This is a genomic window from Microcoleus sp. M2_D5 (genome assembly GCF_036701935.1).
Classification (GTDB): Bacteria; Cyanobacteriota; Cyanobacteriia; order Cyanobacteriales; family Microcoleaceae; genus Microcoleus.
In genome coordinates, this window is sequence record NZ_JAUBRP010000001.1 from 102,746 (window position 1) to 160,416 (window position 57,671).

Sequence of the window (57,671 nt, forward strand, 5' to 3'; positions counted from 1 at the left end):
CGGTGCTTCCGTGGGAGTTGGAGTCGGAGTTGGAAGTGATTCTGTAGTTGAAGTTTGAGGTTGAGTTGGATCTGTAATTGTGCTTGTAACTGTAGTTGTAGTAGTAGTGGTAATGGTGGTTGGCCTGGGAGTACCCGTCCCAGTCACAGCGATAAAATCATTCGCCTCGATGAGCGCCGCTGGAGTGTCGATCAAAATTGCTAAAAGCTTGCCGTCAAGCGTCGTAATTACTGTATCCCTGACATTTGCACCGTTGCCTTGGGTAACTAGCAGTTGAGCGAAAGATAAATTGCTCGGCAGTCCAAAGAAATCCTCTGTGTCATTGTAATCAGTAATTAAAGCCAGACTGCCAGGCCCGGCTCCCAATCCAAAAACATCGCTGCCGCTGCCGCCAGTCAGAGTATCCGAACCCTCGCCTCCGATTAAAGAATCATTACCCTCTGCCCCAAATAAATTGTCATTGCCGAAACCGCCCAAAATTGTATCGTCGCCGATACCTCCAGCCAAGGAGTCATCGCCAAAACCGCCGTCGATACCATCATTACCTTTGCCACCAAACAAAAAGTCATTGCCTTCATCTCCCACTACCGAGTCGTCGGCTTCATCGCCGCGAAGGGTATCGGAACCGGTGCCGCCAAAAACTGTATCGTCAGCCTTGCCGCCGAATATCTGGTCATTACCAGCATCTCCGAAGAGCGAATCGTTGTCGGCATTGCCGTACAAAGTGTCGTCGCCGTCGCCGCCGGTCAAATAATCGTTGCCCTCAGCGCCCAACATTTGATCTCTACCACTGCCGCCGTTGAGAGAATCGTTCCCCGCATTCCCGTAGAGAAAGTCGTCATCAGCATTGCCGAACACGGAATCGTCGCCGTCATTCCCTGTGAGGGTGTCGTTACCAGTACCGCCGGCAATTACATCAAAGCCTCCGTTGCCAAAAACTAAGTCGTCCCCGGCGTCTCCCAACACGCTGTCTATCCCGTCGTTGCCTTCGAGGATGTCGTTGCCCAAACCGCCGCGAATCGAGTCGTCGCCGTTTCCGCCGGAAGCAAAATCGCGACCTTGGTTGCCAATGAGTTCGTCATTTCCTTCAGCGCCAATCAGCGAATCTGCTCCGTCACCTCCCAGAAGCTGGTCGTTGCCGGCGTCGCCCTCTAGGGTGTCATCTCCTCCCGCACCCAGGAGCGTGTCATCGCCATCTAAGGCGCGAATTCGATCGCCCAGCGGAGTTCCTAGAATAAAGTCGTTGCTGTCTGTGCCGATCAGGTTTGCCATACGGGATACACCGCTCCTAAATCAAATAAATTGTTTGAAATTATGTTAATCGCCTTCGTGACAAGGGATTGCTGCTTGCCTACGTTAGCATAGTTGAGATTGTGGGGATCGGGCGAAGGGGCGCGGGAAGTTTTGTCTCTGTTCGGAGTTGCGATCGGGGCTGGTATAATGCCCGATCGCCAATCTAATTTAGGAATGAGAATTAAATAAAATCCACTTTTCATGTTTGTTGTGGGATGGGCGTCCCGCCCGTCCTTTCTGGGCGGGCGTCCCGCCCGTCCCACAAGAAAAAAGGGAAATTATTTAATTGACGATCCTTAGTTATTCGGGATTTTTTCAAAGATAAATTAGTCGATCGGACTCAAGGAAGTCAAACTCGACAAACGAAATCAGCAAGAATGAAAAATGAATAACCTTTTTCATTAGTCAACAGTCATTAGTCAACAGTCAAAAGTCAACACTCAACAGTTAACAGGTAACACTATCTCAAATTCACTTCCTCCCCCCAAGGTAGAATTCACATTAATTGTTCCGCCGTGGGTTTCGACTACAATCTGGCGGGCGATCGCTAATCCCAATCCGGTTCCTTTTCCCACTCCTTTGGTCGTAAATGAGTGGTCAAATATCTTTTTATTGACTGATTCATTCATGCCGCACCCATTATCGGTAATTGCAATTTTTACCCACCCATTTTCCATCGATGTTTCAATGACAATTCGATTGGGATGAGCCTTAATTTCTGCGATATCTCGCCCGGTATTCGCTTCCTCCAAAGCATCTATCGCATTGGCTATTATATTCATAAACACTTGATTTAATTGTCCAGGAAAACACTTAATTGCAGGTAATTTGCCATAGTTGGTAATCACTTCAATAGCGGGACGTTGGTGATTAGCTTTCAGGCGATGTTTGAGAATTAAAAGGGTGCTATCAATGCCTTCGTGAATGTTAAAAACAACTTTATAATCTCTATCTGTACGAGAAAAAATACGTAAACTGGTACTGATATTTTTGAGCCGATCGCAGGCCGTAGACATGGAATTCATTATTTTAGGTAAGTCTTCTAGGGTATATTCCAAATCAATTTCTTCGGCATGGTTGATAATTTGTTCGCTCTGGTTGGCGAAAGTTTCTTGATAGAGTTGCAAGTGTTCGATCAACTCGGCAATCGTAGGCTTAGTTTCTTGGAGACTGGCAGCGATAAAACCAAGGGGATTATTCATTTCATGGGCTACACCAGCTACTAAATTACCTAAAGCAGACATTTTTTCACTTTGGATTATTTGTAATTGAGCGTTTTGTAATTTGTGTAATGCTCTTTCTAATTCCACTGATTTTTGCTGGAAGGCAAGTTCTGCTCGTTTGCGATCGCTAATATCTATCATCACGCCATCCCAAACGATCGAGCCGTCGGCTTGCTGTTCCGGTCGTGATGCAGCCTGCACCCATTTCACAGTGCCAGAGGTCGTAATAATGCGCCATTCCTGCTCAAAAGGCATGAGAGTCTCGGCAGAATGGATGAACGCCTGAGTCAGATCTCGGCGATCGTCTGGATGCTCCAGCATCCGAAAATCTGTGATGCCTGCCAAGAAATCTTGGGGTGGCACTTCATATAGAGCGGCGCAGCCTGGACTAACGTAGGGAATTGAAACAGAACCATCGGGAGCGAGGCAAAGCTGATAAATTATGCCAGGAAGATTATCCGCCAGCTTTTGAAAGCGGGCTTTGCTAGCACTCAGTTCTACTAACATTTGTTGGGCTTGCTCGTAAAGTCGGGCATTTTCCAGCGAAATAGCGGCTTGAGCGCAAAGGAGATTCAGGAGTTCGACGCGATCGCTCGTAAATGCCCCTATTGCTAAACTATTTTCCAGATATAAAATGCCCATCAACTTGCCTTGATGCAAAATCGGACTACACAAGATACTCTTCGGCTGCTGGCGCATGATATACGGATCGTTGGCTAAAGTAGGATCTGCTGTCGCATTCACCAGCACAACAGCCTGATTGTTGTGCTTAACTTTGTAAATGAGCTTTAGGGGAATTTCGTGACTCTCCTCAACAGGAATCCTCTGCAACACAACTGGGTTTCTTCCCTGGGTAATTGAGCCTTTAACTAGCAAGCTATCGTCTCGTAGCAATGTTAATACGCATTTATCTGCCCCGGCATTTTCGATCGCCAGAGAAAGCAACGATGAAAGCAGTTTTTCGAGTTCGATTTCGCTGGAGATAGTTTGGGAAGCTTTAAGAATCGCTTTTAAATCTAGGCTATGTGAGATATGGCTGCTAGAAGTGGCAGAAGTGGAAGTGACAGTCCCCACGGCAAAGATAGTTTCATGAGTGGAAAGGGTCGAACGAGTTTGCTGTAATACTCGAGCGAGTAATTGGGGATAGCGTTTTTCTAAATCAGCGACTTTGGCTTTTGCACCCCAGCGAGCATAGCCGTAGTAAGCTTCAATCATGTACTCCCCAGCAATGCGCTGTTTACCCCAATCTAGGTAAAACTTTGCTGCCAGTTCGTTGCCAAGGGCTTCATCCTGGATATAATCGTTGGCTTTAGCAAGAGAAATTGCCTGGTCATATAGCTCAATTGCTTCGGTTTTTTGTCCTAATACTCGCCATTTTTCCGCTTCTACTAAATCAAATTTATGCTGATAGTTCATTGGGGCATAGTGCGCCCAGTGCTGTAAAAGAGTTTGGTTTTCTGCTACTCGCTCTAATGCGGTTGATACTTCGCCCGATCGTTGAGTCAATTGTGCTAGAGCAATCAAAGAATCATAGAAATAAAATGCAGGTTCGCCAACTGTACTTGCACCTCCCATGAAATAGTTTCTGCACTCAAGCGCAAGGTTGTTTGCTGCCTCAACTTCCCCAAACAAAAAGCCAAGGGTCAACTTATATGAGTAAAACATATATAAGCCATGCCAATCATTTGCAGACCGCAGCAGAGGCAGAAATTCTGTCTCTTGGAGTGCAGAGCTAGAAAAAATAGTGGGATCCTCTGCCAAACCCAGTAAATTTAAAATTGCTTGCCAATATATCAGACAGGCATTGACCGATCCTAACTGCTTCAATTGCACTAAAGCATGATAGTAATTGCGTGTATTTTGCTCCAACTCAGGAAGGGGTTGACCGCAGTAAAAAGCATTTCGACAGAAAGTTTGAGCGCAATATCCAGCATATTCCAGGTTGCCAATCTCTAGCCCCAGCGTGTAGCCCTCCTTCAAGAGGGGTAAAGTTTCTGCAATGTGATAGTTTCGGTGGATAATATAACCACCTAGCAGCAAAAATACTTCAGGTTTTGGCGCTTTATCATGGAATTTTAAAGCGAGATGCAATGCCAACTGGCCAAACTGTGCAGCTAAATCTATATCTTTCTCGATGTTACAGAGAACCAGGCTGTAGCAAGCATAGTTAGTAGCAGAAACAGAGATGTTTCCGTGTCGCAGAGATAATTTGACGACCAAGGTCGTTAATAATGGATACAAAAGAGAGCCACAGCTGTAAGCGGTTGCCATGATACTGCTGGCGATCTGGGTAATGGCTATTTTTTTGGCATCGGTCATGACAGGGAGATCGGCAAAATCTTCAATTTTTTGGTCGCCAATGTATTCGCTAATTTCTTGGATTGATTGCTGAATATCTGCCATTGTGGGTGATTCGGTAATCGTTATCCCCAATTGTTGTAAGAGAGCGATGCCGATGCCCAATACTTGAGTAAATTGCATTTGGGAAACCTTGGCTTGAATCCTAATGCGGTAAACATTGACCTTTTCTTGTAAGTCATGAGCCTGTTCGATGACAATATTAATGAACTGTTCCATCGCCTCAAAATCACCGCCCAGCATTGCCACTTCTGCCGCTAATTCATGGAAGGCGATAGTCATTTCATACTGCTGTTGCCAAGCTTGCTCTGGCAACAAAGATAATCCCACGGCGGCATATTCACGCGCTGCTTGATAAGCGGTGGAATTCTTGGCTTTGCGACAGGCTATTAAATTGAGTTGGGCTAATTCTTCTCGTTCCGTTGGTTGGGTAATTAAAGCAGTTCCGTGATTTAATTGATTGACGATTTCAAAAATCCGGTCTTCTCTTGCTTGTGCGGAAATCTGTTGCAGCAGCAGTTGTCCGATTTGGTAATGAGTTGTCTGTTTTTGGTCGTCGGGAATTAGGGAATAGGCGGCTTGCTGGACGCGATCGTGTAAAAATTTGTATGTAACAATCAGTTGATTTTCAGATGTAGGTGCTTGATTTTCTTGCCCGACATAAAACTTATAAACATCACCAATTGGTAAAACCAACCCTTCTTGCAAAGCTTTCCACAAAGCCGCAGCCGTCTCAATTTCCGATTGCTGCGAAACAATCGCCAAAGTTGCTAAATCAAAAGAGTTACCAATACAAGCAGCTAACTGCAAGACATCTTGAGTCGATCGCGGTAATTTTTGCAGTTGTAAACTCATAAAAATTACAACGTCATCTGTAACTGCTTGAGCCGTCACTTTTGATAGATTGCATTGCCAACGCCCTAACTCAAAGTCAAATTGAATTAATCCATCTTGATGCAATGCTTTGAGAAACTGGGTGGCAAAAAACGGATTTCCTTTGGTTTTTTGATAAATCAATACAGAAAGAGGCCATGCTACATCTTCCGAACATTTGAGCGTGTCACCCACTAACCTATTTACTTGCTCTTGACTCAGTGGTGCTAAAGTAATGGTATTAATCTTTGCTTGTGATTTAGCAATTTCATTCAAAGTCAACATTAAGGGATGTCCTGGATTGACTTCGTTATCACGGTACGCACCAATAATGAAAAGATGACTTGTATCAGCCATTAATAGCTGCATTAACTTGAGCGATGCGGAATCTGCCCATTGCAAGTCATCTAAAAATATGACTAATGGATGTGATGCACTGGTGAAGACTTGCGTAAATTTTTGGAATAATAAATTAAATCTATTTTGTGCCGCAGTCCCTGATAGCTCTATCGCTGGTGGTTGTTCACCAATAATTCTTGAAAGTTCGGGAATAACTTCAATAATTACTTGACCATTTTCGCCAACAGCCTCTAATATTTTATTTTTCCATTGCTCTATTTTGCAATCACTTTCCGTTAATAATTGCTCCATCAAATCCCGGAAGGCTTGCACGAAAGCACTGAAGGGAATATTGCGTTGAAATTGGTCATATTTGCCTTTAATAAAATAGCCGCGTTGTCTGACAATGGGTTTATGCACTTCGTTGACAACTGCTGTTTTTCCAATGCCGGAAAAACCAGCTACTAGCATCATTTCTGTTGCACCTTTACTGACTCTATCAAATGCTTGTAGCAGGGTTTCTACTTCAGCTTCTCGTCCATAGATTTTGTCGGGTATGAGAAAGCGATCGCACAGATCCCTTTGCGCTATTTGAAAGCTCTCAATTTTCTGAGTTTCTTGAAGTTGATGTAAACATTTTTCGAGATCGTATTTCAAGCCTAACGCACTCTGATACCGGTCTTCCGCATTTTTTGCCATCAATTTGCTGACAATCTCTGAAAGTACAGATGGAATTTGTGGATTAATTTCGTGGACTAATGGTGTGGCTTGGGCGATATGGCAATGCACTAATTCCATCGGGTCATTGGATTGAAATGGCAATTCTCCTGTCAGTAATTCGTAGAAGGTGACACCAAGTGAATAAAAATCAGTCCGGTAGTCAATTCCTCGGTTCATTCTTCCGGTTTGTTCGGGAGAAATGTAAGCTAGTGTTCCTTCTAATACATTGGTATTGATGAGAGTTTGCGTTTCTTTGGGTAGTAAAGATGCAATGCTAAAGTCGATTAATTTGACTTGTTTAGTTGAGGGATTAATCAGAATATTCGTGGGTTTGATGTCTTTGTGAATGATGCGTTCGCGGTATAAAATATCGAAGGCATTACAGAGGGCGATCGCGATCTCTAAAAAATCGCTCAAATATAGGGCGTTTTCTCCTTTCAATGCCCATTCATTCAAGGAAATGCCCCCAAAGTCTTCCATCAATAACGCATAGCCATTTTGATATTGTTCTAGGCTATAAGTTTCAATAATCCCAGAGTGACAAAGGTTTTTAGCAAGGGTATATTGATTGCGAAATTGTACCAGTTCGCTGAAGGTGGGATATTCGTTTTTCAGTAGTTTGATGACGACACGTAATCGGTCATTAGTACGGATAGCCCGATAAACTAAGGTACGACTTCCTGAATAAACTGTTTCAATAATTTGATATTTTTGAATTTGAAAGCTTGTACGATCGTTACTGTTTTGGTTGGTGTTTTTCATTGCTGTTATGGGTTGAGAGTAAAGGGGTTAGTGGTTGTTAAATAAGCCCATATCGGGAAAGTAACTGTTTTAGTCGTTTTTTTGTGGTAATAGGATAATAAATTCGGTGCCTTGGCATGAGGTAGAATTAACGTGAATTGCACCGCCATGTTTTTCAACGACGATTTGCCGCGCGATCGCCAATCCTAACCCTGTGCCTTTTCCTACTGCCTTCGTGGTGAATAAATGGTCAAAAATCCGCTGTTTCACGGCTTCAGTCATGCCCGCACCGTTATCGGCAATCTGAATTTTGATGTGCCGATCGCCCGACAGACTGGTACGAACTGTGATACAGTAGGGATTTGCTTTAAGCTCCTCCAAACTGCGTCCTTGGCTTGATTCTTCTAGAGCATCGATCGCGTTAGCAAGCAGGTTCATAAAGACTTGGTTCAGTTGACCGGGAAAGCATTCGATTTGGGGGAGATTGCCGTAGTCTGTGACGACTTCGATCGCGGGATGGTGTTCGTTGGCTTTCAGCCGGTGTTTCAAAATTAAGATGGTGCTGTCAATGCCCTCGTGGATATTAAAGGGAACTTTGTAGTCTTTATCGGCTCTGGAGAAGGTGCGGAGGCTGGTGCTAATGCCGCGAATGCGATCGCACCCCACTTTCATCGACAACATCATCTTTGGCAAATCTTCTAAGGCATACTCTAAATCAATATCTTCAGCATCTTGTTCGATTTCATCGCCGGGATTTGGCAGTTTTTCTTGATACAATTTTAAGTGACCAATCACATCTTTTATCGTGGTGGTTGCTTCCTCGATATTCCCGTTAATAAAGCCGACAGGATTATTAATTTCGTGGGCAACTCCCGCTACTAAATTGCCCAAGGCGGACATTTTTTCGCTTTGCACGATCTGTAACTGTGCTTGCTGCAGATCGAGGAGCGATCCCTCTAATTCTTGTGCATAAGCTTGAGATTGCTGGTACAATCGAGCATTTTCTATAGAGATAGCCGCTTGGGCGCACAAAAGTTGGATGACTTCAGTGCGATCGTGTGTAAATGCACCAATTGTCAAGTTATTTTCTAGATATAGCAACCCGATTAATTTACCCTGATTTAACATCGGCGCGCACAGCACACTTTTGGGCTTTTCCTGCATCAAATACGGATCGGCAATAAAATCGTTTTGTACTGCTGCATTATCCAAAACCACAGTTTTCCAAGTCCGCTTAACATAGTTGACCACAGCAGACGGGAACTCCTCGCTGCCTGACAGCGGTACAGATATTGAGATGACATCTCGATGGAAGGATGCCACAGCTTCGATCGCGAGATTCCCATCCTTAAGCAACAGCAGAACTGCTTTTTTTGCCCCGGCATTTTCCATCACCACACACATCAATGCAGCCAGCAATTTTTCTAATTGAATTTCACTCGATAGAGTTTGGGAGGCTTTGAGAATAGTCGCAAAATCGAGGGCTTCGTAAATATTTTTGCTGCTAGATAGAGTTGTTGGGAAGGTTTGATGTAAAACTGACGATTGATTGATTGTGTGGAGGCGAGTTTCGCTGATTCCAAAACGATTTTCTCTTGCGTGCAATATGGGAGCAAGAAGTTGGGGATAGCGTTTTTCTAAGTCATCGATTTTGGCTTTCGCACCCCAGCGAGCATAACAGTAGTAGGCTTCTTGCATATAAGCTTGCGCCACTTTTTCTTTGCCCCAGTCGAGGTAGAATTTAGCTGCTAGTTCGTTAGCGAGGGCTTGTTCTTGGATGTATTCGTTTTCTTTCGCTCCAGAAATAGCGCGATCGTACATTTCAATAGCTTCTGCCCTCTGTCTGGCAATTCGGTATTTCTCTGCTTCTACCAACTGCCACTTATGCAAATAATTCATGGGGGCGTGTTCTGCCCAATACTGCAACTTCCTTTGATTTTCCTGAACTCGTTGCGACTGCGTTTCTAACTCCGTCTCGGACTCAGGAGTGGCAAGGGCTATGAGTGAGTCATAGAAATATAAAACAGCTTCGGAAGTAATTCCTGCGCTTCCGGCTATATACTCTCTTGCTCGATCGACATCTGCCGAGGCCCGAACAATGTTTTCCAGCAGGAATCTCAACGTCGCCCTGTACAGATAGAAGCTGCAGAGTCGGTACAAATCGTTAGTGGCAAGCGACTGAGAAACCAGCTTCTCCTCATAGCGTTCTTCTTCAAAGGAAATCTCAAACTTGTTTGGATTACCCAATAAAAACAGCGTTGTTTCCCAATAAATCGAACAATAATTTGCCGTCGCTAGTTGGTTGAGGTCGAGTAATTGCTGACGGTATGCCCGAATTTGGAGTTCGAGTTCTGTCAAAGGTTGACCGCACCAGTAGGAATGCAGACAAAATCCATGCCCATTAAACCCGACAAACTCTAAATTTCCTGTTTCTAATGCGGCTTGATAGCCTGCCTGAAAAATGGGGAGGGTTTCCCGCAAATGCGATTTGCGATGGTACAAACAGAGTCCGATTGCAGCAAAAGTTGCAGGGCGAATATTTTTTGCCTCCGCCCTACTGCCAAGACGATAAGCTAATCGGCAAAATTGATCGGCTACCGTCACATCTTGTAGAAAGTTATTGAGAAACATACCATAGCAGCTATAGCTATAAGCTGAAGTGCAACTGTTGCCATATTGGATAGATAAATTTACCTGTAAGGCAGTCACCAGCGCAAACAAAGACGAACCGACCAGATAACAAGCTGTCGCAATACTTGCCGCCACTTGCATCGCTGCCAGTTTTTGGGTATCCACCATCGCTGGCAGATCGAATAACTCTTCAATCGGTCGATCGGCGATCGAGCTATTAATTTCCTGCACTGCTTGCTGAATATCTTCTGATGTAGGGCTATCGGGCAATTCTACTCCTAATTCTTTGAGACTCAACAAACCGATAGCAATTCCTTCTAAAAACTTGTTCTGGGACGATAATGCCTGAATTTTGACGATGTAAACGTTCACTCGCTCTAGGGGAGTTCTGGTATGATGGATCGCAGCGTCAATCCACCGATCCATCTGGTCAAAATCGCCAGAGATCGAAGCCACTTCTGCTGCTATGTCGTGCAAGTTCAAGGTCATCTCGTACTGTCGTTGCCAAGCGCTCTCGGAGAGCAAATTTAGCCCGATCTCCGCATACTCGCGAGCAGCTTGATAAGCAGTAGCGGCTCTGGCTTTGCGGCAAGCCGTGAGGTTGAGTTGTGCCAAATCGGATCGTTCTGTTTGGTTTTCAATCAGCGCAATACCGTAATTCAACTGATTGACGACTGAAAAAATTTGCTCTTCTATAGCTGCTGGTGAAATTTGCTGGAGCAGCAATTGTCCGATCTGATAGTGAGCGCGCGATCGCTCTTGTTCTGGAATTAAAGAATAGGCAGCTTGCTGAACGCGATCGTGCAAAAACTTGTAATTCACCACCTCCGAATTTTCGGTTTCCTCTGGTTTTTCTCGCCCCATATAAAACTTGTAGATTTCACTTTCAGGCAGGATTAACCCCTCTTGCAAAGCCTTCCACAAATCCGCCGCCGTTTCCGTTTCCCATTGCTCGGAAACAACTGCCAAGGTCGCCAAATCAAACTGATTCCCCACACAAGCAGCCAACTTCAAAAAATTCTGAGTCGCTGGCGGCAATTTTTGCAACTGCAACGCCATAAACTCGACCACATCATCCGTCAGCGCTGCCTCCCGAACTCGCACAATATCGCACTGCCAACAACCAGCAACCCGGTCAAACTCAATCAGCCCATCCTGATGCAGTGCTTTGAGAAACTGTGTTGCAAAAAATGGATTTCCCTGGGTTTTTTGTGCCATCAAATCAGTCAACGGTCTTGCCCAATATGGATCGCAATTGAGCGTATCAGCAACCAAATGATTTAGACTTTCTGAACTCAACGGTTCCAGCGTAATAGTATTCACCGTCGCCCCAGCTTTTGCCATTGCATCCAGTGTCAGCATCAACGGATGTGCTGCAAACACTTCATTATCTCGGTAGGCACCAATTACTAATAAATAGCCACTTGCTGACTCGGAAACCAGCAGTTGCATTAACCGCAGCGAGGCCGAATCAGCCCACTGCAAGTCATCCAAAAACATCACCAGTGGATGTTCTGGTTTGGTGAACACGTGAATAAAATTTTGAAACAGCAAATCAAACCGATTTTGGGCCGCAGTTCCTGATAATTCGAGTGCGGGCGGTTGCGGCCCAATAATTTTTTCTAGTTCGGGAATTACTTCAATAATGACTTGTCCGTTATCGCCGAGTGCTTGCAAGATTTGAGTTTGCCAATTTTTCAACTGCTGGTCACTTGCGCTCAACAATTGTCCCATTAAATCTCGAAATGCTTGGACAAAAGCTGAGAAAGGAATGTTGCGGTTAAATTGGTCGAATTTGCCTTTGATGAAATAGCCGCGCTGGCGGGCCATTGGTTTGTGAACTTCGTTAACAATTGCAGTTTTGCCAATCCCAGAAAAACCCGCGACTAACATTAACTCGCAGCCTCCACCCTGTTCTGATGGCTGCTGGGAAAAACCTGATACTCGATCGAATGCGGCCAGTAATTCGGCTACTTCGGTTTCGCGACCGTAGAGTTTTTCGGGTATGAGGAAGCGATCGCCCACATCCCTCTGCGCGATCGTAAAACTCTCTATCCTACCGTTTTCTTCAAGTTGCTGCAAACAAAATTCTAAATCGAATTTCAGTCCCAACGCACTCTGATAGCGGTCTTCGGCATTCTTTGCCATTAATTTGCTGACAATCTCCGAGAGTACCGGCGGGATTTGGGGATTGATTTCATGCAGTGATGGCGGTTGCTTGGCAATATGACAGTGTACCAATTCCATCGCATCGCTGGATTGAAAAGGCAATTGTCCCGCCAGCAATCCGTAAAAAGTCACGCCCAAAGAGTAAAAGTCTGTCCGGTAGTCAATCCCCCGATTCATCCTTCCCGTTTGTTCGGGAGACAAATAGCCGAGGGTTCCTTCCAAGACGTTAGGATTCATCAAGGTTTGAGTTTCTCTTGGCAGCAAAGATGCAATACTAAAGTCAATGAGTTTGACTTGTTTTGTATGCGGATTAATTAAAATATTCGCTGGTTTAATGTCTTTGTGAATTATCCGGTGGCGGTAAAGTATATCTAATGTATTGCTCAGGTCGATCGCCATTTGCAAAAACTCGCTCAGAGTCGGCGCGGTTTCCCCTTGTTGCATCCATTCATTGAGAGAAATTCCCCCAAAGTCTTCCATTACCAGCGCATAGCTGTTTTGGTAGGGTTCCAAACTGTAGGTTTCGATGATTCCGGGCAAGTTGAGGTTTTTGGCGATCGTGTACTGATTGCGAAATTGCACCAGTTCGCTGAAGCTGGGATACTGGTTCCGCAGAACTTTGATGGCGACGGGCTGTTTGTCGCCAGTGCGGAAAGCTCGATAAACTAGGGTGCGAGTTCCTGAGTAAAGGCGATCGAGAATTTGATAACTTGTCAAGGAAAAATTTATAGTTGCCATACTTTTATTCTTCCCGTCATCCACGGGTTATTTCCACATTAACAGAAGGCAATACAGTTTTCTCGTCCAGTAATTGTTAAATTAATATGAAATAAAGCACTCAATATTTGTGATAGAGATCACTGAAATAAAGCACTTTTGAAAGTCAGTCACTCCTAGATTTATTAAAAATTAAATAGCTTCATCCATATTGGAATAGTGAATAATAAACTCACGCAGCCGATGCCGATCGCAGTTACGGCTAATTCGCGATCGAGATTGAAAGCTTCTGCCAGCAATGTAGTACCAAAAGCAGGAGGCATTGCCATTTGCAGCACTAGCACAAGTCGCGGCGCGCCCGCGATGCCAAAAAACGTTAATCCCGTGCCAATTACCAAGGGAATTAACAGCATTTTAATCGCAAGACTTGCCAAAACTTGTTTGAGGTTGTGCAAGGAATTCAACTTGCTCAACTGCATCCCGATCGTAATTAAAGCTAAAGTAATTACAGTCCAAGCGCCTGTTGTTAACAATTCTGCGATTTGTGCAGACAGCGGCAAGCTGCGCGAGACAAATCCTACACCAAAAGCCCACATTGCCGGATTCAGAAAAATTGCCCGCAGGGGACTTAACCAACTCTGAGGACGATCGCTTTTACCGCAGACAGAAGCAATAGCAACTCCCAGTATATTCATTCCCGCGGTAGTGCCTAGCAAGTCGTAAAACAACGCCCAGGCAAAGTGTTCGGGACCTAATAAGGACAAGGTGACGGGAATGCCTAAAAAACCCGTATTACCCACCATCGCTGCCAATAAAAAGCTGCCTCTAGCGGGCAAATTCCGAGCGCTGGTGTGTTCCGGGCTATTTTGGGCGATCGGATTGAGAGTCTTTAAACGTTCGTCGCCGACACCGAAATTTATCAAAATCCAAGCGAGTCCTCCACCTGCTAAAATTGCAGCCCAAGCTGTCAGCGGCGCAATCAAAATAGCGCCAGACAAATTGGCGCTGCGGATAAAAGCAACAATGCTCAACGGCGTGCCAAAGAAGAAAAGAAACTTGGCTAAATATGTAGAATAGCTTCTCGGTAGCAGGCGGCCGAGAATGAATCCCAACGCCACCCATCCGATCAGATTTAGATAAAGTTTGAGCAGCGGATTTTCTAAATAAACCATGATTGACTAAATATTTTAGGACTGGCGCCGATAGTCAGAAACCGGGTTTTTTTACGATAATATTTCGTTGTTACCCGCAGATTCGGTAAAAAACCCGGTTTCTGTGGCCTTGATGCACATCCACTACTTTTGGCAACCTTTGCTAAATATTAATGCTTATTCAGCTTCGCAGATAATTTTCCACACAGGCCTTGACATCCAGAGAAGCGCGTGTAATGATTGAGTTGAGGAAAAAATCAACATAGGTGAAAACTATGGCACGGCAAGCAAAACAATCATCTCAAGCCAAAAGTTCCAGCAGCCAAGCAGCCTCCAATATTCGCACCAAGTTTACCCTCTACAATTTTGCCGGAAACGCAAAGGCATTCTATCTAGTCGATCGCATTAATTTAGAAAGAAAGCCCGGCGATATCCCAGAAAAATCCGTCGCTCACAGCATCATCATCATCGACCGTTCCGGCTCAATGTATTATGACTTAGAACCGCTGAAAGAAACCCTAATCAAGCTTTTGACCTTAGACGAGTACAACAATTACCAGCTAATTGTCAGCCTGATTTCCTATGCTGACAAGGGAGACGTAATTTGTCACTTCCAGCGAATTCCCATTCAAGAAGTGCTGAAGTTTGACTCTCCATACATCAAAGAAATTCTAAAAATCCACACGGCTGGCTGTACCTGCATATCGCAGTCGATGCAACTCGCTAAATCTCTGGTTAAAGCGGGAGAAATGACAGCGATCAATTTGCACACAGACGGCTATGCAAATGACCCCAGTGCCAATTCCGAAGCGGCAAAATTAGGGGAAATTTGCGAAGAACTCAAAGACATGGATGTGTTTGCCAACACGATATCCTATGCCTCTGCTGACTTCAAACTTCTCTCCAAAATCGCCAACACATTATCGGGGAATTGCATCCGCGCTGGCGAAGTCAAAATGGTTTATGATGCTCTTTACGACAGCACAAAACTGTTAGGCAGTTCCGTTGCACCGCCGCTGGAAGAACCGTTAATCAAGGAATACGATTATCAAGTTTTTATTTCCAAAAGCGGCAAAAAAATCAACGGTTCATCGAGCACGCTGAAAATCTGCGGGCTGAAAGCAGACGATCGCGGACTGTTTTACAAATATCAGAAAGTCGCCAAAGATGAGTATGACAAATTAGATGTTCCCGTGGCTCAAACTGATGAGTCGGTGTTGGCTTTTGCGAAAGCTAACCTCGCTGACGGCAATTTAAATACGGCTAAGTATGCGCTGGCGAGCACCTTCGACGCTACTTTGACGGAAAAACACGCGAAAGCTTTGACAAATGCCCAAATAGCCGAGTTTGCGGAAGATTTGGAACAGGCTGTTTTTGCGCCTGATGTGTTGAAAAATCATGAAATTGGCGATCGCGTAAAAGTCAGCGATAAAATTTCCCTGCTGCAGTTGATCGAGATATTGGAGGAAAACAGCAACAGCATCATCATCAACTTGAAACACTTGCAAGAAAATTATCAGCGAAAAGGTTTGAAGCGAATTGAAGGAAAGCGAGACGAAAACGGCAATCTTGTCAAGCCTTGGCTGAAAACTGAATTCTTAGATGGTGGCGAATACGTGCAAATGGGTTCATTTGCCATCAATCAAAATACCGCTACCATCAATATGCTGATTACCCGAAAAGCTAAGCTGGTAAAAGTTGAGGATGAAACTTTAATCGCCCAAGTGGCGGGAATTTTAGTGACAGACCTCAATACTTTCAACAATTATACCATTGTCAGCGACGGCGAAGTTAATATTAAGTCGCTGCGAACCAAAATCAGCAGCAAACCAGTGTTTGATTTGCTCAAAAAATGCGGTGTCCTGGAAAAAGACGGTTCGCCAGTGCAAGAATTTGACTTCCGTTCAGAGTACGATATTAAGTTAGAGACTTTGCCGCTGGTGCCTTTTGACGGGCGTTACGGCAGCCTTGACGGAGTGTTTGAGGAACTCGCAGAAATCAAAATTCTCTCCAGCATTCTCTCGGCTCATTTGAAGGAGGAATCCGAGGCTTACACTGCGGAACAATTGGAAGAATTGAAACAGCATTATCTGTCAAAAAGCCTTTACATCAACTTTCCGACGACGACGGAATACACAGATTTAAAAAGTGCGATCGCCAACGGTTCAGTAGATTCGCGAGTCAGCTACAAAATCGACATCGGCAGCAAAAACATCCTCAACTTCGGCAAATTGCACTCTGCCAACAAATTTCTCGATCGCCTTTATGAAGTTTACCGCAAAAACACGGGCGAAAAGCTAGCAAAACCGACATTTGACATCACCTTAGATGAGCCTGTTGTCTTCGCCCACAAAACGCTGTCATCCCGAACAAAAATCACCAAAGTTGACGACTTGATGAAACTGATTTTCGATGAGTTTTTGGGGTTGGAGGATAACGGAATTGTTAGCGCTACTTTAGCCAAAGTGGGTGCAGATAGTTTGCTGCGCCTTTTGCAAGCGAAATGGCAGGGACAAGATGTCAAGCGAGACGAATTTGTCGCTGCTTTAGCTAATGCGAACGAGCGACTGGAAGCTTATGCTGAAAAAGTGTACGGGGAAAAAGTTTCACCGCTGGTTTTCTATATCGGTTCTACCGGACTTATCCCGGATGAAATGGAGGCAAAAGCGGCGACTGCTGAGGAAATTAATTCTAAATACGGCAACTTGCAATTTTCTAAGGATGAGCAAGAGGGGATGTTTTTTGAAGTGGGAGACTGCATTATTAGCGTGTATGCTAAGAATGAGTATTTCACGGTAGGGAAGTAGGAATTAGGGTGGGCTTTTGCCCACCTTGGTTAAATATTTTTATGGGAAGGGCGATCGATTCCACGCCGGAGAGTTTGCTGAGAGTTGACCAAGAATTTCAAAGGTGGTACCCGCCACGTAATTTATCCGTGGAATCAATCCAAAATCTAAAATCTAAAATCCTCAAGCCCCCGAATTTATCCGTGGGTTCAATCCAAAATCCAAAATCTAAAATCTAAAATAGAATTACTGCTTTACTGCATCAGTTTGTGGAAATTATTAATAGGGCGATCGCAAGATGATTGGGAACATCTCAATTTTGCAAATAGACTGCTAAGCTGTCGCGCATTTAAATTGTATATTCAGGGCGGGCCCGACGCCCATCCCACAAGAACCATCACGCATTGTAAGTTATTTAATTCTCATTCCATATCCGTTATTTTTCGATAAAATATATTGCCAATCGACTTTTTACATCAATTGAATAGCTGGAGTATTTATTGCAGATACTCTTAAATGAAGCACAATTAATAATTAAATGGAGTCGCAAAATCTAAAACAAGGGTAATGCTTGTATAGTTTAAATATGCAACAGCTTATCTCAAAAAAAAATAGGCTAGCTATATTTCACAGCGCCTATCTCTATCCAAATTTTAATGGTTCCCCGCAACGCCGTCTTACCTCAGCTTTTGACCTGGTATTTTACCAGGTGGGTACCGTTGGCTCGGACTTAAAGTTTCTGGGTACAAGCCCAGTTTACTGCTGTCCAAACATCTTGATTCCCGAGAGTTAAGAGTTATAGATCAAAAAAACATTATTGGCAGTCACCAACGTCGCAGTAGAACCTTTATTTAATATATACCAACTAACCAGATTTTGGCAAGCTTCGAGCAATTTAACTTGGATACCAGATGGATTCTACGGTTTGAGCGATCGCCAGTGCTTGCGATCGCCCCTGAGCCACCAAGTCCGCGTCTGTCACAACTGTAACGTGACCGAGTTTGCGACCGGGACGCGATTCTTTCTTACCATACCAATGGACAAAAGCACCGCTAATTTGTGCCAGTTGTTTTCTTTTTGCTAAATAATCGGACTGGGCCGACTCGTAGCCTAGCAAATTTACCATGACAGCGCCTGCACATTTTAAATCGGAATTCCCTAAAGGCAGTTGACAAACTGCGCGCAAATGCTGTTCAAATTGTGAAGTTTCGCAAGCATCGATCGTAAAATGTCCCGAATTGTGGGTGCGGGGTGCAATTTCATTGACTAACAGCTTATTGTCGGCGGTTAAAAATAATTCAATGCCGAATACGCCGACAGCTTCTAAGCTGTTGAGGAGAGTGCGGGCGATCGCACCAGCTTCATTTTTCACCTCTAAACTAATATCAGCGGGCGCAATCACCAGATGACAAACCTGATTTTGCTGCTGAGTTTCCACGATCGGATAAATCGCAATTTCCCCATTTGCCGATCGAGCCGCAATCACAGCCAACTCGCGATCGAACGGCACAAACTCTTCCACTAGCAAAGACTGACCTTGGAGTTTAGCACGAATTGACTCAAAACTCCCCCGATCCTTAACAATAAAAGTACCTTGGCCGTCATAACCGTGGCGGCGAACTTTGACAACAAAGGGAAAGTCGAGGTGCAAATCCGCGCTGCAATCCCATTCCCAAAACCTCGGAGTTGGCAAACCCAAACCTTGTAAATAACAGCGCTGAACGTACTTATCCAACAAAGGAGAAAGCGACGACAAACTCGGCTGAAATAACACACCTTGCTCTTCTAGCGACCGCAAACCATCCAAATCCACAAACTCATTTTCAAAAGTAATAACATCGCAGTCATCCGCCAATTGAGCCGTAGCCAAAACATCATCAACAGCCGCCAAAACAGCACCAGCAGCAACAGAAACTGCCGGGTCAGTAGCATGGGGAGTTTGTACTACCAATTCAATACCGATCCCCCTAGCAGCCTCCCCCATCATCCAAGCTAGCTGGCCGCCGCCGACAACACCCACCCGCTTAAAATTGGCAGACGAACTCGCAGCGGTTTGATTTGATTTCATGTGAGTAAAATTCCGCAGAGTCAACCTGCCTATCTTATCGCTATTTGCCCCCGGATGAATTACAGTAATTGCAGAGTTAAAAGCCAAAAAATAGTTTTAATTGCATGATTAAATCGAGGCAGAACCCAGCAAAATTGGGCTGCTAAAGTCTTTAATTATTGCACGATCCCAGCGATGGAGAAACAGCGGTCGAAGCCCACTCCTCCAGAAAAGTGCCACATCTAGCAATTCACGATTCGCCAAGCATGGCATAATTGACAGCACTGCAAAAAGCAGATAGACAGACGCCAACACTGAAAATCAGACATTCAGGGAACACAATTTATAGGTGAGGATACTGTGAAAGTTTTAGTTGTGGGAAACGGAGGTCGCGAACACGCGATCGCAAAAAAACTGCTAGAATCCACGCGGATTAAACAAGTATTCTGCGTGCCTGGGAACGGCGGCACAGCTACCACCCCAGGCTGTCAAAATCTGTCGCTCAACATCGACGACTTCCAAGGCATCGAACGCTTTGTGATGGTCAACAACATCGGATTAGTCATCGTCGGCCCCGAACTGCCCCTATCGCTAGGCATCGCCGACTATTTCCAACAGCGAAAAATGATGATTTTCGGCCCCACCAAAGCCGGCGCCCAAATTGAATCCAGCAAATCCTGGGCCAAAGAACTGATGCTCGAAGCAGGCATCCCCACACCCAAAGCTGCCGTATTTACAGACGCAGAAGCAGCCAAAGCATACGTTCTGGAACAAGGAACCCCAATAGTCATTAAAGCAGACGGACTCGCATCAGGCAAAGGAGTCACCGTTGCCACCACCGTCAAAATGGCTCACAGCGCCATCAACACCATTTTCCGAGGCGAATTCGGCACCGACAACATCCGAGTCGTCGTCGAAGAATTCTTAACCGGTCAAGAAGTCTCGATTCTCGCCCTCACCGACGGCATCACAGTGGAACCGTTGCTGCCGGCCCAAGACCACAAAGCTATCGGCGAAGGCGACCAGGGAGCCAACACCGGCGGTATGGGAGCCTACGCCCCAGCGCCCATTGTCACCCCGGAACTCATGGAAAGGATTCAAGAAGAAATTCTCGAACCCACCCTCTCCGCACTGCAAAAACGCAAAATCGACTACCGGGGTGTACTCTACGCAGGTTTAATGATTACCCCCGACGGAGAACCCAAAGTCTTAGAATTCAACTGCCGTTTCGGAGATCCCGAAACTCAAGCGGTGTTGTCACTGCTGGAAACGCCTTTAGAAGATTTGGTGCTCGCCTGCTGTCAGCAGCGTCTCGGTGAATCTTCTATTCGCTGGAAGTCGGGGGCCTCTGTGTGCGTAGTTTTGGCTTCTGGGGGCTATCCTGGAAGTTATCAAAAAGGCAAAGTTATTACAGGTATCGAGGAAGCTGAAGCCAAAGGAGCAGAAGTGTTTCACGCCGGCACCCAGTTGAAGCACCAGCAGTTGGTGAGCGACGGGGGCCGGGTTTTGGGCGTCACTGCGACGGGAGAAACTTTTGAACAAGCTATCTCCACAGCTTATGCAGCAGTTGATTGCATCCAATTTGAAGGCGTCTACTGCCGTCGGGACATCGGTCGCCGAGCTTTGGGCAAAAATTAGGAATTGCGACATCGGCCGCCATCCGAAAGCCAAGCAATCTCAATGTAGAAATGTAACAATGAAGTTTGGTATCTCTGCGGTGGCGGTAGCGGACAATTCGCATCAGAAAATTTTATCTGAAGCCAACGGAATTTATCTTGCTTTTAATATTGAACTGGTGAAATGCTGGCCATACTAAACAAAATCGGAGAAATTATTGCCCGCTGGTGGTCGGATTTTACCCTCCAGACCCGCCTGATGGCCGCTGCTACCCTCGTAGTGTCGTTAATTATGAGCGGCCTGACATTCTGGGCCGTGAATACTATCCAGCAAGACGCCCGACTTAACGATACTCGTTACGGCCGCGACCTCGGCCTGCTGTTGGCAGCAAATGTGGCGCCGCTGATTGCCAAAAACGATCGCTCCGAAGTCGCCCGCTTTTCCCGCCAATTTTACAGCAGCACCTCCAGCGTCCGCTATATGCTTTACGCAGACGAAGCGGGAGATATTTTTCTGGGGATACCATTTTCGGAATCCGAGGTGGAGACTTCCCTGACACTGCGCCGCCAGATCAAACTTCCCGATAATTTTCTCGCCGATATTGAGGCGAGAAATTTAACTTCTTTGCCTTTGGTGCGGCAGCATTTGACGCCAGATGGAGAAGTTACCGATGTATTTGTGCCGTTAATTCATGAAGACAAATATTTGGGAGTTTTGGCGATCGGCATTAACCCCAATCCCGCAGCAGTTATCTCTTCAAATCTGACTAGGGATGTCACTTTAGCAGTATTTGTCACTATTTGGGTGATGGTAATTTTGGGCGCTGTATTTAATGCCCTGACAATTACTCAGCCGATCAAACAATTAGTCTTCGGGGTCAAAAACATCGCCAGCGGGAATTTTAAGCAGCGAGTTGACCTGCCTTTAGGCGGAGAATTGGGCGAGTTAATTGGCAGTTTTAACGAGATGGCCCAGAAACTCGAAAGTTATGAAGAACAAAATATTGAAGAACTGACAGCGGAAAAAGCTAAGTTAGAAACTTTGGTATCAACAATTGCTGATGGCGCGCTTTTATTAGACGCAAATTTGCAGGTGATTTTAGTTAATCCGACGGGGATGCGGATTTTTGGATGGGAAGGCAAAAATGCGCTCGGAGTAAATGTTCTCAACATTTTGCCTTCGGAAGTGCAGCAAGAATTGGCTAGACCTTTGCAGGAAATAGCTGCGGGCGATCGCGACGGCGGCGAATTTCGCATCTCGATGAGCGAACCAGTTAACCGTACAATTCGGATTGTTTTAACTACAGTCATCCTGCACAAAGCGCCCGGTGCAGAACCGCTGTGCAGAAGCTGCATCCGCCACGAGCAAAATACCTGTACCGAACCACAACGCCCGGTAGCTGTAGAGTGTACTTTCTACGAGCAAACCTCCAAGCATCAAGGTTCAGGAAATTACCGAGAAAGTCTCAAAGGCATTGCGATGACAGTGCAGGACATCACTCGCGAAGTAGAACTTAATGAGGCTAAAAGCAATTTTATCAGCAATGTTTCTCACGAATTGAGAACACCTTTATTTAATATCAAATCTTTTATCGAGACTCTGCACGAGTACGGAGAAGACCTACTAGAAAGCGAGCGCCGGGAATTCCTAGAAATTGCCAATCGAGAAACCGATCGGCTAACTCGTTTAGTTAACGACGTGTTAGACTTGTCGCGACTGGAATCCTGCCGAGTTTATCACTTGGAGGCGGTTGACCTCCTGCAAGCAGTAGAACAAACCCTGCGGACTTATCAGTTAAATGCTAAGGATAAAGGCATTGAATTAGAGCAAGAAGTTGACCCGTATTTGCCCCCTGCTTTAGGTCATTACGATTTGCTGCTGCAAGTATTTGCAAATTTAGTAGGAAATGCCTTAAAATTTACTCAGTCCGGCGGCAAGGTGGCAATTCGAGCGTATTTGCTAGAGCCGGAAACACCCACCCACAAAGACGGTCAATCCGTCAACCAAAACTTGTCACCCGATGCCAAACATTTTCCGGTAGTGCGGATCGAAATTTCTGATACTGGAATTGGTATAGATCCTGAAGACCAACAAGCAATCTTCGATCGCTTTTTCCGGGTAGAAAACCGAGTACACACTTTAGAAGGAACTGGATTAGGTCTTTCTATTGTCAGAAACATTATTGACAAGCACCACACTAAAATTAATTTAGTTAGCGAAGTTAATGTGGGTACGACTTTCTGGTTCGACTTGGCAGTTTATCAGCCGAAACAAACTGTAGAGATGGAAAATTCTTGGCCAGTGGAAGCAACGGTGGAGAGTGAAACAATTGCGAGTCATGTTAGATCGATTCCGGTTGCACCGTCAGGTGATTGTTGACTGTTGACTGTTGACTGTGGATAGTGATATTGTTTCCGGTTGATTAGGAATCAAGAAGAAAGCAGATTACTTAGATGGGGATTTTTAAACCGCAGATATCAGCAGATGAACACAGATTAACGCCGATGGGATTTTATCTGCGTTAATCGGCGTTTATCTGCGGTTAAATCTACATTCCTATTGTTGTCCGGTAGATGGGTGGTAATTATATCAAGACTTAAGAAAGAGTCTTTCTAGCACGTTCCGATCGCTCTTCTGCTGTATCCATAACATCCGCCATCTTATCCACCATTTCCCCTGGATAATTTTCTAGTACCCGCGTAGAAAGTGAAATTCTGCCCCGACTTTCATCGAGGTCAAGCACGATCGCTTTTAGGGGTTGACCGGGAGCAAACACCTTGCCAAGGTTATCAATATATTTTTGGCTGACTTGCTTGATGTGCAGCAAACCGCTAACTCCTTCCAAGTCCACAAACACGCCAAAAGGCTTGATGCTGCTGACTTTTCCTTCCACCAACTGACCAATTTGCAAGTCCTTGAAAGCATTCGATTGAGTGGCCATCCGCTGGGAAAGTACGAGTTTTTCCCGTTCGCGATCGACCTCCAAAAAATTCACGCTCAAAGATTGACCGATCAGCGATTCTAGGTTATCGCGATCGACTAAGTGCGATCGGGGAATAAAGCCCCGCATTCCCTGAACATCTACAGTCACGCCGCCCTTATTTGCCCCAGAAACCCGCACCTGAAGAACTTTACCGGTTTCCTGCAATTCAATTAAATCTTCCCAAGCTTGCTGAATTTGTAACTGCCGCAGAGACAAAGTAACTTGGCCATCTGCATCTTGTTCGCGGATAATCAAAAAGTCCCGTTCCTCGTCCAGCGGAACCACTTCCGACAAATCCGTTACTGTTCTCAAAGCAGCCTCTTCGATCGGCAAAAAAGCCGAAGACTTGCCGCCGATATCAACATACGCGCCGTTTGAGTCGTACTCGAACACTTTGCCGCGCACTACTTGTCCCTTCTGGAACTCGTAATTGTGCTGTTCGAGGGCTTTAGCAAAATCATCCATTGAAAAGGATGGTTTTGCGCTTTGAGAACCTGTAGATTTGGAATTCATGTCAGTTTAGTTGTCAGTTGTCAGTAATTTAGTTGGCACTCGTCAGTAGAAAAAATTTTTCCACTCTCTCCATCTCCCTATCTCCCATCTCCCACTCTCTAAGCTGGTTGAAGTTGCTGATGAAATAGCTGCTTCACCTGCTTCCACGAGTCGGCTGCTGCCGTAGCGTCGTAACTGCCGCGGTGGTCGCAGAAGAAGCCGTGATCGGCATTGTAGCGGAAAATTTGGTGAGAAATATGGTGTTTTTGCAATTCTGCAGCGATTTGGTCAACTTGTTCTAAGGGAATGCTGGGGTCTTGAGTGCCGAAAAAGGCGTAGAGAGTGCCTTTAATGTCTGCTGTGCGGGCGATCGTGGGGGCGCCGCCGCCGGGGCTTAGGGTGGCGATACCGGCGCCGTAGAACGACGCTGTAGCCTTGATTTCGGGCAAAGTAGCGGCGAGGTAGGCGACGTGTCCTCCAAAGCAGAAACCAATGCAGCCAAAACCTTGTTGTTTGACAGAGGGTAGAGTTTTGAGGTAATCGATGGTGGCTTGGATATCGCCCAGAAGTTCGGAAGCGGTGGTTTTTTCTTTGTATTCTCTGCCGATTTGGATGGCTTCGGGTGTGTAGCCGGTTTCAAAGCCGGGGGCTTGACGCTGGTAGATAGCCGGGGCGATCGCCACATATCCTTCTTTTGCTATTCTTTCAGTAACTTCGCGGATGTGGGAGTTGACGCCAAAGATTTCTTGAATCACGATAACTGCGGGAAATTGCCCAGGGGAGGTTGGCTGGGCTAGGTATGCAGCTATTTGCAAATCCCCGTTAGGAACTGTGATGTTTTTGGTGCTAATTGCGGCTTTTGTCATAGGTTGTTTTAAGGTAAATGCCACTCTATTAATTTTAAGTTAATTTAGGGATTATGTATGCAATTTGCCAATATTTTTTTTCGGAACCGCGAAGCAAAAATACCGCCAATATGGCAGGCAAAAATTCGCTAATTATTGAAGGTTTAGGCTTTTCTGAAGTTGGGTAAATCACTACTAGCAATTAATTGGGGATTCAATTTCGGTAAGATATAATACCAATTCTCCAAGTTATTGCAACAATGATGAATGTTTGGTTTGTTTGCGCTCAGAGAGTAAGGTGCGTCGCTCGTCAATTGTCGATCGCCTTTGGGAGTTAATGGTGGCGACGCACCCTACCGATACTGTTGCATGAGTTTTGAGAATTAGTATAATTTTGGGCCTGTGATTTTCTAAAGCATATATTTTGATATGTATACGATTTAGCTGATTTTATCTGGCTTTTTCGTGAAATTTTAGAGAGAAGTGTCTAAGTGGTTAGCTGTTGAATATGAGCTAATTTTTTTTGATATATCGGAGTTATTTTTTAATCGCTTTGCTTTTTGGTTGGCGGAATCGTTTGGGGACTACTTACATAAGCTGTCAAGAAAACTTGTTGACAATAACCAAGTCATCGTAGTCGAAAACCTTCACGTTAAGGGCATGGTTCGCAATCACAAACTAGCTCAAGCAATTTATGATGTAGGTTGGGGAATGTTTGTCAATTTCTTGCATTACAAACTAGACCGCGAAGGCAAAGTGTTGGTAGAGATTGACCGATGGTTCCCTAGCTCGAAACTCTGCTCAAATTGTCACTATCAGGTGAGTGAAATGCCATTAGACGTTAGGACATGGACTTGTCCTAATTGCGGTACTCATCACAATAGGGATGGCAACGCCTCAATAAATATCACAGCATAAGGAATCAGAATGCTATCGGTTTTGGGAATCAGGACTGCTGCTGATGGAGGGGATGTGAGTCCGAGACTGGGACGCAAGTCCAAGTTGACGCAATCCCCGTAGAAGTCAGAAGCTCACGCTGTACCTTTATGTCAGCGCTGGGTAGTTCACTTTATCACCTCAAATACTACCAATCTGCTCAGCCACAGCGGTTGATTGGCCTCCACACCTTCGGGACGACCCTTAGTAGAAGCAACTTCTATTCTGTTGCCATTTATCCCTTGTCTAACCAAAATATTTTTCACATTTGTCGCCCTTTCCAGTGCCAACTTTTGATTTTCTACCGGAGTGCTTTTAAAATCGCTGTAGCCAACTATCCTTAAATTCTTCGTGCGATTTTTCTCCATATATTCCTTGACTTTGCTAAGCTTTTGTGCTACATCTTTCGCCTCCAAGCTTGCCGAGCCTGTACCGAAATACACGCGAACTGGCATTATTATCTTTGGTGGCGGTGGATTTCCTATTATGACTGTATTTGTTACTGACTTCACCCCCGGAATTTTCTCAAAAGCTTGAGTAATTTTCTGAGCATCGGGCACTTTGCTCACGCTGCCTGCAACTGCGACTTTTCCCTCTGCATAGCGAGCTGAGATATTAATGCTTTCTACTTTATTCAAAAGAGCTGCCGTCCGCTTGACATCGGCTTCGACTAAAACCGGATCGGGAGGTACATCAACGGCTATAATTTTATTTTCAATTCTTGATTGGGGAGCCGCTTGCTGAGCGATTTTTTCCGCTTTCGATCGCAGATTTTGATTCGGCACTCGTCCCGAAATCTCCAATACTCTATCTTTAACATCAGCCACGAGGCGATAAACTGATAAATCGGGAGCAGATTGTAATGCTAAATTTGTATCTGCTTCTAAGCTCGCTGCAATTGAGCTGCGGTATTGATGAATTCCCCAAGGTACGCCAATTAAACCTAACGCTGCCAAACCGATCATGGGTAAAATGGGAAGTTTAGAAGATTTAACTTTTACATCTGTATCGATTAATTTTTGCAATTTCGAGTTTACTTCAGGTGGCACAGTTGCTGGATCGCCGTTAAATGACTGAATTTGAGTTCCGTATTCTTGAACAATATTGTTGAATATCGATCGCATTTTATACTTAAACCACTGGCGGGTTTCTCCTTGCATCACTACGGCCAGATAACACGAACCCGCAACTTCCAATACTATAGTAGATGTGCCGTATTCTATAGCATCAATCTCTGCAATATTTCCCGACTGAGAGATGCAATCGTTGACAAAAGCGCGAATAGCAGTCAGCATCCCCGCTACCATCTCGGATTCTAGCTGTTCCCGTTCAGACTGCTGCACTGCTGAAATTACTAAGCCCGATTGTGCTTGAATTAAAAAGACAGCTTTCACGCTCAGCGGTGTTGTTTCTTTCATCAGCAATTCTGCTTCAGAAATTCCCTGCAATTTTGCTTTAATTTTGCGGCTAATTCCCTCTGGACTTAAAGATGATTCGAGTTTTTCATTAATCTCCCGCATCATCTCGGCGATGTATTTTAAAATCGTGCTGCCGACGATCGGATAAAGTGCATCCGACATTGCTTCTGGCTTGAGATGAATTTGCTGTTTGATAGCGGCGGCCATTTCCGGCGCGATCGCCATTGCAATTTCATCCGGCGATTCACTCATTCTGTGGCTAATTCCCACAGTCAGAGCCGGCGATATGGCTACTCCCATCGATTGTCTATTTTGTCTGGTTTTGGTATTAATTATTTCATCAATTATCGGACTTATGGTTTCGACAAATGATTGTCTCGACTCATTAATGGTTTGGAGCATCATTTCGGGAAACATGATTTTAATTCGGGCGAGCAATTCTTCCCGATCGCCTCCCCATTCCGCATCAGTAATTTTGCGATCGAGTTCCCCTACTTTATCGTTGAGTCTGTAATTATAACTTACAACTTCATCTAACAATGGTAAAATAGATTCGATGACCGACTTTTGCAGTTGAGCGTGATGGCTAACCATCAGCTCGTCAATCAAAGGTTTCAGTAAATCGGTAAACAAGTCTGTCGATTCATAAATCCGGTGTTCGATCGCCACAATCTGTTGTTCGATCTTCCCAAGTCTTTGCTCGATCCTTTTATTCTGAATGATGGCATCGACAGCCGGGGCGATCGCAGATTCTATCTCTAGCTTTGCTTCCCCGATGTTTCGGGACAGCATTTCTACAATCACTGGCATTATTCTTGCCATCAACCCTTCTATCTCGGCTAAAACTTGCTGCTGAACTTCGACAATCTTAGTTTCATTATTTAATATTTGTGCTGCTATACCGCTGTTTTGAATAGCCGTGTTGACACCAGGTGCGATCGCCTCTCTCACCTCTAACTTTGTCTCCTCAATTTTCCGGTTCAGCGACTCAATCATTAACGGCATTAACCTTGCCATTATATCTTCCGGCTGCGTTTTTTGCTGTCGATGAAGATTATTGAGTCTACTTTCTACATCGGTCAATTTGCCTTGAACTTCTCTTTGAAGAATTGCTGATTCTATCAAAGGTTGAATCGTCGCTCCTACTTGTAATTTTGATTCATCGATTTTCTGATTCAGCAAATCAGTTATTGCCGGCATTAGCATCGCCATTATCTCTTCAGGCTTTTGAGTCGGCGACTGTTGCGTAGCCAGCCGCTGCTCGATGATGCTCAATACTTTTTCTTCTATTTCTACCCAAGCTATTCTTACCTGTACCGAGGGAGCAACAGCTTCTACAACTTCTAACTTTAATTCACTTATTTTGCGGTTCAGCAAATCGCTAACTACTGGTACTAGCTGCTTGATTAAATCTTCCGGTTGCTGTTGATAACGCTGCTGAATATTCGCAACTCTATCTTCAATTCTTACTACCTGTTCCTCAAGTCCGTTTTGATTGTGAATTACTTGATTGACTCTCGGTGCGATCGCCGAAGCTACCTCTAACTTAGACTCCTCTACCTTACGGTTTAGCAGATCGCCCACCACTGGCATCAGCCTTTGGATTAAGTGTTCTGTATTTGGCAGCGGCTGCTGGTTCAAGTTAGCAATTTGATTTTCCCAATCTGCTAATTTGGCCTCCAACTCGATCCGATTAATTTTATTATTGCTCGCGAGGTCGATCGCCTTTTTTAATTCAGACTTTAACTCCTCTAATTCTTCTTTGACTAACTCAGGAATTAACGGCCTCAGTAAAATCATCAACTCTTCGGGTTGAGACATCAACTTTTCAAAATTTTCTAACCTTTGTTCCACGCTCAAAACATTACTGTAAAATTCCGGCAAATCCCTTTCAAACAGTAGTTGTTGCAACTGCTTAAACTCCTCTACGGCTTCTTCTAATTCTTCTTCCGACGGTCGATTTTTTTTAGCTACTTTCCCCGCTATAGATAAATCAGGTTCCTCGTTACTTTTTTCTCGTCTTTGAGAAGGTATCTCTTCATCGTTAGTTAATACTTCCGGTACAATACTCGGTGATTCGATCCGGAAAGACAATTGTTTGCGCCTATTTTCCTCATCCTCTAATCGCTGAACCGACTTTTCCGAAAGCGGTAATTTCAGCTCTATTGGTTCTTTTTGGGATTTTTTTAATAACTGAAATTCAGTCAGTATGGTTAGCAATTCCTGAAGTTGCTCTCCAGCTTTAGAACTTGCCAGAGTTGCATCAGAAACCTCTTTTTCTGACTGATATATTTTGCCTGAATTATCATTAGATGCTGCCATACTGCGCTACCAATAGTTGATTTTAATATACCGAAGGAAAATACCAGCTTGCTTGCCGCCTCACCCCAGCGAAAATCAATAGGAATGACACAATTTTTCCAAGCGTCAGGCGTACTAAACCTATCGCCCTATTTTAACTGCTGTTCTGCGACTAGCCAACTGGGCCGCTAACTGCAATGCTGCCTTCATGCTGGAGGCATCTGCAATCCCTTGACCTACAATATCAAAAGCTGTGCCGTGATCCGGAGATGTGCGGACAAAGGGCAAGCCAATTGTAGTGTTGACTGCTTTATCGAAAGCCATCAATTTTACTGGAATCAACCCCTGGTCGTGGTACATTGCCAAGTAACCGTCGTGAGCTTCCTTGGCTAAACCGTACCAAACTTTAGCAGGTTTTACCCACAGGGTATCGGGAGGGACTGGCCCGTCTAACTGCACTTGAGGAAAGCGATCGCGCTGCGTTTCCAACCAAGGTATCATCCAGTCTTGCTCTTCATTTCCCAGTTTGCCATTTTCGCCGCTGTGAGGATTTAAGCCAGAAATCGCAATTTTCGGTCTTTCGATCCCAAAATCTTCCCGCAAACACTTTACCAGCAATTCTAGTTTTTCGCTCAATAATTCTGGACTCAACGCATCTGGGACTTGACGCAGGGAAATATGTGTGGTAGCGAGTAAAGTTACCAGCGTCCAGCCACTGTGGGGAGATGTGGCGGCAAACAGCATTCCGAACCGCTGCGATTTTGCCCTTTCTGCGAGGAGTTCTGTTTGTCCGGGATAATTGTAACCGGCGGCCTGCCAGCAAGTTTTGGAAATCGGGCCTGTCACGATCGCGGAGAATTCGCCGGCGATGGTACGGGCGATCGCGCTTTCCATGTAAGCAAAGCTAGCCGCCCCGCTAGCTGCATTCCCGGCACCGGGGACTATTTCGCCCCACTTGTTGTCTGGTTCGATATCAATAATATTTAATGTTTCGGGATTTGCCGGTTCTGCTGCGGGATTGCTCGATCGCAACTTATCGTAAGTTTGCTGCAAAACTCTCTTAGAACCTATAACCGTTACCCTCCAAGCAGCAGCGGGATCTGCCAATGCCTTGAGAATCACTTCCGGGCCAATTCCCGCCGGATCTCCCAGAGTTACAGCTAGTTTTGATTCCCGATCGAGACTCAAGGCAGTTTTCTCCAACAAAATACAGGAATTTCGGCACTGAAATTTTAGCATTCATGTACCTGCTTGCCCCAAATTATATTATCTTTATTTAATGCGATCGCCCAATTGGACATATCAAATCATGAATCCTGAAATTTTCAATGCAGCCTTTTTGGCCTTTTCCCTAGTTTTCGTGGGTATAGGTGGAGGCTTCCTCCTGCTCAAATTGCAAGGCGGCGAAGAATAAGTTTTGTTCGACCAATCCTTCACAAGCCTTCTACCTTCTGCCTTCTAGAGTCTACTTGCTGCCAAAAGCCAGCCTTGGGCCGAATATCTCAAGCCTAAAATGAGAAAATTTCAGGTTTTTGTTAAGTTTTTATAAAAAACTTAACAAAAACCTGATACCATCTTATAGAAAGTTTAAGATTCATAATTAATCCCTAGATGACTTTATTGATTTTAGGTGCCACCGGCACTCTCGGCCGCCAAATAGCCCGCCGCGCCCTAGACGAGGGCTACCAGGTGCGCTGTTTAGTCAGAAGTTACAGAAAGGCTGCATTTTTGAAAGAATGGGGCGCTGAACTCGTACCGGGAAATCTTTGCCAGCCAGACAGTCTGCCTCCGGCCCTAGAAGGCGTCAGTGCTATTATCGATGCAGCAACAGCCAGTGCCGGCGATTCTGTGAGCATCAAAAGAGTAGACTGGGACGGAAAAGTATCGCTGATCCAAGCAGCAGCAGCAGCAGGAATCAAGCGTTACATATTCTTTTCCTTTCTCGACGCGGAGAAATATCCCCAAGTCCCCTTGTTGGAAATCAAGCGCTGTACCGAACTGTTCTTAGCAGAATCCGGTCTAGACTACACAATCTTGAGACCTTGCGGCTTTTTGCAAGGACTGCTGAGCCTGTATGCAATGCCGATTTTGGACAATCAGGCAGTCTGGCTGCCCAACAAGCCGTCCGCCCTTGCCTACATGAACACTCAGGACGTTGCTAAATTTGCCGTCCGCGCTCTTTCCGTTCCTGAAACCGAGAAAAAAAGCTTTCCGGTGGTGGGAAATCGCGCTTGGGATGCTGACGAAATCGTGCGGTTGTGCGAACGGCTGTCAGGGAAGGAAGCCAAAATTACGCGCACCCCAGACATCTTGTTGCAGGCTACTCGTAAATTAGCTACCTTCTTTCAGTGGAGTTGGAACGTAGCTGACAGATTGGCTTTTTCAGAAGTTTTGGCCGCCGGAAAACCCTTGAAAGCTCCGATGGATGATGTTTACAGTGTTTTCGGAATCGACCCTAAAGAAACTACTACTTTGGAGTCTTATCTCGAAGAATACTTTAATCTGATTATGAAGAAGCTCAAGGAAATAGAGTACGAGCAGCTTAAGACTAAAAAACGGAGTAAACAAAAAATGCCCTTTACATTTTAAAGTGCCGAAAGCTGGGATTATATACAACGACGTTAAACCTGTGGCTTGTCGCATCGCCGCAGAGTTGGAAGACAAGCTGACTGCCCGCGGCTGGGAGGTTTGCTCGGTTTCTGGTTCGGGAGGAATTCTGGGCTATTCTAGCCCCGATCGCCCGATGTGCCACACTCCGATCGACCAACTCGTCCCCCCCGGTTTTGACAGCGACATGGAGTTTGCAGTGGTTTTGGGCGGCGACGGCACTGTACTGTCGGCATTTCGCCAAGTTGCTCCCATCGGAGTGCCGCTGCTGACTGTCAATACCGGTCACATGGGCTTTTTAACAGAAACTTACCTGAACTTGCTGCCGCAAGCTTTGGAAAAGGCGATCGCCGGAGAATACGAAATAGAAGAAAGATCGATGCTGGCGGTGCGGCTGTTTCGAGAAAACGACTGCCTCTGGGAAGCCCTTTGTCTCAATGAAATGGTGCTGCACCGGGAACCGTTGACTTGTATGTGCCATTTTGAAGTGGCGATCGGCCGGCACGCCTCTGTTGACATTGCAGCAGATGGGGTAATTATCTCGACTCCGACGGGATCGACAGCCTACGCGCTGTCAGCCGGCGGACCTGTAATTATTCCGGGAGTGCCGGTGTTGCAGTTGCTGCCGATTTGCCCCCATTCAATGGCTTCACGAGCTTTGGTGTTTTCCAACACCGAACCGGTGACGATTTTGCCGGCAAGTCCGAACCGGCTGGTAATGGTGGTAGATGGGAACGGCGGGTGTTACGTTTTGCCCGAAGATTGGGTGCACGTCGAGCGATCGCCCTACCTCGCCCGCTTTGTGCGGGTGCAGCGTTTTGAATATTTCCACATTTTGCGGGAAAAACTCGGCTGGGGATTGCCGCACATTGCTAAACCGAGTTCCGTTGAGTTGCCTTGATAGTTGTTGGTAATGAGCGGAGGGCTAAAGTCCCGTCCTTTTAGGGCGGCTTTTTCTTTGTTTTTGGGCAGGATAAGGCTCGATCGGAATCTCCTACGGAATCCTTAATTCTCGATCGAGATTCCGAATCATCTCCAAAGTCAGGCAGCGTTTATGATAGATGTATTCTCGTACTTCTGGGAGTTTAAACCATGTCTCTCGCTGAGTTAATTCCTTTGGTGAACAATCTGAGCCAGTCAGACAAATTATCACTCTTCAAACTCCTAGCCGCACAAATCCCAGACGCTGAACTACAAGTCATCTTTTCTGCATCAGAGTATCCGGTTCGATCGCTCTACGATGCAACGGAAGCGGCAAACATTATGATGCAGATGATTCGAGACGATCGAGAGGCATCTACTCATGCCTAGTTCGATCGAGTTTGCCTTTTCTGAGGATGAAGCATTACCCACGATTCCCATCACTCTGATTCATGCAGGCTTTTCTGTCTCGGCGAATGCACTGCTAGATACTGGGTCTGCGGTCAATCTATTACCTTATGACATTGGGCTGCAATTGGGTGCAATTTGGGAGGAACAAACTGTCCGCTTGCCATTGGCTGGAAATCTGGCAAGCGTTGAGGCGCGGGGTGTATTTGTAGATGTTCAAATTGGGAATCTGGAACCCGTTCGCCTAGCATTTGCTTGGGCACAAGCATCTCAGGTTCCATTAATTCTCGGGCAAACGAACTTCTTTCGAGAATTTGATGTTTGTTTTCAGAGATCGGGATGCACGATCGAAATTATTCGATTCTAATAAGCGTCGATGCAGAACTCGGAGTTTTATTTATAGCTTAACTCTCTATCGAGCTTCCGAATCATCTCCAAAGTCAGGCAGCGTTTACGAGATAACGACCCCGTTCACCCGCTGCCGAAAACCTCGCGAACTTAACGAAGAGAGTCTGTAGGGCGGTGTGCAACGGGATTGTTCGACCGTTCCTTACGATGCAATGTTTAATAAAGTCTATATACCTCTCAATCCCAGCAAGCGAGTTACAAAAATGTTGGTTTAGGAATTTTCAACAATATATTTTTCAAGTTGAAGAATTGCTTGATCGATCTCTGTGATAACTGCATCAACAGCATTTTTCTGTTCTTCTAGCGGTGCAAGCTGTTGAGCCAAAGCGCGCCGCTCCGCATCACGATTAGCAGTTTGAAGAGTTCGCGCAAGGCGGCCAAGACTACCACCACCTCTAACCTTAGAGCCTTGTTGACGAACTTTGTCGGTGTATTCTGCGCGAATCATTTTTTGTTGTTGGGTTAGTTCTCTTTTTACCAAAGCATATTCTTTCTTCTTGAGCTTCAGCGTTTTGATCTTTAGTTTAGCTTCTGGCAATGATTGAACTGAAATATTAAGTTCTTCTGGGGGGGGGGATTGTTGGATTTTTGGGTTGCCATATTTTAGGGTTAACATTGCCATTTTTAGATTTGACATGGGTTTCTCCTTGGTTGGTTTTGGTACTATTTTAACGATTTACACAAACATCTTTTTTTGGGATCTACTAGCTTGTTGCATGGGTGCGCGATCGAAGCGTATCTGTTTATTCTACCAATTTTCTGTAGGTCAAGCTCTCGATCGAGCTTCCGAATCATCTACAAAGTCAGGCAGCGTTTGCGAGATAACGTTCCCAATCACCCGCCACAGATCAACTCAACCTCCAACTACTTTAGAGAACAGATTTCAGTCCAAGACGATCGACCAAAGGAAGAAAGTCCCGATCGGCAAATAAGAGTTCGTGATTGTTTTCGAGGCAGAAGGTGGCGATAATGACATCGATCGTTTTGCGAACTGTGATGCCTTGCTTTCTTAGGGTGCGAAAGCTGTCAGCACTTTTGATGGCGAGATCGGCTTCGAGGAAATTGAAGACGGTGAGATTGGTGAGGAGATGCTTGGCGGTTTTGTAGTCGGAGTCTTGGCGAAACCCTTGGAGGACTTCGGTGAGGATAAGGTTGCCGATCGCGATCGGTTGGGTGGTGAGGAGTTGGTCAAGGAGATCGGTTTGTGGGGTGGATTGTCCGTTAAAGTAGTCAATCCAGACGCTGGAATCAACAATAATCATCGGCTTACTATTGTTCCGCATCCGTTCTCATGCGATCGAGGTCGCCGTCCCAGGCGAGTTTACCCCTTAGCGCACGTAGGTTCTCTTGGTTTTTCATTTGGATCAGCAGGTTCAGGGCCAATTCGATGACTTCTTGTTGTGCTGTGAGTCCGGTGACTTGGAGCGCATTGGTGATGAGGGAGCTATCGATTTCGATCGTGCTTTTCATAGGTGCTTTTGGGGTAAGTTTTATCGATCGCGCTTTCATCCGATTATAAGCGATAGCCCATCGGCAGCGATCGATATCTAAAGATGGGGTGTGCTCAAATATATTTAGTCGATTCAGATAGTTTATTCACCTTGTGGTGTAAGGTCTAGTCCGCGATATACTTGCTCGATCGCAAAACAGAGATTGATGCTTTTTAGTTCTATGGTATCGCCTTCTTTGTAGTTAATAATGATCCATTCACCAGCATCATTTTTGTGATACAAATCCATTTCGATACTGGTGGAACTAACCAATAGGTAATCTTGTAAGACAGGGTTTTTACGATACATTCTAAATTTCCCCCCGCGATCGTATGCCTCAGTGCTAGGAGAAAGAACTTCAACGATTAAACAGGGGTAGGTAATATATTGGGTTGTGGTTTTATCGCGATCGTCGCAGGTGACGCTGGCATCGGGGTAAGTATAGTTACTGGTTTCAACAATGTTAATCTTGATGTCAGAATTACCCGTTATGCAACCGCTATTCTCTAAATGATTATCGAACATGGCAGTAAGTCTGATGGCAATGCGACCGTGATTGACGCTGCCGCCGCTCATGGCATAGACTTGACCGTCGATATACTCGTGTTTTTCTAGCTGCTTTTCTTCCCAGGTGAAGTATTCTGCTGGGGTAAGTTGGGGAAAGTTTTCTTTTGCCGCGATCATTTTTTTAGGTAATGGGTAATGGAGTTTATTTATATTTTATTTATTCTACCAATTTTCTGTACTTCAAGCTCTCGATCGAGCTTCCGAATCATCTCCAAGGTCAGGCAGTGTTTGCGAGATAACGCTCCCAATCGCCTGCTAAAAACTACCTCAAACTCCAGCCGATGACCTCCTGAAAGTCGGCGTGCGTTGGGATTGTTAGAGGCATTGACGACAGCGAGGCTGAGAATGCAATACTTTTACTTAAATCTATTTTTAAATGCCTTCAATGTATCCTTACTCTTAGCCGAATCGTATATACCAAAAACTACACGATCGAAACATTCATGAAATCGCGGACTCTCAAGCCACTGACCAAAAGCATCTGCTACCATACTGGCATCGTTGCAAAACACGCCACACCCCCATGCACCGAGTAACAACGATCGATGTCCATTATCTTGTGCCACCGCAAGTACATATCCAGCACGTCGGCGCAATGCTTTTTCAATATCGGGAAGCGCATTGGGATCGCGACGCAATACTTGACCTGCATTTGGTGCGGGCGCAGTAATAACAGATGCTAAAAAATAATCATCGAGCAATTCACGACTGCGGATTCTAAACCAAGGAACTTTTGGAGAATAAATCAGGTAATCGGTGTAAAGAAGAGAATCTTGCGATCGGTTTGCTTCATAATACTCAGGCTGTGTCAATTGACAGGGATATAACCCGGAACAGCGAGCCAAATCTTCTTCTTGTGCTTTTGCACCATTAATAAATCCGCCGCCAGGATTTCGAGCGGAGGCATAGTTTAGGAGCACGAGATCGCGGCAACCTTCACCTTTTACCAAACGGTAGGCGGCTACTTGAGTGGTCTCATCGGTAACTTCCACCAAAAGACTCTGTTTCGCATCACATTGCGTATTTTGCAATAAATTTTCAACTTCTTCTGGTCGATACAACTTAGTATTTTTCTCTGCCAGCTTCTGCTCGGTAGCAAAATTAATAACATGGCCGTGCTTTGAAATGAACTCGCCTTTTTCTAGAATCTGTAATGTTTCCTTGGCTATACCTGTTAACGACATACACTCCTCCTTGGTGGTTTCGATGAAGTTCTCAACTCTGCTTCTGAGCACATGAGGATTAAGAGAGGGAAACTGCCAACTGACAAAGTTTTATTCTTCTACCCGATAGCCCAATTCGGCTAAACGGGTGCGCGACTGCCGCCATTTTGGCTGCACCTTGACAAATAATTCCAAATACACTTTGCCTTCAATTAACTTTTGAATTTGCTCGCGGGCCGCACTGCCGATCGACTTCAGCATACTGCCGCTCTTACCGATTAAAATACCTTTTTGGGAATCCCGTTCGACGTGAATTGTCGCCAGAATTCGCGTAATTTTCGCTTCTTCTTGAACGATGTCGATCGCAATTGCTACGGAATGCGGCACTTCTTCCCGCGTCAGCAGCAAAATCTGTTCCCGAATCAATTCGCCCATAATAAAGCGTTCCGGCTGGTCAGTCACCAAATCGGGCGGATAATAGTAAGGCCCAACCTCCAGATGTTCGATTAACAATTGTTGCAGCGGTTCCACACCCTCGCCCGTAAGCGCCGAAAACTTGACGACTGGCCACTCAGGGTTGACAATTTGCTCGTAAGTGCGATCGATCAACACGGAATCCTCCGGTTGTTCGTCCAACTTATTCATCCCCAAAATCACCGGAATTTTGCAATTGCTGAGAATTTCGATGATATATCGATCGCCCCCACCCGATTCCACCGAACCATCCACCACAAACAGCACCACATCCACAGACTGAATCGCGGTGCGGGCATTCTGCACCAAAACCTTACCCAATTGGTGGTGCGGCTTGTGAATTCCGGGAGTATCGACAAAAATAATTTGTGCTTCAGGTGTCGTCAGGATACCCCGCAGCCTGTTACGCGTCGTCTGAGACACCGGCGAAGTAATCGCAATTTTCTGCCCCACCAACTGATTCATCAGCGTTGATTTTCCGACATTCGGGCGTCCGACAATACCCACAAAGCCGGATTTGTAACCCGCAGGAGCCGCGGGAACACCCATAATGCCCGATACGTCGATAAATTTACTATCTTCCACTAAAATCACCTATTTTCAAGCCCCTTCTCTGTCTATTGTCGCCTGAAAATACTCAAACGCCCATCGATGCACTGTAGCATCTTTCTCGCCCTGGTATAGCGCGCCACACTCAAACCTCGATCGAGCGGCTTTCCCAGTGTTAAAACAGGATACGCGATCGGCAAAACTTGATATCTGAGACAAAATTTGATAAAGTTCCAATGACATCGCTCAAAAATGAATCATTCTGGTAAAACCGACTCCCAAATGCTGTAACAACTTCAGATGTGTAAATATCTAACTCAACTGAAACTATTTTACAGTTTGTCATGCCAACCAGTTTTAACATTTTTGAAGATGTTTGGTAATAACTTAGGTAAGTTGAACTCAAACTCAAAAGCTCAATATCATTAGGCGCTTTCTCAATAAAAGCTAGTGTCTTTTGAGCATACCTAAATTAGTGCTAATCGTCATAAAGTTGAGGAGATGAATCAGATGAAATCGAAATTATTTTGGAGTGTCTGCACCGTTTTGGTAGCAAGCTTGCCTGTTCCCGCCTTGGCTCAAACCAGCCCTCCCACCAGCCCTCAAGCAGGTATTGACTACAAGGGTGGATCGAAGAAATACCAGTTAGTACCGGGCAGAATCCAGGACAGAACCTTGCCCAGAGCCTTTGATTTTCCAATTATTACCAATGTTGGTACTGACACGAGCATCACCTCGGATTTCCTAATTACCGATCAGTTTCGCGCCCCAGCGGGTCGTACAGAATACACCGGAGCTCTCACCGCCTGGGCAGCATCAATCAGAGAATGTCTCGCCAAACAACCGCTGTTGATTCGAGCCAGCACTAAGAACCCGATTCAGATTAATGGTAGAGTAGGCACGATTGTCAGAAACGCAAATAACCGTGCAGTTTGCAAATAAGCCAGCAATATCACAGGGGCTAAATTGACCGTAATTGCTGTAAGGGCGGGTTCACCAATATCTCCCATGCAAGCATCGATACAGTAAACCCGTCACCGCAGCGATATTGGGGTCAATCTAGGCCAGTTGATATAACTTCCCCTATCTTAAAGATAAAAACTAGAGAGTGTTTTTGAACAAAAAGAGCAATAGAAAACCTATTGCTCTTTTTGTTGGCGAAATTTCAATTAATATCTATTAGGACTTCTATCATGTCCGGTCAATTAACCATGATTCCTGTAGGGGCGGGTTCGCCAAGATATTGAATAGAAACGGGAAAATCTGTAAACCCGCCCCGGCCTTTAATCGCGGTCAATCTATGGGACATGATGTTATATGATATCGGCTGAAACGACATCATATAAAAGGTTTGCAGTGAGGAATGCAAGTCCTTATCAAGGTTTAAGGGCTAGCATTCCTCACTGCAAACAAGATAATTACGCAAAAACCAGATTGTTTCCAAAAAATCCCGTCGAGCCCGAAGAATATGGATTTTAACACCTGGTTTATGAAAGTTTGTCTGCGTAATTCACGATTTAGGAGCGCAAAATTCATGTGTACTCAGTAAAATTTCGCCATAATCAGGAATCCAAGCTAGCCACTGTTCTTCCGAAGATTCACACAACAGCCACGCTTCGTCAAAGCTGAATGCGGTTGGCGGGTTGAACAATTTAACCCACATAGAAGGAGTCAATTTTGGTGCAGGTACGGCGCAGCCAAATTTTTCCCAGTCGCGGACATTGGCGAAGCTTCCGGGCGTTGGTTGGGATTGCCAAGTACGAATATCTGTTTGCAGTTTCATCACAACTCCTTTTGGGCTAAGACTCTGAACCAGGTCGGGGTTGCAACAACCCAGAGCGACGGCGCAGATAAACTTTGATTATGTAGTCTATGTTACGGAATTATCTAGGCGAATGTGTAGGGTTGTAGCAAAAATTTACAATCGAGAGGAAAAAACGGGCTCAAAGCTGAAAAGGTCGATCGGCTATTGTTCAGCTCGGCAACGCTCGCCTACCATAGCAAACAACATCTGATATCGTTTCCCGCTGCATCGTCAGGTGATAAATTAGAGGGCAATTCATGAATGATTGTTACAAGTCGCCACCTATCTCGGCGCAATTTTCAGTTGTTCGATTCACAGTCCACAGTCAACAGTCAACATCATTCCGGTGCAACCGGAATTGATATGATTTATTTCAAAAAATCCCACATGAACCAAACTGCAAAATCCCAGTGGAAAACTCTAGATCGCTTTGTAGAGATCAACTCTCATTGGGTAAAACTAATCGCCGAACATCTCGAAACAACGGAAGGCAAAACAGTAGAATATTGGCGAGTAGAAAGAGCGGATTCAGTTGTAATCTTGACAATTCAAGCTGAAAAATTGCTGTTTCCCACACCGATGTATCGCCCCGGCGTGGCAGAAGCAACCCTGGATTTTCCCGGCGGTCGCGTACCAGCCGAAGCCACGCCAGCAGAAGCCGTTCCAGCTATAATTAAGAGGGAACTAGGTGTGACAGAAAGCGCGATCGCCCGCATCGAACCGATCAACACCGTCGGCTGGGCAATAAACAGTTCCTTCTCCAATCAAAAACTCTACGGTTTTGTGGCAGAATTGCACCCGACAGCAACAGTAAACCCCGAACTTATCGGTGCTGAATATCCTGTCACCCCAGACGGAATTCGCGACTTGCTCAAAAAATTAACTTGCCTCCAATGTCGAGCCTTACTGCTAGAATGGCAAAATCAAGTCGATTTTAGATTTTAGATTTTAGATTTTAGATTAGGAATTGTTTTCCGAGGGTCGCCGAGTTTAAGTTGCTGAAAACCCAAATTACCGGAACTAATCATGCCTCTCAATCATGAAGTTGCTGTCGAATGCCTCGACGTGACATATCGCCTCAACCGCAGGCATTTAGTAGACAAACTCAATTTCAAAGTGCTGCAAGGAGAAGTTTTAGTATTGCTGGGACGCAGCGGGAGTGGCAAAACTACTAGCATGAAATTGATTAACAATTTACTAACGCCAAGCAGCGGCGAAGTTCTTGTCATGGGAAAACCGACAACTCAGTGGAACCCAATTCAACTGCGCCGAAAAATTGGCTATGTGATTCAAGAAATCGGTTTGTTTCCCCATTTTACCGTCGAGCAAAACGTCGGTTTAGTGCCAAAATTAGAAGGTTGGGAGGGCGATCGCATTCAATCTCGCGTCCGGCAACTGTTAGAATTAGTCAACCTTGACCCCCAGCATTTCGCCAAACGCTATCCCCATCAGTTATCCGGCGGACAGCGGCAGCGGGTAGGCGTCGCTAGAGCACTGGCGGCTGACCCTCCGATATTGTTAATGGACGAACCGTTTGGTGCTTTAGACCCCATTACTCGTCTGGAATTGCAGCGAGAATTCGGTCAATTGCAGCAGCAACTCGGCAAAACTGTGATTTTTGTGACTCACGGCATTCAAGAAGCTTTTTTGTTAGCTTCTAGAATTGGTTTGATGCAAGACGGACGGTTGGTTGAATTGGCAACACCTGATGATTTTCTCAAATCTCAGCATCCAGAAGCTGGGGCATTTCTTGAATGTTTGCAATTACCCATGATGGGGTAATAATATAATGTGCGATCGCATCCTTCGTTTATGAGTATGGGCGGGGCGGGTTTTTGAAGCTGATGGTTGGGAATTAAAGATATTGGTGAACCCGCCCCTACGAGATTTTTAATTATACCACAATTGCCAATTACCAAATGAGAGAATTTTTAAATCGGTATGGTGCGGAGATTGTTCAGCGCGCGATCGAACACTTATATTTAGTAACTGTGGCAATTTTTATCGCTATTATTGTGGGGATGCCCCTGGGAATTTTAGCCACGAGAAAACCTAAATTGAAAAAGCCAATTTTGGGATTTGCTAATATTATGCAAACAATTCCCAGTTTAGCTTTGTTTGGCTTGCTAATCCCGGTGCCGGTATTGGGTGGAATAGGCGATCGCACGGCAATTATCGCCCTCACTCTGTATTCTTTACTGCCTATTATCCGCAATACTTATACTGGGATTGTCGGCGTCGATCCAGCGATTGCGGAAGCAGGAAGAGGCATGGGGATGACTGATATGCAACTGTTATGGCAAGTGGAAATTCCCCTGGCGCTAGGCGTGATTCTGGCGGGGGTGCGAGTTGCTGCGGTAATTGCGATCGGACTCGCTACAATCGCCGCTGCAATTGGTGCTGGGGGCTTGGGGGTGTTTATTTTTCGCGGCGTTGCTACCGTCAACAATCAGTTACTTTTGGCTGGGGCAATTCCGGCCGCTTTGATGGCATTAGTTGCGGATTTTGGGCTGGGTTTGGTAGAAGCGCGCCTCTCGAAAAGTACCTTAAAAACTATTAATCAGGACTAAAATCCTGACTACCTTCCGTCAGCGTTGTCACTCTCTACGAACCAGAAGCATTCGCAGGATTTGCTATTAGATTGCGGATTTCATTTGAGCTTTCAATGTACTCGCGATCGCTCAAAACAGCTTGGCTTCCCTCCAGGGAAATAGCATCGGCCAAATCGATCCAAGAACGGCAACCGCCGTATTCAGGAATGTAGGGAATTTCGCGGATTGCTGCAAGGCGATAAGCCCGCAGCAATAAAATATAAATTGGCTGAGCTTGTTTCCATTTCAGGCGATCGCTGACAAAATCTTCATTCCAAATATGGTAAGGAAATAGCGCAGTAATTGCCGGTTCCCAAGCTACCAAAAAAACATCAGTAATCTCCGCCCAACTGCCAATTCTAATAACTTCAGGATGCCAACCAGATTCAACAGTATTGACTTGAGGTGCAAACTCTGGCTTTAATAAATCCGGCTGTTGGTGTTCAAAAGTTGGATACAGTAAAACCTGTTTGTCAGTTACATTGAACTGTCCTGCTTGCTCGCGAATTCCCCCCTTCCGCAACAGCACAATCGTTTGACCTTGTTCTAAAGCATTAACTGCTACATTCCATTCTTTCAGCGCCTTAGTAGTTGATTTCATAGGAATTTAGTTGGGTTTTAACAATAGTAACAAAACTCGGTACTTTCAAGCAAGTACAGCCATTTCTTCCTGTTAAAATTGGCGTAGTCCTGACTATGCAGGACTACGCTTTATTGCTAAATTCTCACTGCAAAAGATGCTGCTAATTCCCGTTCTGGTTCCATACCAACTGTAGGCGGCATGGAACGATTTGCTACTTGCTCGATCAGTTGTAAATGTTGCGGCAGCATTTTAGCTAAACTGTAGCGTTCTAGGGCGGTTTGACGGGCTTTGACGCGAATTTCTGCCATGCGGGTAGGATGGTCTAAAACTTCATCAATGCGATCGGCTACTTGTTTCGGTGAGAAGTAATCGACTAGCAAACCGTTTTCTCCGTCGCGGATAACTTCTCTGACTGGCCCTGTGTCGGAACCGATTACTAAACATCCGGTTGATAGAGATTCAATCATAGACCAAGATAGCACAAAAGGTCTGGTCAAATAAACGTGTACGTCGGATGCTTGAATTACTTTTAGATAAAGTCCGTAAGGTAGGGGCCCGACAAAGTGAACTCGCGATAAATCTAGCGGTACTTTTTTGAGCATATAGTCTTTGTAAGACTCGCCGTTGGGTAAAGAACGACCGTAACAAACTCTTTCTGAACCAACGATTACGACGTGACAGTTGGGGCGACGTTCTTGTACATAGGCGATCGACTCAATGAATTCAGGAAAACCCCGGTAAGGTTCCATTCCCCGCGATACGTAGGTGACAATTTCATCCACGCCAGACAAGTCTAAGTTAGGTAAAATTAGTTTAGCACCGGGGTCTGGTTTGAAGTAATCGGTATCTACGCCGTCGTGGAGTGTGGATAATTTTTGTTGTAGTTCGGGCGGGAATTGCGATCGCTGCCAATAAGTTGGTGATAAACCCCAATCGCAAGAGTATAAATCGATCAAAATCGGCGCATTTTTGATTCTAATTCTGGCCATATCGTCAACTGTTAAAGGTTCCGCTGGGTCGAAATCTGCGTCTGAACCAATAGCATGATAAAACCACTCGAAATAGCACAAAAGCGGCGTATTTGGAAAAGCTTCTTTGACAAACAATGTCGGCCCCCAACCGGAATGTCCGCAGATAATATCGGGTACGAAACCGTCTGCTTTGAGTTGTTCTGCCATTCTAAATACGGCTTGTCCGTAGATGACGGCACTTTCTAAAGGGCGGACGTATTGGTGAGTCTGCGCGTGGGGTTCCCGGCTGGGGGTAAATGCTGCTTTGCGAACGCCGGGAATGTTCCACTCTGGGCGCTCGTTTTTAGTGCCGAAAACAATTTGATTTTTCGGATCAGCGCCTAAAGCCGTGATAATGTGGCGGTATTGGGCGGGGAAGTTGGGATGGAGAAATAATGCTTTCATTGTCAGTTGTCTGTTGACTGTTGACTGTTGACTGTTGACTGTTGACTGATAACAATCTAAAATCTAAAATCGATTGACTGTTGACTGTTGACTGTTGACTGTTAACTGTTAACTGTTGAACGATCGCAATCTAAAATCTAAAATCTAAAATCGATTGACTGTTGTCTGTTGTTAGTTGGAATCAAATATTTTGAGGCGGCTAAAAAGCTTTGGTTTTATTCATTGGGGGTGGGCGCTTTGCAGATCCAGACACAATCTCGCGGTACTGAAGATGTATTTTTCTGGATGATTTCATAGTTTAAATGATGGAGAAATTTTTCCATAATTGTATCAGTCATAACTGAAAATGCAGTGCCGTCTCTGTGCCCTAGCAAGTTTTTGTCCCACTCGCTGGCGAATTTTTGCCACCCTAATTCGCTAAAAATATTTGTGTGGTGAAACACGCAAATTCGATCGCCCCGCAGCAGTTTGGGAATTCGAGTTAGGTAGTTGAATATATCTACTGGCTCTACGTGTACCATTGTATCGTAACAAAAGCAGACATCGGCTGAACCTGGAGCGATGCCGTCCAATGTTAAACCGTCGAGTTTGACGTAAGAAACGCGATCGTCTCCCAAGCGCGATCGCGCCGCTTGCAGCATTTGACTGGAAATGTCGGCACAAATTAGTCGATCGCAATATTTCAGCAGCAGCGAACCGGTTTTTCCCCCGCCGATACCAATTTCTAAAACTCTATGTTCTTTTTTGATGTACGGTGCAATAAATTGCTGTTCTATCAGCGCTTCGTATTCGGCTAGGGAGTTGGCGGCACCGGCAGCTTTACCTATCCATTCGTCGCCAATATAGGCAAGTTCGGCATTAGTTTTTTGCCACTGTTGGGCGTAACTGTCCCAGGCCCTTTCATAATCTACTCTTGGGCGATCGGTCATTTTATCATCGTTCATTTTTGATTATTTTATAGTATTGATGGCTCAATTTTCAATATGTTCCGCAAGTCTGGCCAAATTATATCAAATCCTGCCCAAAGTCTAGAAGTTTATTTACTGCGCTTGGCTTGGCTGGGCGCTGACACTTTAAGATGACTAATGACTGCTGAAATATGCTTCCCAGAAAATATCTGCATAAGCTTGAGTCATTTCCTCAAAAGTATTAAGTGAATCTAAGACATATTTAGCGTTTTCAGCTAACTGCTGCCGCCAAGATTTATCCTCCAATAAACTAATCAAAGCTGCAACTAATTCGTCCGGGCGATCGGGCGTATAAAACAAACCGTTAATTCCCGGCCGCACTTGTTCTTTAATTCCAAAAACCGGCGATGTAACAATTGGTAAATCGCAAGCCATCGCCTCCAAAATCACTCTGGGAAAACTTTCGACGCGAGAAGTGCAAACAAAAATATCAGCCGCTTTGTAATATTTTCCCGTCTCCCCAGTTTCCGGGACTACTGTCACCCTTTGCCGCAACTCTGCTGGCAATTCCCCCACCAACTCGGCTAATTTATTGCTGTAAATACTAGGACGATCGCCCACAATAAAACACCTAATTTTATTGTGCCATTTGTCAGGCAAAAGTGAAAGTGCTTTAACTAAATCCTGCTGTCCTTTGCGTTCGCATACCGTTCCCAGCAGCAAAATTACCACATCTTCCGCTGCAACACCTAAACTTTTTCTAGCCAATTCAGAATTCTGCGAATTTTCCAGTTTGCTCAAATCTAAACCGTTGTGAATCACCGTAAAATTGTGGTGGCTGTTGAGAGGCAAATACCTGTCCCGCGTTGCATCCGCTACAAAAATCACTTTGTAAGGAAAGCGAAAACACTCTAAAGCTCTCGCCGCAATCTCAGAACCAAACCTGTTAAAATAAGTTTGCCAAGGTTCGCTTTCGTGCACGTTCCACACCACAGGAATTCCCATTTGGTGCGCCGCATCAACTACAAAAAAGTTTTCTAAAGTATTGGCATAAATTGCATCTACTTTTAAACTGGCAATTTCTGTGCTAAAACTGCGGATGGCTTCATCGTAAGCATCCCGCTGGTAGATGTGTTCGAGAGGATTGTCGCGCACAATTACTTCAATTCCCTGCTGTTCGTAAGCTTGACGCAGGGGCCCGTCTGTGGTGCAAAGTACGATCGGCTTAACCACACCCTCAGCCGCCAATTTCACCGCGATTTCGTACTGATGCAGCGGCGCACCCGTGAAATCCAGCGAATTGCTGCACATCAAAACTCTGATAGGATTTACAAAATTATTTAGTGATATCAAAGAACCAAAATTACCACATTTTAGTTCTTCCTGCTTCTTTCCATCCGTTACATCCGTTACATCCCGTACATTGCTCGTTGCCGAACCTTCTTCCTTCATAAAAACCCGTCGGGGTTGAATATGAAAATACTCATCTTCTAAAGACAAGTGAGGACTGTAAAAACTGTCATTTTTCCCCGCGTACTTGCGCCTAAAAGCCGCCACTTCTTGAGGATTGTCGGTAAAACCCCTAGAAGTTCCTTCGTTGTGCAACAACTCCGCATCGGGACAATATACGCACCGATAACCCCGTTCTAACAATCGGTATCCGTAATCTACATCATTGTAAGCAACAGCAAAATTATCCTCATCAAAACCGCCCAATTCTAAGAACAATTGACGCGGAGTAATCGTGCAAGCGGCTGTTACCGCAGAGTAATTTCGCGTTACCATCGCTTGAGAAAGATAGCCTCGATTTTCGCTGTTCATCAGCTTAAAAGCGTGACCCGCCAAGCCGTGATGCAGCCCGTGAATTACGCCCGCGTGCTGAATTCTGCCGTCGGGATATAACAGCCTCGCGCCGACTGCACCCACGCCCGCGATTTGAGCGTATCCAACCATTTGACTCAGCCAGCGCGGGTTAATTACTTCAGTATCGTTGTTCAAAAACAACACATATTCGCTATCAACTTGTTCGGCAGCGCGGTTGTTAATTGCTGCAAAACTAAACTTGCCGTCAGGATTTTTGATCCGCAAAACTTTGCACTTTAATTCCTTTAAATATTCCAGAGTTTTCGGATCGTCGCTTTCGTTGTCGATGACGGCAACTTGATAATTTTTGTATGTTGTAATTTCTAGAGAATCCAGACAGGCTTTCAGCAATTTTAGCTGATTTTTAGTAGGAATAATTACCGTTACTGATGGGCCGTTATCCGGGAAATCCTGAGCAAATATGCCCAAATTTTCTTTAATCGCCCATGCGTGCTGAGCGACATTGCCGTTAATTTTTCGGCGGTTTAGTGCGTCTTGAATAGCTTTTTGACCTGCGGCAAAACTGGCGGGTTTCGCGGCCCCAGATATGGCTGTAGAACCGGGTGCGGTTCGCCAGTGATACAGCACTAGCGGCAGGTGGGCGACGTGGCGCGAAATTTCGGTGGCTCTCAAGGCAAAATCGTAATCTTGCGAGCCTTCAAAACCTAGCCGCAAACCGCCTATTTCTTCAAAAATGTGTTTTTTGACGGCGCACAAATGACCGAGATACATATAGGAAAGCAGCAGTTCCGGCGACCATTCCGGTTTAAATTGCGGGGCGAACCGGCGACCTTTAGTGTCGATTTTGTCGTCGTCTGAGTAGAGAAAATCGGTGGCTGGATGCGCGGCAAAATATAGGGCGACTTCGCCTAGTGCGTCGGGAGTGAGTTCGTCGTCGTTGTCTAAAAACAGGATGATGTCGCCTGTTGCGAGGGCGGCGGCGCTGTTGGTTGCTGCGCTGATGTTGCCGTTTTCTGTGCGAAATGTGATGCGGATACGATCGTCCTTTTGGGCCCAGTTTTTCAAAGTGTCAGCCACAGTGAAATCGGTGCTGCAATCATCGGCAATGCACAGTTCCCAGTTTGGATAAACTTGATTGATTACACTGTCGATCGCACTTTCGAGAAAATCTATCTGCGGGTTGTAAACTGGCATTACTACCGAAATTTTTGGCAGGGGTTCCCGACAGGATTTTAACCGAGAAATCAAGTAATCGCGCGCGCGATCGTTCCACTGATTCACCTCCAGCCAAGCGTCATACCTATCAATAGGTTTAGGCACGACAAAACCCGCAGGCGGCAGCAAATCTCCCGGCGCACTAAACTGTTTTTGCTGGCGGTAAATCTTCCCCAACTGGCGAATCACCTTCACAATTTCCCAAGGCATCGGCACAATTCTGCCGAGACGCTGTTTTCTCTCCTTCGCCCGCTGCTGAATTGCCGCTGTAAACCTTGATAACTCCTCAAACTTATCTGCACTTCGCTGCCAGATATGGTAGCGCCGCACAGTCAATTTTTTCGGCGCTTGAAAATACAAAATTTCCCCGCTTTCTAACTCAGCTTGCAGAGAAACGTGCCATTCCCCTGGCGGCAAATCGACAAGGGCCTCAAAACCGCTTTCCGAACTGTTAACCCAGTCGGGAAACACTTCACCGACATCTTTTCGCCGCAAACCGTAGGCGCACTCTACAGAAGAATCGCCGCACAACAAGCTTAATTTACTAATTTTGCGATCGTGGTGGCAGCACCAACCTGCAAACAAAATTTGACCCTGACGCTGTTCCCACACTACTGGTACATCTAACGATGCTTGAATCGTTGAAACTAACAGCGGATAAGCTGCTAAAAGATGCCATTTACCTCGATCGTCTTGCGCTTCCAGTAGCACTTCGTGCCGTCCCGCAGGCGCTTCCAATTCAATTGTAAAACCACATTTCTTCGCAGACGAAATATTAGAGTGTGCTACCGCTATATCACTTCTATCTATGCCGTAAACGCCCGCGAAACTCTGGTCTTTAATTCTGGCGCGGACTGCTGCAGTCTCTATTTTTTTGTGAAAAACCCACCCCACAATTAGCAGGTTGGAATCGCAAACTTGCCAAGTAGTGGGTCGGTCTAACGAAAAAATAAATTTAGGGAACAAGTCGCGGATTTTGCGCTGAACTTCCCACAACTTTTCTCTCACTTGCCACCATATTGAAGACTTGATAGTAGCAAGTTCTGCCCGGAAATTTTCATTTTCCTGGCGGGAGTGTTCTAATTTTTCCTGAGTATCCTTTAATTTTTCCTGATTTTGACTTTGTGCTGTTTCTAGCTGAACTAACTCAGCTAACTTTTGCTGCAATATAAATTCAGTTTCTTCAAATTGAACCTGAGTTTGCCCTAATTCTGCTTCTAGTTCTAATACTTTCCCTAAAGCTGTTTGAAATTGCGATTCTTTGCCGTCAAGCTGTACCTGAGTTTGTCCTAATTCTGTTTCTAATCCGAGGAGTTTCGCTAACGCTTCTTGAAATTGCGATTCTTTGCCTGAAAGCTGTACCTGAGTTTGCCCTAATTCTGCTTCTAATTTTAAGACTTTTGTTAAAGCTTCTTGAAATTGCGATTCTTTGCCGGCCAGCTGTACCTGAGTTTGCCCTAATTCTGTTTCTAATCCGAGGAGTTTTGCTAAAGCTTCTTGAAAATTTGATTCTTTGCCTGCAAGCTGTACTTGAGTTGCTCCTAATTCTGTCTCTAATCCCAACACTTTCGCCTGGGCCTGGTGAAATTGTTCTTGCCACTGTTTGAGTTCGGAAGAGCTAGTTTTTTGCTGTTTTTCCAGCAAGCGGATTTTTAGCCAATCTTCAAATGGCCAAATTGGAGAGGCTGGGAAATGAATAACTCGATCGATCGCACCTTTCGATTCGCTGCTGAGATTGCCAGCTTGGGTTTCCAAAAGTTCATATAGTTCTAATGCTTCGGGAAAATATTTTTCTATTAAACTCGGTCTGTGACTTTTGACAATATCGTTGACTAATAAAGATTCTTCAAAATTGTCGCCCGGTATCGCACCTAAGTTAACATTAAATTTTTCGTTGACTCGATCGAGGAAAAGTTCAGGAGTATTGCCAATGGGGTAAACGTTGGCTAGGAGACAGCGGTGGGGGAAACGTTCGTAAAGTTCTAAAACTTGTTGATTGTAGTGAATCCACATTTTTACTGCCTTTTCGGGATTTTGCAGCAAGCTGACATCGGTTCCCCGGCGGTAAAGGGAATCGACTACTTCCCAGGGCGATCGGTAAACACAGATAAAATTAGCTTCCGGGAGCAAATTCAGCCAAAAATCCCAAAAAAGGGCTGTTCGGGGGTCTTTCCAACCCCAATGTTTGTGAGAATGTTGATTTTGGTCGATCGCCCTTTTGGCCATTTCCACGTATTCTGGTGCTACCGGAATCGTTTTTTCAAACGTACATCCGAGTTCATCAATACCGTGCGATCGCAAAACACTTTTGTGAAACTCCACAAAATCAACATTCTCGAAATGACCTTTCACATTTCCGTCGGCAGGGCCCACTAATTTTTTGCCAATATCAACCCCGACTTTCTGAAACAAAGAAGCTGTTAAAGACGTACCGGAACGGTGCATTCCGGTAACAATAAAAACCGACGGTTTGCTGTCATTTGTACTCACAATTTATCTCCCTCGCCCTAATTCCCACACCAAATTTACTCGCTACTCTCCCGCTAAGCCCAGGGATCGCCTGACTTGAAACCACGCGCTTCTGATCTTCCAGAACTTGCTGCTTTCCATTGCCAAAACCCGACACTTCGCTTGCTCTAATTCTTGCTTGACATTAGTTAGTTGATTCTCAGTTTTCTCCAACTGCATTTGCACGGATACTAACTGATTTTGAGTTTGCTCCAATTGCATTTGAGCTGCCACTAATTGAGTTTGAGTTTCTTGCAACTTTGTTTGAGATTCTTCCAACTTTGTTTGAGTAATCATTAACTTACTTTGATTTTGCTCCCGTTCTATCCTCGCCGACTCTAACTGAGTCTCAAGTAATTTTAGTTTTGTCTGAGTAGAACCCAATAAAGACTGCGATTGTCTTTGGTTAATCAGCGATTTAACAGTGCAATTTTCCAGAATCCATTCCAAACCATAGTTATTGATTGCTTTGACTATTAACACATCCTGCAGCGCTACAGTGCTTTTGGGTAAATAACACCTCCACCCCGACTGCAAAGCCCCATCAGTTTCAAAATATCCAGCCACATCCGGGCGATCGTAAAAAGGCTCGCACCTCTGTACAACCTCGCCGTTTACCAGCACTTGCAGTTCCTCAACTCGACCGTCGAAATTCACATCAGCCACCCATCCTTCTAGATACAAATTCTCCTTATTCGTAAAAGCAGCAACATCAATATATCCTTCCGGGTGATGATTGAATTTCAAATCCGAAAAATCTCTAACTAGCTCATTTGTGACAACATACAAATCCTGAAACCTGCATATACCTTTTTTGATGCGGTGAACAAAAGCTTTGCCTCCGCTAACTCGCTCGACACATTCTCTCACAAACTTTTCAGTTACATAAGTTGTGCCGTATTCCTCCTTATCTAAAGACTGGCTTTCGCTTTGAGCACTAAACAAAATACCGTTGGCAGGCATTTCTATATGAGGACTTCGCAAACACTCATCGTGAACGCTGAACATCAAAATGCCGTTAGGAGTCAACAAATCGTACAAATTTTGCAACCAACTTGTAAAAGTTCTTTCCGGCATATGGCTGAAAAAAGAATTAGCCAGAATGCAGTCAAACTTGCGGTCAATTAAATAATTTTCTGGTTTTCCAGTTGACACAATACCGCTGACACCGAAATATTCAGTTTGAAACTTAACCGCATTAGCATAAATGTCAGAAACCCAAATTCGTTCCGGCGGTATTTCCTGAATCAAAAACCTGGTAAATCGACCGTAACCGCAGGCAAAATCTAGAAAAGAGGGTACATTTTCAAAACTGCCAAAATGCCATTCCACAACTTGTTTAACCGTATCCAAGATGCGACGCCCGATCGCATAATAGCGCACCAAAGCCCGATCGCGATCGTCTTTGACGTTGTTCAAGCTGAACAAATACATTTCATCGTCTTCGCAGATATTCAGTTTAAAATTTTCGGGAAACTTAGTTTGATCTTGAATAAATGCTTTGATTACGGGATTTTCGACTAAATCTAAATTGATATCGCTCATTTTTTTTACAGAATTTTAGATAACCTCTGTTGACTGCTCTTTAACTAGAGAATCAGCATTAACAACAGTTAAACACGGTTCGATCAGCAAGTCAACGATGCCGTTACCGCAGGACTCAGTACAAGACTGAACTCTAAACATCGCCACATCAACACAGCGATCCAGATAAGTTAAATCTCCATCTACCGTTCCCACAACCCCAGCATTCAGAAAATAAACACCGGGATTCAGCAAACATTTAAACTGAAACTTCACTACAATTGTCGTTCCCGCTTCCACATACCTAACTGACTGAGTAGAAGCCTTCAAAGAAGCACCCGCTAACTCAAAACCGCTAATTGTTTTAATCAACATTCCAAACCTAACTTTGGAAGTTGACCGCGAAAAAGTGACAGAGTAAGTATAAATATAATCTTGACGACCGAGCAAGTGATTTACCACATTTCCCTTCAGCGTCTCGATGTGGGGGTTGATAATTTCCGCTCCGCGAGACGGATACCTTACCGTATTCGACGGTATCATCCCCGGATCGTAAAATTCATCGTAATATTCCTTGGGTTTAGAGAGATGTTGCTCCGGTTTAACTTCCGTCTTTGTACTTTCTAAATTAGCCTCCTGAAGGTTGTCTTGACTTTCCTGTTTTGTCAGTTGGTTCAGAGCTCGAATATCTGACTTCAACCCCAGAACCCGATCCGGATCGGCATAAATCAGCTTTTGATACTTAGAAATTACCACCTTCGGCGTGTGAGCTAGCAGCAATTCACCGCTATCCATTAAAATCGCCGACGTACAAAGTTGCACCACAGAAGTAGCAGCGTGAGAAACAAATAAAATTGTTCCGCCGCCTTCCTGAATGCTTTGCAAGCGGGCAAAACACTTGCGTTGAAAAGCTTCGTCGCCCACCGAAAGCGCCTCGTCAACCACCAAAATATCCGGCTCGACGCTAGTCGCAACGGCAAAAGCTAGCCTGACAAACATACCGCTAGAATAAGTTTTGACTGGCTGTTCGATGAAATCGCCAATATCAGCAAAAGCAGCGATATCGTCAAACTTTTCTTCAGTTTCTTTTTGATTGAATCCGAGTAACTGAGCGTTAAAAAACACATTTTGCCGCCCGGTAAACTCCGGATTAAACCCGCTTCCGAGTTCCAGCAAAGCGGAGACTCGGCCTTTAACATCTACACTTCCTGCGGTAGGAGTCAGCGTCCCCACAATTATTTGCAAAAGAGTGCTTTTTCCCGAACCGTTGCGGCCGACGATTCCCAGAGTTTGTCCTTGAGGAATTTCTAAATTGATGTCGTGTAGGGCCCAAAATTCGTCAGCGAGTTTTTTGCTGGGGTAAATAATTTCCTTTAAGCGGTCTCCTGGACGATCGTACCGCTTAAAGCATTTGGAAACATTTTTTAATGAAATTACATTTTCTGTCATCCGATTTTAGATTTTAGATTTTAGATTTTAGATTGATATTATGCCCGCTCAAACGAAAAATAGGTTTGTAGTGGTGTTAATCTGTAGGGTGCGGATCTGCTTCATATTTGATAAAACTTGCAGATTGTTGATGGCGACGCACCTTACACGGGCTAGAAAATTGTGTGTACTACATATACATAGAATATGCTGTATATCTCAAACAAATTTACAGCATATCTCAAACAAATTTACAGCACGTCAGCAAAAGCGGGACGCAAACGCCGGTAAACCGCCCAACCTCCACAAAATATAGCAGCAGAAATTAGCGTGGCGACACCCCATTCGCCCCAATGCTTAACTTCTCCAAGCAGTATGAGGTCTCGATAAACCTCCGAGATGGCGGCCATTGGATTCAGCCAAAATATCCACGCTCGCCACTGTTGGGGGATGATTGAGGCTGGGTAGACGATCGGCGTCAAATAAAACCAAAAATTTAGAATAACACCTAATGTCTGAGGAATGTCTCGCAAAAATACAGTCAAGCCCGCTGTCAAATATCCCAAACCAGCAGTTATCAGCAACTGAGGCACCCACACCAACGGCAGCAAGCATAAAGTAGCGTTGAGCTTTTGCGACGACACCGCTACTATCACAATCAAAGCTGCTAAACCCAGAGAACTTTCAAGAAAAGCTGTAAAAATCGGCACTAGCGGCAGCAAACCGAGGGGAAATACCACTTTTTTCACTAAATTCGGCTGTCCCACCACCGATACTCCCGACTTGATCAAACCGCTGGTGAAGGCAGTCCAAGGCAGCAAACCTGCAAACAACCAGACTCCAAATGTAATGTCGCTGTTTTCTGGGAACCCTGCAAGGCTGAGCTTTACCTTGAGGACGATCGAAAATACGTATGTGTAAATCACCAATTGCGATAGCTGATTCAGCAGCGGCCACAAATTGCCCAGAATCGAGCCTTTGTATTGAGCTTCCAAGTCCCGGCGCACCAATGTTGCCAGCAGATTCAGCTTCGCCCACCGCTGCCTACTTGCGGGCGGCCTGCCGCCCACCCTTCGGGCTTTTTGGGCAACTTCTTTCACAGTTCTCTGCAATTTTTTCGCCCTCGTTCACTACCTTCACACCTAAATCAACTCAAGCTACAACTGTGCAGCTTTTGCTAAACCGCAATTATTCCACAGCCCCGTCGTTTTGATCAAGGATCTGCCACCCTGGCTTGGGCTTCTTGTTTCGGTGTTGCTGATTTACGGTATGAAAGACTAAATATGCAAATCCTAGAAACCATTATCTACAAAGCTTCTGGATTTTCAACTTATTTTTTTCATGCCCTGATTAAGCAACGCCCTTCGTGTTCATCGGGAAGTGCCACCAGCTTTGGATGCCGTGCAGGATGGCTTCTTTACGGAGCTCGTCCTGGGGCGTGCGTTCGGAGTGGACAATGCCTCGCCCTGCCCTCATCTAGTTCACCGCACCCCTGACGGATTTCTTGAACACTGCCGACACTAACGACTAGCAACAAAGCGAAAAGTTAGGAAATTAAAAAAATCAGGCTACTAAGAGACAAGTTGTGATATAGCGTGCAACTATTTTTTTGCCGATATTCACCTAAGCTGAGCTCGATAGATTATGTAATATCCGACTTTTCCGACTTTAAGATCCGACTTTTCCGACTTTCAAAGGCAGGGGAGGGGAAATATTATAGAGATAAGATGCGTCTCAAAAGCTGTGGAAGCAATTAATAGCCTTTCATAACTTTTGAACGATACAGTTATAGGCAGGGTTTAATGCTACAAAAGGGGGTTCTACTTAATTACTGACCTATTGTTCTGAGTGTGGGCGACGATCGCACATCGAGCGTAAAATTACGGCTATTTTTTAGCTCGTAATTTACAGAATAGTGCGTCCATCTTTTTTATATTAGTAAATCCCTATGGATGGAGGGATATAAGGATGTACTAATTATCTCAAGAACTATTTGCTCTCGAAGTGAATGTAAATTGGGGCCTTTCTTCTCAAGCTTTTTCTACGTTACTTACGTCCAAACCAGGAAATGTTGAATTTTTACCTTCCATTACCTTTTGTTTACACAAACTTTATTGATTTCCCTTGACAAGCATCTATCCAAAGAATTAAGGTAAGTATGTCTAAAGATAGATGACAAATAAACAAGTTGAGGAGTAAAGCGGGCAAAAAGATTAAATTGAATCTACAGAGGGTAAGCTGTGGAGCATTTAAACCAGTAACGAGGCTAGTAGGGTGCGTCAGCTAGAACCCTTACGCTGAAACGGAAAACCTTAGATGCTGACGCACCTTACGCAAGTCCTTTAAATGCCAAACAGCTTAGTAGCTCGAAAAATCCGAGTATTACTGCTGCCAAGGCATTCAAGAGCGGACGTATGGTTGCAATAGCAGCGTCCGGCAAGAAATTTCGTACTGAGCCAACTTTTTGAAAGGTGCCGAAAGATTTGGGAGGACAATGGGTGCAGTTAGCTGTCTTCCAAGTGAAAGTGAGGGTTCGACCCACACAAAAGCAATATAGCGCGTCTAAATAATTGTGTGATTTTTTCTAGGAACAATCCCCCGTTTGGTTGTCCCAATCGCTCCGAGATAGGTACTCTTGGCACTACCCCTATCCTATCTATTTAGATAAATGATTTAGGCTCGCTATACGGACAAATATTACCCATTTATCTCAAAGCCCAATGCGTTTTTTGAATTTTGTGAGGGTAATTTATAAATATATTGCTCCTTATAGATGGCTAGCTATCTTCCTTTGTAGCAGTCAGATTTTTGAGGCCGCATTTGAATCAGCAATGAGGATCAGCTTCAAGTTTATTATTGATGCAGCCATTGTTCCTCAAAATTATAGTCTTCTGGTTTGGATTCTGTTGCTCTTGGGAGGCGGAGCGATTGTATTTATCGTTGTTGGCTTGCTGGGCGACTTTTTATCAGCTAAATTGGGGATTCTGTTACTCAACAACATCCGCTGTTCTCTATTTGAGCGCATCCAAAGCCTTTCAATGGAGTTTTTTGGGCGACGTTCAGCCGGGGATATAATTAACTGTTTCCAGGCGGATGCAGAGAAGGTAGAAAATAGTCTCATACTTGGTCTGCCAGTTGTTATTTTTTGCCTGAGTAACATCCTTTTTTCGGTAGTTTTCCTATTTTCCCTTAACTGGCAGTTGGCTGTTCTAAGTTGCATCGGTTTGACTTTCTGTGCAATTGCACCAGCAAATGTTGCCCGTCGTGCCACCAAAGAAGGCTATCATCTGCGGCAAAAGGAAGGACACATCGCCAGCGTAATCGAAGAGAATCTGCTCTCCCAACCAGTTGTCAAGATATTCGGTCTAGAAAAACGAGTCTCAAAAGATTTTTCTGCCCAGTTGAATGACTTGAAGCGGGTTTATGTCCGGGCGAAATTTCTGTCTAGCTTAGTGCAAAGAATTCCCAGTCTCGCTTTTGTCTTAGTGCAGTTGGTTATTTTGAGTCTTAGCGCGGTGATGACCTACGGAAATTGGATTTCAGTAGGGACACTCGTCTCCTATCAGGTTCTATTGCTCGGTTTACATTCAACTATCCTCAACTTTACCTGGGGGCTGCCTTATTTAATTGATGGAGTAACAGGA

39 protein-coding genes and 1 other RNA gene (1 of these 40 cut by a window edge) are annotated in these 57,671 nt (G+C 45.0%); 14 read left to right on the forward strand and 26 right to left on the reverse strand.

What is annotated here, in order from left to right; genetic code table 11:
- From QUA50_RS00460 to QUA50_RS00480, 5 genes are all read right to left on the reverse strand, one after another.
- Positions 1–1,272, reverse strand: a 1,272-nt coding sequence (locus QUA50_RS00460) for a calcium-binding protein (RefSeq protein ID WP_333298440.1), incomplete at its 3' end; no start/stop codon positions are given.
- Positions 1,260–1,496 (reverse strand): hypothetical protein, encoded by a 237-nt coding sequence (locus QUA50_RS00465; protein ID WP_333258861.1) that lies wholly within the window; start codon positions 1,494–1,496, stop codon positions 1,260–1,262. The genes QUA50_RS00460 and QUA50_RS00465, both read right to left, overlap by 13 nt.
- A 237-nt stretch (positions 1,497–1,733) precedes the next feature.
- Positions 1,734–7,568, reverse strand: a complete 5,835-nt coding sequence (locus QUA50_RS00470) for an AAA family ATPase (RefSeq protein WP_333258859.1) — start codon at positions 7,566–7,568, stop codon at positions 1,734–1,736.
- A gap of 69 nt (positions 7,569–7,637) precedes the next feature.
- Positions 7,638–13,085, reverse strand: coding sequence for an AAA family ATPase (locus QUA50_RS00475; protein WP_333258857.1), 5,448 nt, complete (start codon positions 13,083–13,085; stop codon positions 7,638–7,640).
- Positions 13,086–13,249: 164 nt separating this feature from the next.
- Positions 13,250–14,236: an AEC family transporter gene (locus QUA50_RS00480; protein WP_333258855.1), complete on the reverse strand. Its 987-nt coding sequence runs from the start codon at positions 14,234–14,236 to the stop codon at positions 13,250–13,252.
- 254 nt (positions 14,237–14,490) lie between these two features.
- On the opposite strand from QUA50_RS00480, the gene QUA50_RS00485 reads away from it, so the two are divergent.
- Positions 14,491–17,022: a VWA domain-containing protein gene (locus tag QUA50_RS00485; RefSeq protein ID WP_333259026.1), complete on the forward strand. Its 2,532-nt coding sequence runs from the start codon at positions 14,491–14,493 to the stop codon at positions 17,020–17,022.
- 636 nt (positions 17,023–17,658) lie between these two features.
- On the opposite strand, the gene ssrS is transcribed toward QUA50_RS00485, so the two are convergent.
- Positions 17,659–17,846, reverse strand: a non-coding RNA gene (ssrS, locus tag QUA50_RS00490) — 6S RNA.
- A gap of 50 nt (positions 17,847–17,896) precedes the next feature.
- Complete coding sequence (locus QUA50_RS00495) at positions 17,897–19,069, reverse strand: 5-(carboxyamino)imidazole ribonucleotide synthase (RefSeq protein WP_333259024.1); 1,173 nt, start codon at positions 19,067–19,069, stop codon at positions 17,897–17,899.
- A gap of 339 nt (positions 19,070–19,408) precedes the next feature.
- On the opposite strand from QUA50_RS00495, the gene purD reads away from it, so the two are divergent.
- Positions 19,409–20,686: a phosphoribosylamine--glycine ligase gene (gene purD / locus QUA50_RS00500; protein ID WP_333258853.1), complete on the forward strand. Its 1,278-nt coding sequence runs from the start codon at positions 19,409–19,411 to the stop codon at positions 20,684–20,686.
- Between the two features lie 162 nt (positions 20,687–20,848).
- Positions 20,849–23,044 (forward strand): ATP-binding protein, encoded by a 2,196-nt coding sequence (locus tag QUA50_RS00505; RefSeq protein ID WP_333258851.1) that lies wholly within the window; start codon positions 20,849–20,851, stop codon positions 23,042–23,044.
- 217 nt (positions 23,045–23,261) lie between these two features.
- On the opposite strand, the gene QUA50_RS00510 is transcribed toward QUA50_RS00505, so the two are convergent.
- Both QUA50_RS00510 and QUA50_RS00515 read right to left on the reverse strand, forming a co-directional pair.
- On the reverse strand, positions 23,262–24,161 hold the full coding sequence (locus tag QUA50_RS00510) for a S1 RNA-binding domain-containing protein (protein WP_333164962.1): 900 nt from the start codon (positions 24,159–24,161) through the stop codon (positions 23,262–23,264).
- 98 nt (positions 24,162–24,259) lie between these two features.
- On the reverse strand, positions 24,260–25,006 hold the full coding sequence (locus QUA50_RS00515) for a dienelactone hydrolase family protein (RefSeq protein WP_333258849.1): 747 nt from the start codon (positions 25,004–25,006) through the stop codon (positions 24,260–24,262).
- A gap of 462 nt (positions 25,007–25,468) precedes the next feature.
- Here QUA50_RS00515 and QUA50_RS00520 point away from each other — a divergent pair, with 462 nt between their 5' ends.
- Positions 25,469–25,903: an RNA-guided endonuclease InsQ/TnpB family protein gene (locus tag QUA50_RS00520; RefSeq protein ID WP_445243131.1), complete on the forward strand. Its 435-nt coding sequence runs from the start codon at positions 25,469–25,471 to the stop codon at positions 25,901–25,903.
- Positions 25,904–26,049: 146 nt separating this feature from the next.
- On the opposite strand, the gene QUA50_RS00525 is transcribed toward QUA50_RS00520, so the two are convergent.
- Together QUA50_RS00525 and pdxA are read right to left on the reverse strand one after the other, a co-directional pair.
- On the reverse strand, positions 26,050–29,661 hold the full coding sequence (locus QUA50_RS00525; protein ID WP_333258848.1) for an OmpA family protein: 3,612 nt from the start codon (positions 29,659–29,661) through the stop codon (positions 26,050–26,052).
- A gap of 120 nt (positions 29,662–29,781) precedes the next feature.
- On the reverse strand, positions 29,782–30,879 hold the full coding sequence (gene pdxA, locus QUA50_RS00530; protein WP_333258845.1) for a 4-hydroxythreonine-4-phosphate dehydrogenase PdxA: 1,098 nt from the start codon (positions 30,877–30,879) through the stop codon (positions 29,782–29,784).
- 70 nt (positions 30,880–30,949) lie between these two features.
- Between pdxA and petM the strand changes: the two genes are divergently transcribed.
- From petM to QUA50_RS00555, 5 genes are all read left to right on the forward strand, one after another.
- Complete coding sequence (gene petM / locus QUA50_RS00535) at positions 30,950–31,054, forward strand: cytochrome b6-f complex subunit PetM (RefSeq protein WP_333067429.1); 105 nt, start codon at positions 30,950–30,952, stop codon at positions 31,052–31,054.
- Between the two features lie 197 nt (positions 31,055–31,251).
- A complete protein-coding gene (locus QUA50_RS00540; RefSeq protein WP_333258843.1) occupies positions 31,252–32,229 on the forward strand; it encodes an SDR family oxidoreductase in 978 nt (325 codons plus the stop codon).
- A gap of 1 nt (position 32,230) precedes the next feature.
- Positions 32,231–33,148, forward strand: coding sequence for an NAD(+) kinase (locus tag QUA50_RS00545; protein WP_333258841.1), 918 nt, complete (start codon positions 32,231–32,233; stop codon positions 33,146–33,148).
- Between the two features lie 191 nt (positions 33,149–33,339).
- Complete coding sequence (locus tag QUA50_RS00550) at positions 33,340–33,558, forward strand: hypothetical protein (protein WP_333258839.1); 219 nt, start codon at positions 33,340–33,342, stop codon at positions 33,556–33,558.
- Entirely contained in the window at positions 33,551–33,943 is a 393-nt protein-coding gene (locus tag QUA50_RS00555) for an aspartyl protease family protein (RefSeq protein ID WP_333258838.1), read from the forward strand. The genes QUA50_RS00550 and QUA50_RS00555 overlap by 8 nt, the downstream gene beginning before the upstream one ends.
- Positions 33,944–34,195: 252 nt before the next feature.
- Here the strand turns inward: QUA50_RS00555 and QUA50_RS00560 are convergent, their stop codons facing one another.
- From QUA50_RS00560 to QUA50_RS00590, 7 genes are all read right to left on the reverse strand, one after another.
- The gene (locus tag QUA50_RS00560; RefSeq protein WP_333258836.1) at positions 34,196–34,621 is read right to left on the reverse strand and encodes a hypothetical protein; all 426 of its coding nucleotides are present in this window, start codon (positions 34,619–34,621) and stop codon (positions 34,196–34,198) included.
- A gap of 232 nt (positions 34,622–34,853) precedes the next feature.
- Complete coding sequence (gene vapC, locus QUA50_RS00565; protein WP_333299428.1) at positions 34,854–35,246, reverse strand: type II toxin-antitoxin system VapC family toxin; 393 nt, start codon at positions 35,244–35,246, stop codon at positions 34,854–34,856.
- Between the two features lie 7 nt (positions 35,247–35,253).
- Positions 35,254–35,454, reverse strand: a complete 201-nt coding sequence (locus QUA50_RS00570; RefSeq protein WP_333258832.1) for a type II toxin-antitoxin system VapB family antitoxin — start codon at positions 35,452–35,454, stop codon at positions 35,254–35,256.
- A 122-nt stretch (positions 35,455–35,576) separates the two neighbouring features.
- Positions 35,577–36,158 (reverse strand): Uma2 family endonuclease, encoded by a 582-nt coding sequence (locus QUA50_RS00575; protein ID WP_333258830.1) that lies wholly within the window; start codon positions 36,156–36,158, stop codon positions 35,577–35,579.
- A 239-nt stretch (positions 36,159–36,397) separates the two neighbouring features.
- Positions 36,398–37,225 (reverse strand): TIGR02452 family protein, encoded by an 828-nt coding sequence (locus QUA50_RS00580; protein ID WP_333258828.1) that lies wholly within the window; start codon positions 37,223–37,225, stop codon positions 36,398–36,400.
- A 90-nt stretch (positions 37,226–37,315) separates the two neighbouring features.
- On the reverse strand, positions 37,316–38,227 hold the full coding sequence (era, locus tag QUA50_RS00585) for a GTPase Era (protein ID WP_333259022.1): 912 nt from the start codon (positions 38,225–38,227) through the stop codon (positions 37,316–37,318).
- Positions 38,228–38,278: 51 nt separating this feature from the next.
- Positions 38,279–38,470 (reverse strand): hypothetical protein, encoded by a 192-nt coding sequence (locus QUA50_RS00590; protein WP_333154833.1) that lies wholly within the window; start codon positions 38,468–38,470, stop codon positions 38,279–38,281.
- A 267-nt stretch (positions 38,471–38,737) separates the two neighbouring features.
- Between QUA50_RS00590 and QUA50_RS00595 the strand changes: the two genes are divergently transcribed.
- Entirely contained in the window at positions 38,738–39,169 is a 432-nt protein-coding gene (locus QUA50_RS00595) for a hypothetical protein (RefSeq protein ID WP_333208954.1), read from the forward strand.
- 568 nt (positions 39,170–39,737) lie between these two features.
- Here the strand turns inward: QUA50_RS00595 and QUA50_RS00600 are convergent.
- Positions 39,738–40,010 (reverse strand): hypothetical protein, encoded by a 273-nt coding sequence (locus QUA50_RS00600; RefSeq protein WP_333203460.1) that lies wholly within the window; start codon positions 40,008–40,010, stop codon positions 39,738–39,740.
- Positions 40,011–40,292: 282 nt separating this feature from the next.
- Here QUA50_RS00600 and QUA50_RS00605 point away from each other — a divergent pair, with 282 nt between their 5' ends.
- The 3 genes from QUA50_RS00605 to QUA50_RS00615 all read left to right on the forward strand — a co-directional run bounded on the left by QUA50_RS00605 (position 40,293) and on the right by QUA50_RS00615 (position 42,601).
- Positions 40,293–40,976, forward strand: a complete 684-nt coding sequence (locus QUA50_RS00605; RefSeq protein ID WP_333258826.1) for an NUDIX hydrolase — start codon at positions 40,293–40,295, stop codon at positions 40,974–40,976.
- A gap of 81 nt (positions 40,977–41,057) precedes the next feature.
- Positions 41,058–41,813: an ATP-binding cassette domain-containing protein gene (locus QUA50_RS00610; RefSeq protein ID WP_333258824.1), complete on the forward strand. Its 756-nt coding sequence runs from the start codon at positions 41,058–41,060 to the stop codon at positions 41,811–41,813.
- A 137-nt stretch (positions 41,814–41,950) separates the two neighbouring features.
- Positions 41,951–42,601, forward strand: coding sequence for an ABC transporter permease (locus QUA50_RS00615; RefSeq protein WP_333258821.1), 651 nt, complete (start codon positions 41,951–41,953; stop codon positions 42,599–42,601).
- 34 nt (positions 42,602–42,635) lie between these two features.
- On the opposite strand, the gene QUA50_RS00620 is transcribed toward QUA50_RS00615, so the two are convergent.
- From QUA50_RS00620 to QUA50_RS00650, 7 genes are all read right to left on the reverse strand, one after another.
- On the reverse strand, positions 42,636–43,223 hold the full coding sequence (locus QUA50_RS00620; RefSeq protein WP_333258819.1) for a DUF1802 family protein: 588 nt from the start codon (positions 43,221–43,223) through the stop codon (positions 42,636–42,638).
- Positions 43,224–43,339: 116 nt separating this feature from the next.
- The gene (locus QUA50_RS00625; protein WP_333258817.1) at positions 43,340–44,620 is read right to left on the reverse strand and encodes a glycosyltransferase family 4 protein; all 1,281 of its coding nucleotides are present in this window, start codon (positions 44,618–44,620) and stop codon (positions 43,340–43,342) included.
- A 215-nt stretch (positions 44,621–44,835) separates the two neighbouring features.
- Entirely contained in the window at positions 44,836–45,564 is a 729-nt protein-coding gene (locus QUA50_RS00630) for a class I SAM-dependent methyltransferase (protein ID WP_333258815.1), read from the reverse strand.
- A 138-nt stretch (positions 45,565–45,702) separates the two neighbouring features.
- Positions 45,703–51,057 carry a glycosyltransferase gene (locus QUA50_RS00635; protein ID WP_333258813.1) on the reverse strand — a complete coding sequence of 1,785 codons (5,355 nt, stop codon included), beginning with the start codon at positions 51,055–51,057 and terminating at the stop codon, positions 45,703–45,705.
- A 42-nt stretch (positions 51,058–51,099) separates the two neighbouring features.
- A complete protein-coding gene (locus QUA50_RS00640; RefSeq protein WP_333258811.1) occupies positions 51,100–52,620 on the reverse strand; it encodes a methyltransferase in 1,521 nt (506 codons plus the stop codon).
- A gap of 15 nt (positions 52,621–52,635) precedes the next feature.
- A complete protein-coding gene (locus QUA50_RS00645; RefSeq protein ID WP_333258809.1) occupies positions 52,636–54,048 on the reverse strand; it encodes an ABC transporter ATP-binding protein in 1,413 nt (470 codons plus the stop codon).
- Between the two features lie 230 nt (positions 54,049–54,278).
- Complete coding sequence (locus QUA50_RS00650) at positions 54,279–55,127, reverse strand: ABC transporter permease (RefSeq protein WP_445243132.1); 849 nt, start codon at positions 55,125–55,127, stop codon at positions 54,279–54,281.
- A gap of 1,620 nt (positions 55,128–56,747) precedes the next feature.
- On the opposite strand from QUA50_RS00650, the gene QUA50_RS00655 reads away from it, so the two are divergent.
- Positions 56,748–57,671 carry the 5' portion of an ABC transporter ATP-binding protein gene (locus tag QUA50_RS00655; protein WP_333258807.1) on the forward strand. Its footprint extends 741 nt past the window's final position, so 924 of the gene's 1,665 nt are visible here — the first part of the coding sequence; the start codon lies at positions 56,748–56,750; the stop codon falls past the right edge of the window.

Coding starts and splice junctions, on each gene's coding strand:
- QUA50_RS00465 (WP_333258861.1), bottom strand. CDS start 1,496: ATGAAAAGTGGATTTTATTTAATTCTCATTCCTAAATTAGATTGGCGA.
- QUA50_RS00540 (WP_333258843.1), top strand. CDS start 31,252: ATGACTTTATTGATTTTAGGTGCCACCGGCACTCTCGGCCGCCAAATA.
- petM (WP_333067429.1), top strand. CDS start 30,950: ATGAATCCTGAAATTTTCAATGCAGCCTTTTTGGCCTTTTCCCTAGTT.
- vapC (WP_333299428.1), bottom strand. CDS start 35,246: ATGATTATTGTTGATTCCAGCGTCTGGATTGACTACTTTAACGGACAA.
- pdxA (WP_333258845.1), bottom strand. CDS start 30,879: ATGCTAAAATTTCAGTGCCGAAATTCCTGTATTTTGTTGGAGAAAACT.
- QUA50_RS00575 (WP_333258830.1), bottom strand. CDS start 36,158: ATGATCGCGGCAAAAGAAAACTTTCCCCAACTTACCCCAGCAGAATAC.
- QUA50_RS00625 (WP_333258817.1), bottom strand. CDS start 44,620: ATGAAAGCATTATTTCTCCATCCCAACTTCCCCGCCCAATACCGCCAC.
- QUA50_RS00615 (WP_333258821.1), top strand. CDS start 41,951: ATGAGAGAATTTTTAAATCGGTATGGTGCGGAGATTGTTCAGCGCGCG.
- QUA50_RS00555 (WP_333258838.1), top strand. CDS start 33,551: ATGCCTAGTTCGATCGAGTTTGCCTTTTCTGAGGATGAAGCATTACCC.
- era (WP_333259022.1), bottom strand. CDS start 38,227: ATGGGTGTTCCCGCGGCTCCTGCGGGTTACAAATCCGGCTTTGTGGGT.
- QUA50_RS00505 (WP_333258851.1), top strand. CDS start 20,849: ATGCTGGCCATACTAAACAAAATCGGAGAAATTATTGCCCGCTGGTGG.
- QUA50_RS00550 (WP_333258839.1), top strand. CDS start 33,340: ATGTCTCTCGCTGAGTTAATTCCTTTGGTGAACAATCTGAGCCAGTCA.
- QUA50_RS00620 (WP_333258819.1), bottom strand. CDS start 43,223: ATGAAATCAACTACTAAGGCGCTGAAAGAATGGAATGTAGCAGTTAAT.
- QUA50_RS00485 (WP_333259026.1), top strand. CDS start 14,491: ATGGCACGGCAAGCAAAACAATCATCTCAAGCCAAAAGTTCCAGCAGC.
- QUA50_RS00600 (WP_333203460.1), bottom strand. CDS start 40,010: ATGAAACTGCAAACAGATATTCGTACTTGGCAATCCCAACCAACGCCC.
- QUA50_RS00480 (WP_333258855.1), bottom strand. CDS start 14,236: ATGGTTTATTTAGAAAATCCGCTGCTCAAACTTTATCTAAATCTGATC.
- QUA50_RS00605 (WP_333258826.1), top strand. CDS start 40,293: ATGATTGTTACAAGTCGCCACCTATCTCGGCGCAATTTTCAGTTGTTC.
- QUA50_RS00560 (WP_333258836.1), bottom strand. CDS start 34,621: ATGTCAAATCTAAAAATGGCAATGTTAACCCTAAAATATGGCAACCCA.
- QUA50_RS00525 (WP_333258848.1), bottom strand. CDS start 29,661: ATGGCAGCATCTAATGATAATTCAGGCAAAATATATCAGTCAGAAAAA.
- QUA50_RS00470 (WP_333258859.1), bottom strand. CDS start 7,568: ATGAAAAACACCAACCAAAACAGTAACGATCGTACAAGCTTTCAAATT.
- QUA50_RS00475 (WP_333258857.1), bottom strand. CDS start 13,085: ATGGCAACTATAAATTTTTCCTTGACAAGTTATCAAATTCTCGATCGC.
- QUA50_RS00580 (WP_333258828.1), bottom strand. CDS start 37,225: ATGTCGTTAACAGGTATAGCCAAGGAAACATTACAGATTCTAGAAAAA.
- QUA50_RS00495 (WP_333259024.1), bottom strand. CDS start 19,069: ATGAAATCAAATCAAACCGCTGCGAGTTCGTCTGCCAATTTTAAGCGG.
- QUA50_RS00640 (WP_333258811.1), bottom strand. CDS start 52,620: ATGAGCGATATCAATTTAGATTTAGTCGAAAATCCCGTAATCAAAGCA.
- QUA50_RS00595 (WP_333208954.1), top strand. CDS start 38,738: ATGAAATCGAAATTATTTTGGAGTGTCTGCACCGTTTTGGTAGCAAGC.
- QUA50_RS00515 (WP_333258849.1), bottom strand. CDS start 25,006: ATGACAAAAGCCGCAATTAGCACCAAAAACATCACAGTTCCTAACGGG.
- QUA50_RS00590 (WP_333154833.1), bottom strand. CDS start 38,470: ATGTCATTGGAACTTTATCAAATTTTGTCTCAGATATCAAGTTTTGCC.
- QUA50_RS00630 (WP_333258815.1), bottom strand. CDS start 45,564: ATGAACGATGATAAAATGACCGATCGCCCAAGAGTAGATTATGAAAGG.
- QUA50_RS00570 (WP_333258832.1), bottom strand. CDS start 35,454: ATGAAAAGCACGATCGAAATCGATAGCTCCCTCATCACCAATGCGCTC.
- QUA50_RS00510 (WP_333164962.1), bottom strand. CDS start 24,161: ATGAATTCCAAATCTACAGGTTCTCAAAGCGCAAAACCATCCTTTTCA.
- QUA50_RS00645 (WP_333258809.1), bottom strand. CDS start 54,048: ATGACAGAAAATGTAATTTCATTAAAAAATGTTTCCAAATGCTTTAAG.
- QUA50_RS00610 (WP_333258824.1), top strand. CDS start 41,058: ATGCCTCTCAATCATGAAGTTGCTGTCGAATGCCTCGACGTGACATAT.